The sequence below is a fragment of the Streptomyces sp. NPDC058469 genome (assembly GCF_042721125.1).
Classification (GTDB): domain Bacteria; phylum Actinomycetota; class Actinomycetes; order Streptomycetales; family Streptomycetaceae; genus Streptomyces.
Genome location: NZ_JBHXME010000083.1, coordinates 1 through 45,577 on the forward strand (window position 1 = coordinate 1; position 45,577 = coordinate 45,577).

Consider the following 45,577-nt stretch of genomic DNA (forward strand, 5'->3'; position numbering starts at 1 on the left):
CCGCCCAGCCCCCGCGGGGCCGCCCCTTTACGGCGGCGCGCGGACCCCCGACACTGGCAATGAAGCGAGTGGCCCAACCCTCGCCTCTAAAACACCGCCCGAATCTCTCCCACTTCACGCCCCCCGCCCAGCACAGCCGCCTTCCCCAGCCGCTCCCCCGCCGGCACCCCCATCAATTCCAACGCCCGCCCCAGCACAGGCCCCAACGCCCGCCCCGCCCCGTCCTCCACCTTGAACGCAAGCGCCCGCCCGTCCGGAAGGGCAACCGCCTGGACCGCCTCCGCACCCATCTTCGACAACAGGCCCGGTACCGCGCGCATCAGGTGGGTGTCAGGCCGCCGCGTGCCGGCGACGTACTCGGGGTGAGCCCGCATCGCGTCAGCGACCCTGCGTTCAGCCGAACCCGGCTCCGCCAGAACGAAGGAACGGTACGCACGCGCCAGGCCCGTCAGGCTGATCGCCAGCAACGGGGCACCGCAGCCGTCCGTACCCACAGCCGCGACCCGCTCCCCCGCCGATTCGTCCACAACCCTGTGGATAAGTTTTTGCAACGGATGCCCGGGGTCCAGGTACGACTCCAGCGGCCACCCCCGCAGCAGCGACGCCGCCAACATCGCCGTGTGCTTGCCGGAACAGTTCATGGCGATCCGGTCACGTACGGCACCCGACGCCAGGTACGTCTCCTGCTCGACCGGGTCCAGCGGAAGGTCCGGCGGGCACTGCAACTGCCCTGCGTCCAGGCCGTGTTCGGCGAGCAGGCGTCGTACGAGATCTCGGTGGAAGAGTTCGCCGGAGTGGCTCGCGGCGGCGATCGCGAGGCGTTCGCCGGTGAGGTCCAGGCCCGCGCGCAGGACTCCCGCCGCTTGCATCGGCTTGTTGGAGGAGCGAGGGAAGACGGGGGTCGTCACATCACCCAGCGCCCATTCCACCGAACCGTCCGCTGCCAGGACCACCAAGCTTCCCCTGTGCCGACTCTCCACGAAGCCGGAACGGACGACCTCCGCAAGCACCGGAGGAGGCGTATCAAAAGCTCCCGCAAACCCTGCATCCTCAGTCGTCACGCCGGGCCCCTCACATCAGCAGGTCGTCCACCTGTGCCTCTCCCTCACGGTACCTGCGGGCGATCTCCGCGCTGCAGCCGTCGGCCGTGTGCTGGAGGAGCTGACGGCGGCGGGACACCTGCTGTTCGTACCGTACGAGGCGGCCCATCGCGGTGGTCAGTTCCAGGTCGGTGCGCGCTTCCAGGTCGGACAGTTCGACCTCGGCGAGCATCTCGGCGGCCAGCAGCCGGTACTCCTCGCTGTGCGGGGTGCCCAGCGTGACGTGCCGGGCCGACGAGCGGTGCCGGGCGGGTGCGTCGGTCAGGATCTCCGACAGCCGGTCGACGACGGAGGCCGCGCCCGCCGGGGAACGCCGGGCCAGTTCGGCGCGCAGGATGTCGATCCGGCCCTGGAGGAGCCGTCGTACGTAACTCAGGTCGGCCTCGTCCCGCTGGGCGTCGCGGCGCAGCGCGCGCAGCTCCGGGAGCCGTAGCGCGGTCAGGGCCGGTGCGGGCGGTTCGGCGGGCAGCAGCGGGCTGTCGACGCGCTGCGCGGGCGGACGGCGCGTGGCCGGTCCTCCCGCGCGGATCAGCGAGACAGGCCCGGGGGGCTGCCCGGTACTCGGTGTGCTCATGTGCCTCTACCGTCCCTCGACCGGCGTGTGGACAGCATCGTGCCACCCCAAGTGGCCGCTATGTGACCGAGTGCCCCCGAACGGCCCCAGATGGGGGGTTAAGGATCAAAAATAGGCCCTCCTACGACCCTCTTACGGCTCTCCTACGGCCCCCTCCGAGCCGTTCCCGCCCGCACGGCATCATGGAACCCATGCGAGCAGTGGTGCAGAGGGTGGACGGCGCGAGCGTCGTCGTGGAGGGCGAGACGGTCGGGGCGATCGAGGGCGAGGGACTCTGCGTCCTCGTCGGCGTCACCCACGAGGACACCAAGGAGAAGGCGGCCCAACTGGCCCGCAAACTCTGGTCGATCCGCATGCTGCACGACGAGAAGTCGTGCAGCGACATCGACGCCCCGCTCCTCGTCATCAGCCAGTTCACGCTCTACGGCGACGCCCGCAAGGGCCGCCGCCCCACCTGGAACGCCGCCGCCCCCGGCGACATCGCGGAGCCACTCGTCGACGAGGTCGTCTCCCAACTCCGCGCCCTGGGCGCCACGGTGGCCACGGGCCGCTTCGGCGCCCAGATGCGCGTCTCGCTCACGAACGACGGCCCGTTCACCGTAGTAGTCGACCTCTAAGGTCCTCTCGAAAGCCCTACGGCTCCACGACGACTTCCTGGGCCGCCGCCGTCGTATCGGCCAGCAGCGGCGCGTCCAGCGGCACGTTCCGCTTCACCAACGCGAGGGCGATCGGGCCGAGTTCGTGGTGGCGTACGGACGTCGTGATGAAGCCGATCTTCCGGCCCTCCGCGCCCTCCTCCGCGAGCCTCAACTCCGTGCCGTGGCCCGGGAGATGGACCTCGCTGCCGTCGAGGTGGAGGAAGACGAGGCGGCGCGGGGGCTTGCCGAGGTTCTCGACGCGGGCGACGGTCTCCTGGCCGCGGTAGCAGCCCTTCTGGAGATGGACCGCCGTGCCGATCCAGCCCAGCTCGTGCGGGATGGTGCGGTGGTCGGTCTCGAAGCCGAGGCGGGGGCGGTGGTGCTCGACGCGCAGCGCCTCGTAGGCCAGAATCCCGGCCGGCGGGCCGGACTTCTCGGCGTACGACTCCAGGTCCTCGCGCGGGAGGAAGAGATCACGGCCGTACGGCGTCTCGCGTACGACGGCGCCGGCCGGGACCTCGGCGATGGAACCGGCGGGGACGTACACCACCGCGAACTCGCTTGTGCGGTCGGTGACTTCGACGCGGTAGAAGAACTTCATCGACTCCAGGTAGGCGATGAGCGCCTCCTGGGTGTCCGGTTCGGTGTGCATCCACACCGTGGTGCCGTCGTCGACGAGGTACAGGGCGTGCTCGATGTGGCCGTGCGCGGAGAGGATCAGCGCCTCGGTGGCCACGCCGGTGGGCAGGTCGCTGACGTGCTGGGTGAGCAGGAGGTGCAGCCAGCTCAGCCGGTCGTCACCGGTGACGGCGACGACCCCGCGGTGCGAGAGGTCCACGAAACCGGTGCCGTCGGCGAGGGTGCGCTGCTCACGGAACAGGTCGCCGTAGTGGGCGGCGACGCCTTCGTCCACTCCTTCGGCGGAGACGGCGCCGGGCAGGGACAACAGGGGGCTCTTCATACCGGTAAGCCTACGACTCGGTAGTTGAAGACTCAGCTGAAGTCTTACCGGTCGCGTTCTCGCGGGCTTTTGCGCAGTCCTTGCAGCGGCCGAAGATCGCGAAGTGCTTCATGTCCGTCTCGAAGCCGAAGGTGTCCCGCAGCTTGGCCCGGAACTCGGCGGCCACCTCGACATCGGCCTCGATGACGTTCGTGCAGTCACGGCAGACGAGGTGGATGTGGTGGTGCCGGTCGGCGAGGTGGTACGTCGGCGCCCCGTGCCCCAGGTGCGCGTGACTGACCAGCTGGAGCTCTTCGAGGAGCTCCAGGGTCCGGTACACCGTGGAGATGTTGACCCCCGACGCCGTCTTCCTCACTTCCACGAGGATGTCGTCGGGGGTCGCGTGCTCAAGGGTGTCCACGGCTTCGAGCACAAGCTGCCGCTGCGGGGTCAGCCGGTAGCCGCGCTGCCGCAGATCGGTCTTCCAGTCAGTGCCTGGGTCCATGCCTTGGGTGCTCACCACACCTCAGAGTCTAGGACTACTTGAAGAAAGCGATCCCGTCGTCCGGCATGTCGTCCGGGAGGGCCTTCGCCCAGCGTTCGACGTCGTCCGGGGTGACGATCTTCTTCAGGTGGGCGGACATGTAGGGGCGGAGTTCGACCTCGGGGGTCTGCTTCTCGCCGACCCACATGAGGTCGCTCTTGACGTAGCCGTAGAGGCGCTTGCCGCCGGTGTAGGGGCCGGAGGCGGCGGTGCGGGCGACGGCGTCCGTGACCAGGTCGATCTGGGGCTTCTGCTTGGCCAGCTCGCCGTACCAGATCTCGACCACGCCGTCGTCGCGGGTCATCGTGACCTCGACCTTGCGGTCGGCGTCGATGCGCCAGAAGCCGGACTCGGTCTCCAGGGGGCGGACCTTGTTGCCGTCGTTGTCCAGGACCCAGGTGTGGGAGCGGTACTCCAGGAAGTCACGGCCGTCGTGACTGAAGGTGACCTCCTGGCCGAAGTTGCACTTCTCGGAGCCCGGGAAGTCGTGCACGCCCGCGCCGGCCCAGTCGCCGAGCAGGAAGACGAGGGGGACCAGGTCCTTGTGGAGGTCGGACGGGATCTCGATCATGACGTCAGCAGTTCCTCGGTGGGGGTCAGCGCTGGCCCTGGTACAGCTTCTTCACGCTCAGTCCGGCGAAGGCGAGGACGCCGACGCAGACCAGGACCAGCAGGGTTTCGAAGAAGATCTCCACGGGTGCTCCTCGGATGAGCTTGGGTGAGCGTGGTGCGGTACTTGCGTACACAGGGCCGGGGCCCAGCTTACGCGGCTGGGCCCCGGTGCTCACGGTGAGGTACGGCAGTCGGTGGTTCAGCCGAGCAGCTGGCTCTGGAGCGTCACCGTCTGCTCGAACGGGACGGCCTTCGCCGCTCCCTTGCGGGACTGCACGACCAGCGCGAGGGTGTCGCCGGCCGAGAGGTAGGCCTGGCGCACGTCCTCGGCGCCGTACGGCTTGTCCTCGGTGTACGCCGAGGACTTGACGTTCCCGGCGAGGATCTCGGTCTTGACGGCGTCGTCGTAGCTGGTCTCCGGGGCGCCGGTCAGGGCGTAGACCGGGCTGTCGTACGAGATGAGACCCGGCGAGAACAGTTCGTCCGCGGCGATCGCGGTGTCGAACTGGAGCAGGTAGATCCGGGTGTGCGTGCCGTCCAGTGTGGTCCAGCCGCGGGACGTGATGTGGCGGAGGCCGTCGTCGGTCAGTTTCTGGCCGAGTTCCTTGCGGTCGTCCGCGTCCGCGTACTGCGCGAGGAACGTCTTCGTCGGCAGCCAGCCGTCCGTGCCGCGCAACGACGCGTCGGCCTTCGCGCCCTTCGGCGCCGGCAGGAGCAGTGCGCGTTGGTCCGCGTAGTGGGCGTTCGTCTTGTTGGCCGCGGCGAACGGGCCCGGGCTGCCGGAGGGCAGGGGCGGCCTGGTGATCTCCGGGTAGTCCCAGCGCCCGTCCGACGCGGTCGCGAGACCGGGTACGTCGGTCCGTTTCATCTGCGTGATGCCGTACGCCGTTCCCGCCCCGGCCGCCGCGAACACCACGACGGCCGCGGTCCAGCGGAGGGCCGCGCGCAGGACCCGGCGATCCTTGCGGACCGGGGCTTGCGGCGCGGCTTCCGGCTCGGGCACCAGCGGGGGTGCTTCCGGCATGGGCGGGACCACGGCCGGGGCCTCGGCCGGGACCTCCGCCGGAGCCGCCACCGGAGTCACGGCCGGAGCCTCCGCCGAGGTCTCCGCCGGAGCCGCCACCGGGACCGCCGCCGAGGTCCCGGCTGGAGCCGCCGCCGGGACCGCCGCCGAGGTCTCGGCTGGAGTCGCCACCGGAACCGCCGCCGAGGTCTCGGCTGGAGTCGCCGCCGAGGTCTCGGCCTCTTGCTGCTCGGTCATACCGCTTCCCCCGTCGTCTTGATGCGGCCGAGCTGATCGCCCAGGAACGAGGCGATCTCCTTCGTGTCCATCGCCTTGGTCCCGGACGCGTTGATCGTGATCATGACGTCGCCCTCGGACGCGAAGCAGAGCATGTCGCTGAGCTTCTCCCCGGCCTCGTTCTTCGACAGGAAGCACTTCGCGTCCTTGTGGCCCGGGACGGTGGGCCCCTTTCGGAACACGGTCACCGTGTCCAGGAGTTCGTTCTCGTACGTGGCGAGGCTCCGTGCGGCCTTCTCGTCCATCTGGACCAGCTGGACCTCGACGGTGTAAGCGCTGATGTCCTCGGCGGCGGGATAGAGGTAGCTGCGCATGGCCATGCCCTTGATCTGCTCCCGGTCGATCTGCTTCTCCAGCAGGAGCCGCTGGGAGCGGGGCAGGCCGCTGAACTCCCCCTTGCGCAGGGCGGTGGCCTCGCGCCCGGTCAGCTCGGCGTCGTTCCCGAACTCGGCGATGTCCGGACCGCGGACGTACCCATGGGCGGTGTACGGCTGGAGCACGCCACTCAGCCCCTTGGCCGGCGCCGCCTTCCGCTCCGCCGCGTCCTTGGGGAACTTCCAGGTGGGGGCGCCCGCGTCCCGGTCGGCACCGTTCACGGTCACCACGGTGTAACCGACCCCGCCGACGACAGCGAGGGCCAGCAGGACACAGCCGGCGACTGCGGCGACACGGCCACGGCGGACGGGCTTCTTGGGGGCCTGGGGCTCGGGCACGGCTTCAGGCGCGGGCGCAGCGATGGCCTCGGGCACGGCTTCGGCTTCGGCTTCGGGCTCGGGCTCGGGCTCGGGCTCGGGCACGGCTTCGGGCACGGCTTCGGGCACGGGCGCAGCCACGGGCACGGGCGCAGCCTCGGGCGTGACCGGATTCGTGGGCTCCGCGGACTGCACCGGCTCCGCCTGTCCGGCCTCGTCGGACTGGTTCTCGGTCACAGCCGCTCCATCTGCTGCTCTGCCAGATCCATGATCTTCTTCTTCGGGATCGGCTTCGTGTCGTAGATCCAGATCTCCAAGGCGACGTCGCCGCGCCAGGCGTGGGCCTCGGCGCTGTACTCGCCGTCCGAGGCGCCGTGGACGTACGCCATTCCGTCGCCCGTGCCGGGGATGGCCCAGCTGCTGGTGTGAGACTTGCGCTCGGCCCAGTAGAAGGAGTCGGTGGCGGTGTCGGAGGCCCCGAGGCCGACCTCCTGGCGGTATTGCTCCAGGAGGACCTCGACGTCGCGCGTACCCTCGCGCCACTGAGTGACGGCGGCGCGCCGGAACTCCTTCTCGACCTGGTAGCCGAAGGCATCGTCCGGCGTCGTGAACATCTCGGCGTATTCGGCCAGGTCCAGCCAGCCGTCATTGCCCAGGGGGTAGGTGGCCGCCCGCGCCCCGCTCGGTTTCTTGAGCAGGAGCTTGCGCAGGTCGCCGTCGACCTTGACCTGACGGTCCTGGGCGGCGGACAGGGGCTCTGGAGCCGGGCCCTTCGCCTGCGTGAGCGTGGGCTGCGAGAGCGAGGGCAGCTTGTCGGGCGCGCGGTCGGCCTGGACGAGAAAACCCGTGCAGGTACCGGCGACGACACCGAGCACGGCGGCGACGGCGATCAGGAGAGTGGTACGGCCGCGGCGGCGCGGGCGGGCCTCGGACACGGGCTCAGGATCGAACGCGGTCTCGGGCTCGGGCTCGGACACGGTCTCGGACACGGGCTCGGTTACCTCTTCGGTTACCTCTCCCGGTCTGTCTTCAGGTGTTTCTTCGGGTACTTCCAAAACGTCCCCCACAGAACGTGACGTGTGCATTCCATATGTGCGCACAGAAGACCCACAGCTATTGCGGGGAGTTGTAAGGGAGTTGATTACGATTCGGTCATGTCGAAGAAGCTCGTGATCAAGGTGACGGCAGGGGCCGACGCTCCCGAACGCTGCTCACAGGCGTTCACGGTGGCTGCGGTCGCCGTTGCCAGCGGGGTGGACGTCTCGCTGTGGCTGACCGGGGAGTCCGCGTGGTTCGCGCTGCCGGGCCGCGCCGCCGAGTTCCAACTCCCGCACGCCGCACCGCTGCCGGACCTGATCGACTCGATCCTGGCAGCGGGCCGCGTCACGTTGTGCACGCAGTGCGCTGCCCGGCGGGACATCTCCGAGAAGGATGTCATCGAGGGCGTACGGATCGCCGGGGCGCAGGTGTTCGTACAGGAGGCGATGGCTGACAGTACGCAGGCGCTCGTCTACTGAGTCTTGACCGAGCCGACGAACTCCGCCCAGGCGTCGACGCCGAAGACGAGGGTGCCGTGGGCGGGGTTCTTGCTGTCACGGACGGGGACGAGGGGGAGGTTGTCGGCGAACTCAAGGCACTCGCCGCCGTCGGTGTTGCTGTAGCTGCTCTTGCGCCAGTCGGCGGCGCTCAGCAAGTCGTCGGAGACTTCGATGCAGTTGCCGCCGTCGGTGTTGCTGTAACTGCTCTTCCGCCATGTGACGTTGCTCAGGTCGATGACTCGCACGGCACTTCCTCCAACATCCGCAGGACGAACGATCGCGACTCCGCCGGGGACATCGCAAGGTCGCGTACCGCATCATATGCACGTTGCAGGCGCTCAACCCGTTCGGTTTCCTCGATCAGTTCGCCACGCACATCGTTCTCTGTGTAAGCCACGGTACGACCGTCGGGCAGCCTCAGGAACATGGTGTCGGTGTTCGTCAGACCGTGGACTCCACTGCCGAACGGCAGGACGTGGGGCGTGATGTTCGGGTGCTCCGCCACCTCAGCCAGGAACCCCAACTGCTGACGCCATGCTTGCTTGTCGCGCATCCCCATGCGCAGCACCGCTTCGGAGATGATGGCGCGGAACGGCGGTGCGTCCTCGCCCTCCAGCAACTTCCGTCGCCGCACGCGCGCTTCAACCTGCTGCTCCAGTTCCTCGCCCTTGGCGCCACCCGCCGCGAGCGCCTCGCGCACATACCCGTCCGTCTGGAGCAGACCTGGCGGCGCGCTTACGGAGTACTGCCACAACCCCAGAGCCTCGGCCTCCAACGCCATATACCGCCGGTACTGCTCCTTGAACTGCCTCGGGTCACCAACTGCCAACTCCCACAAGGTGAGTAGCAGCGGGGCCGTCCCATAGAACTGGTCCAGCGCCTGTACGACCTCGGGCCCACCCAGCGTGCCCCCTCGCTCCATCTTGCCGAACAGCGACGAGTCCCACCCGACCCCCTTCGACAAGTCCCGCAGGCTCAGGCCCCGTTCACGCCTCAACCGCCGCAACTCCTCGGCAAACCGCTTCCTGGGCTCATGGCTTCGTTCCGTGACCACCAGCCGTTGCGGCATCGCGACCTCCTGTGGAATTTGTGGAATTTGGAGCGCCAGACGCGGAAGTTGAGCCCGTTGGCGCTGCGTTCGCCTCCGACCTGGGCCATCCTCGTAACACCCAGGAATGCACAGAGTAGTCCAACTGTCGCATTCTGTATGTAAGTTGCACAAAAAGGAAGAGGAGGAGGCGCCGATGGAACCCGGAACGCTGCTCTACGACCCCGCGACCAACACGGTCGGCGAGTACCAGGACAAGGCAGGGCCCTACGCGCTGTTGCGCCCCGTCGGCGGCGGGCGCGAGTGGCAGGCCGACCCCGAGTCGTTGCGACCGGCGACGGACCAGGAGCGCATGAGCGCCGGGGTCCGCGCGGCGAACTACCGCGCGCGGACCGACGCCCCGTTCCTGGTCGCCGTCCCGCCGCAGCCGGCCCCCGGTTGCGCGGGGTGCGCGGAACTGGCCGAACTCCGGGCCGCCGCACGCACGGCACATGACCACAGCGCCGAGACCGACGCGAACGTACTGCTCCGCAAACACCGGAGTGAGGCCCACCCCGCATGAACCGTCCGCGCCCTCACCAGCTGATCCAGGTACCCCCGGTCCAGGCGGTACCGCCGCCGCTCATGCCCGCGCCCTTGCCCGTCGTACGACAGCAGGAGCCACCACCACTCGTGCCCGCGCCCGCACCCGCCCGCCGCCGACGGTTCCGGGCACCCCGGGCCCTGCGCGAGGACGCCTTCTGGACCGGGGCGCTCACGGCGATGTGCATCGGCGGACTGCTGATGGCGATCATCGCTACGACCTGACCACCAATGCCGGGTCTTCGAAGTCGGGCGCTGCACGGGGCCGCTCGGCGCCAGGGAGCGAGTCCCGGAAATGTGACACTCGACCCAGAAGTGTCACATTTCCGCGGAGAGGGTCCGCTCCGGCGGGAACGGACAAAGGGCCGCACCGCTCACGTTCGAAGACCCCCTATGTCTGTCGCCACAAACAGAACGGGTGTCCCGCCGGGTCGAAGAAGACCCGTACGTGATCCTGGGGCTGGTAGTCGGCGAGCGTGGCCCCCTCCGCCACCGCCCTCGCCGTCTCGGTCTCCAGGTCGTCGACCTCGATGTCGAGGTGCAGCATCATCTGCTGCTCGCCGGGCTTGCGGGTGGGCCACACCGGCGGGACGTACTCCGGCTCGGTCTGGAAGGAGAGACCGGTGCCTCCCCCGGGCGGCACGATGACCAGCCAGTCGGGTTCGTCCTCCCGCACCACGTACCCGAGCAGTCGGCAGTAGAAGTCGGCCAGCTCGTGCGCGTCAGGCGCGTCGAACACCACGGTGGTCAAGGTCGTAGGAGACATGCCCGCCCTGTACCCGCTTTCCGCGTTGCCTACTGGCGGCGCTTCTTGCCGTCCAGTTCGTCCCACCAGTCGTCGGACTTGGGATCGCCGGACGGGTCGTCCCACCAGCGGTCGTCGGGGCCGCGCCGGTTGGCGACCATGGCGGCGACCGGCGGGATCAGCATCGCGACCACGCACATCCCCACGGCCGCGGGCACCGACCAGATCCGCACGACTCCCCAGGCCAGGACGAACAGCCCGATACAGATGCCCATCATGACGAAGTACACGCGACGGCGACGTGCCAGCATGCTTCCAGGGTAGGCCTGGGCACGCCAAAGGGCCGCATCCGGAAAGGTGTGGCCCCAGCAGCGCCAACGCGTCAAGGAAGGGCCACGTGTCGACGGCGGGCGTAGACACCTCCAGCGTCGGCCCGCATCAAAGCCACTTCACAGACGCAGGCCCACCGGCGCCGACGGCCGGAGGCCGGCGCAGCGCTCCGCAGCCTGCGAAGCAGTGCAAGGAGCGCATCAAGAAGAGGCCACGCGACGGCGACGTGCCAGCATGCTTCAAGCGTAGGCCCGGGCACGCCAAAGGGCCGCACCGAAAGAGGTGCGGCCCTTCAGACCGTGCACGTGCTGCCGGACGGCGATCAGACGGCGATCGCCACCTCCGCCAGGCCGCCCGTCTGGGCGACCACCGTGCGGTCGGCGGTGGCGCCCGGAACGAGGGCGCGGACGGTCCAGGTGCCTTCGGCCGCGTAGAAGCGGAACTGGCCCGTGGCGGAGGTCGGGACCTCCGCGGTGAACTCGCCGGTCGAGTCCAGGAGCCGGACGTAGCCCGTCACCGGCTCGCCGTCGCGGGTCACCTGGCCCTGGATGGTGGTCTCACCGGGCTTGATCGTCGAGGCGTCGGGGCCGCCGGCCTTCGCTCCACACATGTCTTGGTTTCCTTCAGGTCGCAGCGGTTGTGCGGTTGCTTACTTGTTGGCGCCGAGCTCGATCGGGACGCCGACCAGGGAGCCGTACTCGGTCCAGGAGCCGTCGTAGTTCTTGACGTTCTCGACACCGAGCAGCTCGTGCAGCACGAACCAGGTCAGGGCCGAGCGCTCGCCGATACGGCAGTACGCGATGGTGTCCTTCGCCAGGTCGACCTGCTCGTCGACGTAGAGCTCCTTGAGCTCGTCGTCCGACTTGAAGGTGCCGTCGTCGTTGGCGTTCTTCGACCACGGGATGTTGCGGGCGGACGGGACGTGGCCCGGACGCTGCGACTGCTCCTGCGGAAGGTGCGCCGGCGCGAGCAGCTTGCCGCTGAACTCGTCGGGCGACCGGACGTCGACCAGGTTCTGCGCACCGATGGCCGCCACGACGTCGTCGCGGAACGCACGGATCGCCTTGTTCTGCGGCTTCGCCTTGTAGTCGGTGGTGGGGCGCGAGGGAACTTCCTCGACCAGCTCGCGGGCGTCCAGCTCCCACTTCTTGCGGCCACCGTCGAGGAGCTTGACGTTGTCGTGGCCGTAGAGCTTGAAGTACCAGTAGGCGTACGAGGCGAACCAGTTGTTGTTGCCGCCGTAGAGGATCACCAGCGTGTCGTTGCCGATGCCCTTGCCGGACAGGAGCTTCTCGAAGCCCTCCTGGTCGACGAAGTCACGGCGTACCGGGTCCTGGAGGTCCTTCGTCCAGTCGATCCGGATCGCGTTCTTGATGTGGTTCTTCTCGTACGCGGACGTGTCCTCGTCGACCTCGACGATCGCCACGGTCGGGTTGTCGAGGTTGGCCTCGACCCAGTCGGCGTCGACCAGGACGTCACTGCGGCTCATGCTTTTCTCCTCCGGGGCAGTTACGGCGGTGCGGTGCGTGAGAGAGGGGTGCGCGCTCGCGTCCGGTTCGATTCCGAGGGCAGCGCGCGGGTGCCCCTGATCAGGGGCACGGGGGAAGGCGGAAGTCTGCGCTTCCGCTCAGAAAGTGCGACAGAGCATGGCGGCGACGCGGCACAGGTCCACTGCCCGCCGCTTCGTGAGGTCGTCCGCCTGGCCCCTCGGCCGAAGGGCGCTCCATGTGCACTGCATAGGGTCGATCGTAGGGACGGATCGCGGGGCATGTCACCGGTGTGTCGTATTTTGAGACGCGATCGTCCGCGATGTGAGACAAGAAAGCCACCGGAGGCCCTACGACAGGGATTCCGGGCCCTCGAAGCCGTTAATTCCCCTGCCGCACGGACGCGGGCGTCTCGCCCCTCGGACACCCGCCGTCCACCCGGAACGGCACCGCCCGTCGTCCTACCCGGCCAGCCTGACGTTCGAACCCTTCACCTTGATGTCCACACCGCTCTTCGCGGCCTGCACACTGTCCAGCTTCACGCCGCCAGGCAGCTGGTCGAGCGTCTGCTGGAAGTCGGTGATCGAGCGGATACGGGAGTCGGCGAGGTCCACGACCAGCTTGGGCAGGTTGTCGGCGTGCACCTTGACCGTGTTGCCCTCGACGCTGACCGTGCTGAGCACCGGGTACGTCGTCGTCCCGATCCCGGAGACCGTGACCTTCATGTCGGCCTTGATCTTGCCGTCGCCGCCGTCCGAGAGGCTGACGATCTGGGCCGTGACGCCGGTGAAGACGTCCGTCGGCGCCGACTTGGCGGCCTTGAGCAGCTGGTCGTAGGAGATGCTCGCGGTGCCCGTCGCGGTGGCCGCCGTGGCGGTGCTGTAGTCGCCGGAGAACTTGACGTCCTTCATATCGGCCTTGAGATCGTCGATCCGGATCGTGGTCGCGCCGGTGCCGCTCGTGTTGCCGGTCGGGGCCTCGTAGTCCGCGACGCCGAGTTCCACGTCGTCCAGCTCACCGGAGGCGACCTGGGTGAGGAAGGGGAAGCCCTTGATGGAGACGTCGGGGGTGCTGGCCAGGTTCTCGCTGGTCTTCACCTTGGACGCCGCCTCCTGCTCCGCGAAGTGGACCGCGACCCGGTCCACGATCACGAACAGGGCCCCCAGAATCACCACGACGATCAGAAGTATTCGTAGCCCACGCATGTACGGAGATCCCCACCTGGTGGTCGTCGACGAAAGCGGTACAACGACCTGGTGGCCGCCGAGCGCGAGAGTAGTCCTGCCAGACGCGTGTACCGGGAAATTGTCGATCACCTGTGACAGTGCTCTCAACTACCGTCTACACGACTAACTACCGCCTACGACACGGCACTTGGCTACACCAGCGCCCGTCCCAGCACGTACACCGCCGGGGCCGCCGCGGCGAGCGGCAGAGCCACACCGGCCGTGAAGTGGACGAAGCGGGACGGGTAGTCGTAGCTCGACACACGGTGACCGATGAGGGCACAGACCCCCGCGCCCGCGCCGAGGAACGCGCCCTTCGCGCCGAGGCCCGTCATCCCGCCGACGGCGATGCCCGCACCGGCGGCGGCGAGGAGGGAGACGACGACGGACGCCACGGTCGGCAGCGGAAGCGCGCGGGCCAACACGGCTACCGCGACCGCGGCCGCGCCGACCGTCACCGCGTCCGGGTCGGCCGCCAGGTGGCCGGTCGCGACGATGGCCAGGGCCGCCGAGGCGACCGTCGCCATCAGGCTCTGGATGCGGGTGTCCGGGTCGGCGTGCGAGCGCAGCTGCATGACGAGGGAGAGCAGGACCCAGACACCCAGGGTGCCGAGGATCGCGGCGGGACCGTTCTCCCGCCCGGCCGCGAGCAGTGCCACGTCCGCGACGAGCGCGCCCGCGAAGGCCAGCGCGATGCCCTGCCGCGCGGGCCACATCCCGTTCAGCCGGAACCAGCCCGCGGCCGTCACCGCCTGAAGAACGACGAGCGGCACGACGAGGGCGTACGACCCGACCTGCGCGGTGACCGCGAGCAGCAGCCCCAGCACGGCGGTGAGCGCGGCGGGCTGCATCCCCGGTTCGATGATCGGCGAACGCCCCTCCAGCCGGGCCCGCTGGGCGTCGGTGATGCGGGCGTTGCCGACGAGGGAGGGAGGGCCGTAGCCCTCTGCGGCGGAGGGAGCCACAGGGGCGGGGGCCACCGGTGCCTGCACCTCGGGTCCGGGCGGCTGGGCGTACGCCTGGGCCTGCGCGTAGGGGTCGTAGCCCTGGGGCGCCTGCTGGTTCTGCGGCGGCAGGTACGCGGCGTCCGGGGCGGCGGGCGCGGGCGGCATGGTCTGGTGGACCTGCGTGTCCCAGGTCTGGCCCTGCCACTGCTGGGTGTACTGCTGGTCGGCCTGCGGGTCGTCGTACGACTGCTGCTGGTGACCGGGCCACGCCTGCGCCTGCGCTTGGGCCTGTGCCTGTGCTTGCGGCTGCTGTTGCTGCGCGTAGGGGTCGTAGTTCTCGTCGTAGCCCTCATACGGCTGGTTGCTCATCGCTCATCCTCCTGCGAACGGCGGGAGCACCTCGACCGTGCCGCCCTCGGCCAGCCGTACCGTCTCATGTCCGCGGGTGCCCACGGGGTCACCGTCGACGAGGAACGAGCATCGCAGCAGTACGCGGGCGAGTTCCCCGGGGTGTCGCTCGCGGACGGCGGTGAGGGCGTCGGCGAGGGTGGCCGCGTCGTACGGCTCCTCGGCGATGCCGGCCGCGGCCTTCGCGGCGGCCCAGTAGCGCACCGTGACCTTTGGCATGTGCTCGCTTCCTCGGTAGACCGGTGTCGACGGACAGGCGTCAACACCGTCAGGCTAACTGTCCTGTGAACTGCCCCAGCGCCCGATGCGGGCCAGCAGGTCGTCCGCGGAGGCGTGTTCGGCGTGGCCCATGCCCGGCTCCAGCCAGAGTTCGGCGTGGTCACCGGCGGCGTCGGCCAGCATGCGGGGGTGGTCGACGGGGAAGTAGCCGTCGCGGTCGCCGTGCACGATGAGGAGGGGCGTCGGCGCGATGCGCGGGACCGCCTCGACCGGGGAGAGCGGGACCGGGTCCCAATCCCGGTTGTGGATACGGGTGTTGAGGCCGTAGCGGCCGACCAGACGGCCCTCGGGGCGGGTCACCAGCCAGTGCAGCTTGCGCATGGGAGCCGTGCCCCGGTAGTACCAACGGGCCGGCGCACTCACGGAAACCACCGCGTCCGTGTGCGCTTCCGTGCGCCCCTCGCGCCCCGAACCCCCGGAATCACCCGGTGAACTTTCGGAACGACCCGGTCCGTACAGCGCCGCGTGCCGCAGCACCACCGAACCGCCCATCGAGAAGCCGACGGTGACCACGCGCGCGTGCCCCTGTTCGCGCGCCCAGGCGACCGCCGCCGCCAGATCGAGCACCTCGCGGTCGCCGACGGTGGACCGTCCGCCGGAGGCGCCGTGCCCCCGGAAGGAGAAGGTGACCACGGCCCCGTACTGGGCGAACGCCTCGGCCACCCGTCGTATGTGCGGCTTGTCCACGTCGCCCGTGAAACCGTGCGCCACGACGAACACCGGGTCACCGGAAGGTGACCGGGGGGCGTCGTATACGGCCGCCCCCGGTTCGTATACGGAATCGATCGTCACCCCGTCGTCGGTGTGCAGAAACGTCCGCAAAGGTGTGCGTCTGATCGTCTCAGAGTTCGGACGAACGGTGGAACGTGCCACATGACCTGCCGAACCAGTGCTCATGTGGGCTATTCTGCTGGGCAGAGGACTCGGGCAGCGAAGCCCCCGGGTCCTTTTGTGCTTCCGGGAGCGTTGTATACGAAGCGGGAAACCGCGGGAAACCACAGGTGGACGCCGGTGATACAGGGCCCCCGGGATCACAGAGCATCGCCGCAATGCCGCAGTGCCGCAAACGTCCTCGCAGGGACCGAGGAGGAACCAGACGTATGAGTTCTCTGCTGCTCCTGACCAATGCCCTCCAGCCGTCGACGGAGGTGCTTCCGGCCCTTGGCCTGCTGCTGCACAACGTGCGCGTGGCTCCGGCCGAAGGCCCCGCCCTCGTCGACACCCCAGGTGCCGACGTCATCCTGATCGACGGCCGCCGCGACCTGCCTCAGGTGCGCAGCCTGTGTCAGCTGCTCCGGTCCACCGGTCCGGGCTGTCCGCTCATCCTCGTCGTCACCGAGGGCGGCCTCGCGGCCGTCACCGCCGACTGGGGCATCGACGACGTGCTGCTCGACACGGCCGGCCCGGCCGAGGTCGAGGCGCGACTGCGCCTGGCCATGGGCCGCCAGCAGATCGTCAACGACGACTCCCCCATGGAGATCCGCAACGGCGATCTCTCCGTGGACGAGGCGACGTACTCCGCCAAGCTCAAGGGCCGGGTCCTCGACCTGACCTTCAAGGAGTTCGAGCTCCTCAAGTACCTCGCACAGCACCCGGGCCGCGTCTTCACGCGCGCACAGCTGCTGCAGGAGGTCTGGGGCTACGACTACTTCGGCGGTACGCGGACGGTCGACGTCCACGTACGGCGCCTGCGCGCGAAGCTCGGAGTCGAGCACGAGTCGCTGATCGGGACCGTCCGGAACGTCGGTTATCGATTCGTGACCCCGGAGAAGGGCGACCGGGGCGGCGACGAGGCCAAGCTCAAGGCAAGCGCTGCCATCGCCGACGCAAAGCCGGAGGATGCGGACGGTACGGCCGATTCGGCCGCCCTGGACGCCGCCGAGATCCCGGCCGAGCTCCGGGCCGAGGCGTAACCGTATCCGGGCAGGGCGTCGCTTCCGCACAGAGAAGCTGTGGAGAAGCTCAGAGAAGCTTCGAAACGCCCTGCCCAGAGCGGGTCCATCCGCGTAGACTCCGCGCGTGGCCAAGGTGACTCGGGATGATGTGGCGCGGCTGGCGGGTACTTCGACCGCCGTTGTCAGCTATGTCATCAACAACGGACCCCGGCCGGTTGCCCCGGCCACGCGCGAGCGTGTCCTCGCCGCGATCAAGGAGCTGGGGTACCGACCCGACCGGGTGGCCCAGGCCATGGCGTCGCGGCGTACGGACCTCATAGGCCTGATCGTGCCGGACGCGCGCCAGCCCTTCTTCGGGGAGATGGCGCACGCGGTGGAACAGGCCGCGTCCGAGCGCGGAAAGATGGTGCTGGTCGGCAACTCCGACTACGTGGGCGAGCGCGAGGTGCACTACCTGCGCGCGTTCCTCGGGATGCGGGTCTCCGGCCTGATCCTCGTCAGCCACGCGCTGAACGACAACGCCGCCGCGGAGATCGAGGCATGGGACGCCCGGGTCGTCCTCCTGCACGAGCGCCCCGAGGCGATCGACGACGTCGCCGTCGTCACAGACGACCTGGGCGGCGCCCAGGTCGCCGTACGCCATCTCCTTGAGCACGGCTACGAATACGTCGCCTGTATGGGCGGTACGGCGGAGACGCCGTCCGTCGGTGACCCGGTCTCCGACCACGTCGAGGGCTGGCGGCGCGCGATGACCGAGGCCGGCCTGCCGACCGAGGACCGCCTCTTCGAGGCGCCGTACAACCGCTACGACGCCTACCAGGTCGCCCTGGGGATCCTGGCCGGACCCCGGCGGCCCCCGGCGATCTTCTGCTCCACCGACGACCAGGCGATCGGCCTGCTGCGGGCCGCGCGCGAGCTGCGCATCGACGTGCCGCGCGAGCTGGGTGTCATCGGCTTCGACGACATCAAGGAAGCGGCCCTGGCCGACCCGAAGCTGACGACGATCGCTTCGGACCGCCCGGCGATGGCCCGCGCGGCCGTGGACCTCGTCCTCGACGACGGCCTGCGGGTGGCGGGGTCGCGGCGCGAGCGGCTGAAGGTGTTCCCGTCGCGGCTGGTGATCCGGCAGTCCTGCGGCTGCGAAGGCTGAGGTCCTGCGGCTGCGAAGGCTGACGTCCTTCGGCTGCGAGACCTGACTCCACCCGTCCCGGCCCACCCGTCCTGGCCCAGTCTCCGTGGCTCAGCCGTCCTGACCCCACCTGTCCCGGAGGTCACCGGGTTCGCCGGAATCCCCGAATTTCCGGGGCTCCGGCGTCTTTATATCGGGCATACGAGGTTCTGTCGGGCTTCTCAGCGGGGACTCAGGTACCTCTCATGATCGCGCGACAGGCTCTGTTCCATGACCGAGAGCTTCCGCCGCAGCGGCGAGTACGAGACCCCCCAGGGCGACCAGCCGCAGGCGTACCCCCAGCAGCAGCACGTCTCTTCTCCCGTGAACCCGGAGTGGCCGCCCCCGCCGGCCTACCAGCCGGTGCCGGAGTCTCAGCCGGTGCAGCAGGCTCAGCCCGTCCAGCAGACGCAGCAGCCGGCTGCCGCCGGGTGGCCGGACAGTACTCCCGCCCCCTCGCCCGCCCCGCAGGCCGCCTTCGGCGCCGACGGCGGAGCGTACGGCGGCGGTGACGGCTACGGCGCCGGTGACGGCGGGGCTCTCGCCGCTGACGCCGGCAGCGGTCACGGTGGCGGCGGCGACACGGCTCTCCTCACCCACGTCCAGGCCGAGGCGCCCAAGCCCAAGAAGCGCACCCGGGGTCCGCTCGCGCTGCTCGCCGCCGTGGCGATCGTCGCCGCGGCCGTCGGCGGCGGCACGGCGTACGCCTTCCAGGAGCTGACCGGCAAGGACACCGTCGCCACCTCCAGCACCACCACGGCCGTCGTGCCCTCCAGCAAGAAGGGCGACGTCGCCACGATCGCCGCGACCGTCAGCCCGAGCGTGGTCGAGGTCGAGGCCACCCTCAGCAACGGCTCGTCGACCGGTGCCGGCGTGATCATCACCACCGACGGCCAGATCGTCACCAACAACCACGTCATCTCCGGCGCCTCGTCCATCAAGGTCAAGACGAGCGACGGCAAGTCGTACACCGCGAAGGTCGTCGGCACCGACAGCAAGAAGGACCTCGCGCTCCTCCAGTTGTCGAACGCCTCCGGTCTGAAGGCGGCCACCCTCGGCAACTCCGCCGGCGTCCAGATCGGCGACACGGTTGTCGCGATCGGCTCCCCCGAGGGTCTGACCGGCACGGTCACCAGCGGCATCGTCTCCGCCCTGAACCGTGACGTGACCGTCTCGACGGACGAGAGCCAGAGCCAGGGTTCCGGCGGCGAGGGCCAGTGGCCGTTCCAGTTCGGCGGCCAGCAGTTCAACGGCGACACCGGTTCGTCCACGACGACGTACAAGGCGATCCAGACGGACGCGTCCCTCAACCCCGGCAACTCCGGCGGCGCCCTGATCGACGCGAACGGCAACATCATCGGCATCAACTCCGCGATGTACTCGTCCAGTTCGAACTCCTCGTCCTCGTCGACCGAGGCCGGAAGCATCGGCATCGGCTTCGCCATCCCGATCAACACCGTCAAGTCCGACCTGGCGTCACTGCGGGCGGGCGGCTCCGACAGCTAGGCAACGCGCCACACGAACCAAGTCCACGTAGGGAGTACGTCATGATCAAGCAGGTTTCGCACACGGTGACCGACACCGGAGCGGCCGGTCTCGGCCTGGCCCTCGGGGTGGCGTACGAACTGCACGCGCCGGCGGCGCGGGCGCCGGAAGTGGCGCCCGTCCCCGAGCTGATGGGCCTGCGCACCAGCGCGGCCCGCACGCACCACCGCAAGGTGCCGCTGAACCGCCTCCAGACGATGCGAGGCTGATCTCGCCAGGAGATCTCGCCAGGAGTCTCACTTCGAGGCGAGGCCGATCTCACCCTTTTTCTCACTTCCTCCCCTCTTCACGCACCGGCCGGGAAACATGCGAGGCTGATTGCGACCAGCCGATCGTTGTCCCCCCGTCCCACCGCACCCGAGGAATCCAGCCCATGAGCCCCGCCGAAGGCGACCGTGACACCCAGCGCATCCTGATCGTCGACGACGAGCCGGCGGTGCGCGAAGCACTCCAGCGCAGCCTCGCGTTCGAGGGGTACGACACCGAGGTCGCCGTCGACGGCGCGGACGCGCTGGAGAAGGCGACCGCGTACCAGCCCGACCTGGTCGTCCTCGACATCCAGATGCCGCGCATGGACGGCCTGACGGCGGCCCGCCGGATGCGGGGTGCCGGCACGACGACCCCGATCCTGATGCTCACGGCCCGCGACACGGTCGGCGACCGGGTCACCGGCCTCGACGCGGGCGCGGACGACTACCTGGTCAAGCCCTTCGAACTCGACGAACTCTTCGCGCGGGTACGGGCGTTGCTGCGCCGCAGCTCCTACGCGGCGGCGGCCGCGGCCGGGAACGCCCCCGAGGACGACTCCCTGACCTTCGCCGACCTCCGCATGGACCTCGCGACCCGCGAGGTCACCCGGAACGGACGCCAAGTCGAGCTGACCCGCACCGAGTTCACGTTGTTGGAGATGTTCCTGGCGCATCCCCGCCAGGTCCTGACCCGCGAGCAGATCCTGAAGGCGGTGTGGGGCTTCGACTTCGAGCCGTCGTCCAACTCCCTTGATGTGTATGTGATGTACCTGCGCCGCAAGACGGAGGCCGGGGGCGAGCCTCGGCTTGTGCACACGGTTCGGGGCGTGGGGTATGTCCTTCGACAGGGTGGGGCGGAGTGAAGAACGTCCTCAACCGGTTCCTGCACCGGTTCCGGACACTGCCGATCCGGTCACGGCTGGCGATGCTGGTCGCGGCGGCGGTGGCGTTCGGGGTGGCGGCGGTATCGGTGACCTGTTGGTTCATCGTGCAGGGGAAGTTGTACGAGCAGTTGAACGCCGACCTGACAAGGGGAATGCGAGCGCCTGGGGACCAGATCCTCGTCGCGCTCAACGACTGCACCGAGACCACGCAGGGTGGCGACTCCCTGTTCCGGAACAACTATTCACAGGTGGTCAAGGAGGACGGAACCATCTGCGTCCTCCAGGGCTCCAGCGGCAAGGTCAAGGTCAGCCAGAGCGACAAGGACGAGATCAAGACCGGGGACACCACCAAGCTCTACTTCCGCAACGGCACCGACGGGGACGGCACCGAGGTGCGCGTCGTGGTCAAACCGCTGGGCGCCACCACCGTCGGCGGCCAGGTCGGCCCCAACGTCGGGCTGGTCATCGCGGTTCCCCTCAAGAGCACCCAGAACACCCTCAACGACCTCGCGCTGATCCTCCTCCTCGTGTCCGGCGTCGGAGTCATCGGCGCTGGAGCCGCCGGTCTGGCGGTCGCCCGCGCCGGCCTCCGACCCGTCGACAAGCTCACCGAAGCCGTAGAACACGTCGCCCGCACCGAGGACTTGGCGATCCGCATCCCCGTGGACGAGGACAGTGACGACGAGATCGCCCGTCTCTCCCGCTCGTTCAACTCGATGACGACCTCCCTCGCCAACTCCCGCGAGCTGCAACAGCAACTCATCGCGGACGCCGGTCACGAACTCCGTACCCCCCTCACCTCCCTCCGTACGAACGTCGAACTCCTCACCCGCAGCGAGGAGACCGGCCGCCCGATCCCCCCGGCGGACCGCAAGGCGCTGCTCGCCTCGGTGAAGGCGCAGATGACCGAACTGGCGTCCCTGATCGGCGACTTGCAGGAGTTGTCCCGCTCGGAGGGCCAGCGGGGTGAGCGCGTCCAGGTGGTCTCGCTCCAGGACACCGTCGAAGCGGCCCTGCGCCGAGCCCGCCTGCGCGGACCGGAGTTGACGATCACGGCGGACGTACAGCCGTGGTTCGTGCAGTCGGAGCCGTCTGCCTTGGAACGCGCGGTCGTCAACATCCTCGACAACGCGGTGAAGTTCAGCCCCGAGGGCGGCACGGTCGAGGTGCAGCTCACGCACGGTGTCCTCACCGTCCGGGACCACGGTCCCGGCATCCCCGCCGATGAACTCCCGCACGTCTTCGACCGGTTCTGGCGTTCGCCGTCAGCCCGCGCCCTCCCCGGTTCCGGCCTGGGCCTGTCCATCGTCGCCCGCACGGTCGAGCAGGCCGGCGGCGAGGTGACCCTGGCGCACGCGCCGGGTGGGGGGACGGTGGCGACGGTACGGATTCCGGGGACGCCCACGGCTCCGCCGCCGGAAGGCTCCGCCCCCCAGTAGGCGAGCTGAAAAGTGTGACACTTCGGCGGGAAGTGTCACACTTCGCGGGGGAGGGGTCAGCGCCGGGAACGGAGATCCGCCCGTCGCATTCGGCCTCAGCGGAAGCCGAGCATTCCGGGGGAGTCGATGTCGACTGCCAGGAAGCCCGGCGGGTAGTCCTCCTCGCGGCCAGTCAGGATGATGGACATGCCACCCGACTCCAGGTGCGGTGTGGCCACGTAGATGACCTGGCAGGTATCCGAGCCTCCCCATCCATCACGCACCATGCCGCCCACCGTCACGGCCGCTGTCTGGCCGAGGGGGTCGATGTGAATCCCCGGCAACGCGAGGAGCCGGGTTCCGACACCCTCGTCACTCTCCTCGGCGCGCATGAGACAGAGAGCGGGAATGTGGAGCAAGTCACCAGGAGTGCGCGCGACGTTGTCCGCCAGTCGGTGCAGGGCCTCGTGCCCGTGGGCGAGTGCGAGGGTCGCGCTGGTGTCGAGAAGGATCACGCGGATCGCTTCCGGGAAGAACGCATCTTCTCGGCGGCCATCGCGTAGATGTTGGCCAGGACATCCGGTCCGTTGTCGAAGTCCTCGTCGCTGAGCGTGCAGCCCATGCGCTCACGCAGCACCTTGCGCGTGGCGGCCACCCGCTCCGCGATCTGCTCAGCCGTCGGCTGCTCGGCGGCCAGTTGCTCGACGAGTTGCCCCAAGGTCACGCCTCGGTCCTTGGCCACCTGGGCGAGATGGTCCCGGGCCTGTCGGGACACCTGGATGGTCGTGTTCTCCGCCATGGCCCCACCATAGTCCTGGCATAGCAGCTCCGGGCCCCGTTCTCCCCCAGGCTCACCCGTCGGCGTTCTCCCTCACCACCCCTTGACCAGCTCCACGAACGCCAGCCAGGACCCGGCCGAGAACACCAGCGGGCGGCTCGATGAGGTCTTGCTGTCCCGGACGGGGACGAGGCCGGTGTAGCCGTCGGCGACCTCGACGCAGTTCGTGCCACCCCCGTCGCTGTAGGACGACTTGCGCCAAGCAGCGGCGCTGAGGCCCAGGGTGGATTTCATGCGCCCTCCTGGCCTCGGACCGACTCCACGAACGTGAGCCAGGACCCGGCCGAGAAGACCAGCGGGCGGCCCGACGGGGTCTTGCTGTCCCGGACGGGCACGAGACCGGTGTAGCCGTCGGCGACCTCGACGCAGTCGTTGGCTCCACCTTGGCTGTAGCTCGACTTGCGCCAGGCGGCTGTGCTGAGGTCGGGGGTGGATTTCACGCGCCCCCCTGGCCGCGGACCGACTCCACGAACGTGAGCCAGGAGCCGGCCGAGAACACCAGCGGGCGGCCCGACGGGGTCTTGCTGTCCCGGACGGGCACGAGACCGGTGTAGCCGTCGGCGACCTCGACGCAGTCGTTGGCTCCCCCCTCGCTATAGCTCGACTTGCGCCAAGCAGCGGTACTGAGGTCAGGGGTGTGCGTCATGACGTCGGTGCTCCTTCAGTACGGCCCGGATGAACGCCAGCGAGTCCAGCGGGGGCAGTGCCAGGTCGCGAAGACGATCGTAGGACAGTCGGCGTCGCAGGACATCGTCCGGATCGTCGTCCAACTGACTGCAACCGTTGCCTTCTTTGTAGGCAACAGCGCTTCCGTTCGTCTGCCAGAGGAGCGTCAGCGACCCTGTCATGTGGTGATGAACACCCGCCGAGAACGGGAGCACTTGGAGAGTCACGTTGGGCAGCATCGCGACGGCCTCGATCTGAAGCAGTTGGTCGCCCCACGTCTCAGGACGGGCAGCGGGCCGCCTGAACGCCACCTCGTCCATGATGATCCGGACATCGGGTGCGGGTTTCTGGCGTAGCACGTACTGCCGTCCCAGCCGTGCCGCCACCTGTTCCTCGACCATTTCATCGGCGTCTGCTGTTGTCTGGCTCCCAGACAACACCTCGCGAGCGAAGTCCTCTGTCTGCAGGAGACCCGGCACCGCAGGTGTAAACACCCTCATCACCCGCGCCGTCGCCTCCAACTCCATGAACCGCTTGTACTGGTCCTTGAACGCGTCGAGCCGAGCCGCCTTCCAGTGGCTGACCAGCAGCTCACCGGCCTCGTAATAGACGTCCAGGTCCTCCATGACCGTCACCTTGGACAGCCGCTCCCCCGACTCCAGCCGGCTCAGGTAGCTCTTGTCGTAGCCGGTGTCCTCGGCCAGTTGCCCGAGGGACTTCCCCGCCTTCTCCCGCAGATACCGGAGCGTCCGTCCCAGTACCGCGCGCCCCGACTCGCCCTCCGCGGCAACCTGTTCGGTCACTTCACCCCTCCCCGTTGCCTGGGCCCGCAGACAACGCCAACCCTCTTCCGCAGCGTACGCCGCACCGGTGACCATCGAGGCACGAACGGTAATCACCGCTCGTCAGGACCCCGGCAGGACAGAGGAGCGCCACGGAATGAGTGAACGCGTCGTAGGAATCTGGGAGTTACTGCTGATGGCACTCGTGCACGCCCTGCTTCCCTCGCAGCGCCGCGCTCGGCGCAAACGGCGACTTCAACGCCGGCGGCGACGCGCCCTCTGGCTCGCCGTGCACGGCATCGACGTCGGGCCCCGCCGTATCCACGGAGTGGTGGTGCGGGCATGAGCATCCCCAACAACATGAGCGTCCCCAACACCACGCGCGACGAACTGCGGTTGCTGCCCTGGACCACCCCCGACGGCAAGCCCTGTTACCTCAGCGCCGGCAGCCACGACAGCCGCCTCTCCCTCCTCGCCGATGACATCGAGTCGGCCCAACTCGACTCCGGGGAACAGGTGTTGGCCGGAGCCAAGGCCGTACTCGCCGACCCGAAGGCCGGCGAACGGGCCGTACGGTTCGCACTCACCAGGGCATCCGAATCCCTCGGCGACGTCCTCCGCATCGCCGTCAGCCGAGGCGAACGCATCCCGGAGTGCGAACGGTGACACCGAACCCGTCTCGTCCATTGACCTCGGGTCCCTTCATCGTCCCCGTCCGCGTGGAGAAGCCGATCCGCGAGACCACGGCCGACCCCCTCCGTCTCCTGACACCCCCAGTTCTCCGGCCTACCATCGACCCGTCCTACACGGGGGAGTTGTCATGGGCCAGGACGTGCACGAACGCGGCATCGAGCGGGAGTACGGCCGGCGAAGAACCTTCTCCGTCCCCTGGTGGCAGCTGGCCCTGAATGTGTTCATCGGGGGCATCCTCATCCTTCAGGCCACCGCGAACCCATATGTCTCCTCCCGGCGCCGGTACGAGATCGCGCTGCTGGTGGTCGTGCTGGTCAGGATCGTGCTGGATCTGCTCTACCGCCGACGAGGGCGCACGATCGTCGGCGCCCAGGGGATCACCGGCCGCGAAGCGCTGCGGACGGCCGACCGGACCTGGCACGACGTCTACGACATCCGGGCCGAGCTGAATCCGAACGGGCCTTTTGAGAACGCCGAGTGGACGACCTTCGCCTACGGCAGCGACGGCCGCAGAATGCGCCTCCCCTACTTCGACGACTGGCAACTCCCCGACTTCCACGCCGAACTCGCCGACCTGCGTGCCGCATCCGCGCAGCACCGGGGCATGGCCTGGGAGTTGCGACCCGAGGTGGAGGACCGGATACGGCGGCGTACGCGGGACCGCAAAGTCTGGGGCGTGGTGTGCATCGCAGCCGTCGTAGCCCTGTTCGCGGCGTTCGTGTTCCTGACGTAGCTCCCGCGAACCGGCCGGTGCCGGTGCCGGTGCCCCTGTGAAGCACAGCTCCCGACCTTAAGATCGTCCCCGACACAGGCTCTGGGGAGGGACGATGGGCGGGGACGGCGAGGACGACCGCGACGACGGGCGTGGGGTCGAGCGGGAGTACAGCAGGCAGAGGAAGGCGTCCCGGCGACGGCTCGTCGGCCTGTGGATCGTCCAAGGGAACTTCGTCCTGCAGATGGCGCGGCCCGACAGTGTCCCCGCCCGGTACAGGCTGCTCGCGGTTGTGCTCATGGCGATGCTGGGTGTCTGGGCGATTCTCGCCGTGCGGCGGGGGCGCACCACCGTGGGGGCCGACGGCGTCACCACCCGCGGAGCCTTCCGAGTGCGCAGGTGGGCCTGGCACGACATCTACGATCTCCGCGTCGAAGCCAACCCGGGCCAACGCAGCGCCGACCCCAGGTCGTTGACCTACCTCTACGACAACGACGGCCGCAGGGCACGCCTCCCCTACGTCGACGACTGGCAGCTCCCGGACCTCTGGGCCGAGGTCGCCGACCTGCACACCGCGAACGCCCGGCACCGGGGCATGACCTGGGAGCGGCGCCCGGCGGTCGAGGTGCGCATCCGCGAGCGGGCCGCGCAGCGCAAGGCCCGGCTGCGAGCGGTGCCCGGGACCGTGATCGTCTTCTTCGCCGCCTTTGCGTATCTGCTGTGGGAGGTGTTCACCGACGCCGATCCCCACCCCTTCCTCCTGCTCCTCTGCGTCCCCCTCACCGCGTACGCCCTCCTCGCCGCCTTCTTCCACTGGCGCAGCACCCGAGCCCCAGCCCACGCATAGCCCCCTACTAACTCTCTGCCAGCCCCAGCACAGCCCCCCGTCACACCGTGTTGAGATGGCGCGGAAGATTCTGCTGGCCGACGACGACGTGGACGTACGGGAAGGGCTCGGGCGGCTGCTCAGATTCGAGGGGTACGAGACCGTCCTCGCCGGGGACGGGCGTACCGCGCTCGATCTCCTCGGCGTATCTCTCGGCCTGTCCCTCGGCGTGCCGGACGATGCCGCCGCGCCGGACCTCGTGCTGATGGACGTCACCATGCCCGAGCTGGACGGGCTCGCCGCCACGCGGCGCATCCGGGCCTCCGGGTCCACTGTGCCGATCCTGATGATCACCGGGCGGGACGCAGTCGGCGACCGGATCGTCGCCCTCGACAACGGTGCCGACGACTACCTGAGCAAACCGTTCGCCGTGGAGGAACTCCTCGCCCGCGTACGGGCGTTGCTGCGTCGCAGTACCCAACACGCCTCGGCGGTCAACGTGTTGCCCGAGCTCGAACGGCTCGTCTTCCAGGATCTCGTCCTGGACCTGCGTACCCGTACCGTCACCCGTGGCGGCCGGCCGCTCGATCTCACCAGGACCGAATTCCTGTTGCTGGAGTACCTGTTGAGGCATCCGGGTGCCGCGCTCACCCGGTCCCAGATCCACCGGCACGTGTGGGGCTTCGACTTCGAGCCCGCGTCCAACACCCTCGACGTGTACGTCATGTACCTGCGCCGGAAACTGGAGAGCCGCGGCGAACCGCGGCTCATCCACACCGTGCGGGGGCTCGGGTACAGCCTCCGGGCGACTCCCTCCAGCTGATCCCTACTTGAGGGGCAGCCTCAGGATCATCGTCTCGTCCGGCGCCTGCGGCGGGACCTGGCGAAGGACCATCGTGTCGTCCAACCGCCGTCCCTCTATGGCCATTTCGGGCAACGGGCCCGCCAGGCGGGCGTACGCGCCGCGCCTTGCCACCAACTCCGCGTGCGTTCCCGTCTCCACCAGCCGTCCGCCCTCCACGACGATGATGCGGTCCGCGTCGGGGGCGAGACTCAGGTCGTGGGTGATCATGATGGTCGTACGGCCGGACATCAGGCGGCGGAGGGGCTGGATCACCTGGCGGGCGGCCACCGAGTCGAGGCCGGCGGTCGGTTCGTCCAGGACCAGGACCGGGGCCTCGCGGAGCATCGCCCTTGCGATCGCGATCCGTTGGAGCTGGCCGCCGGAGAGTGCCGCGGTGCCGGGGGCGATCTGAGTGTCGTAGCCCTGGGGAAGGGATGCGATGAAGTCGTGGGCTGCTGCCGATCGCGCGGCCCGTTCGATGTCCTCGTCCGTCGCGCCGGGGCGGCCGCACTCGATGTTCTCGCGGACCGTGCCGTTGAGGATGAGGGTCTGCTGGGGCAGCAACGCCACGTTCTCCCGCAGGAATTCGAGGGGTACGTCGCGGAGGGGGACGCCGTCCAGGCAGATCACGCCCGCCGAGGGATCGTAGAAGCGGGTGAGGAGTTTGGACAGGGTCGACTTGCCCGCTCCGCTCTCGCCCGTGATGATCACCAGCTCGCCCGGGTTCGCCCTGAAGGTGACGTCGTTGACCGAGTCACGGGTCGCGCCGGGGTAGGCGAAGGTCACGCCGTGGAAGCTGACCCAGCCGTGGACCGGCCAGGCGGGGACGGGTTCGCGGGGGTCGCCGACGGACGGGGTGGCGTCCAGGATCTCGTTGATGCGGGCGGCGCCGGCCGTGGCAGCGGTGAGGGTGAGGCCGAGTTGGCCGAGGTTGCGGACGGGCGGGTACAGGTAGCCGATGAAGGCCGCGAAGGCCAGGAGCGCGCCGAGGGTCATGCGGTCGGCGGAGATCTCCCACACCCCGAGGCCGATCACCGACAGGACGCAGAGGGTCTCGACGACCTCCACGAACTGCTCGTACATCTCGCTGAGCCGGGCACCGCGGACCGATGCCTTCATCCACGCGCGGGCTTCTACGTCGAGGCGCTTCTCCTCGTCCCGGCGGCGGTTGTACGCCTGGGTCAGCACGACGTTGCCCAGGGACTCCTCCACCACCGAGGTGATCGCGCCGTCGGCGACCCGCTCGTCCTGCGAGGCCTGCTTGATGCGGCCCGAGAAGCGGCGGGCGGCGAGGAGGAAGAGGGGGGCGAGGACGAAGGTGGCCAGGGCCAGGTCCCAGCGGAGGTACAGGGCTGCGCAGGCGTAGAACACGGCTGAAAACGCTGCCGAGATGGTGCCGACCACGCCGGACACGACCATCTGCTCGATGGCCTCGACGTCTCCGGTGAGGCGTTCGACGAGGTCGCCCTGGCGGTGCTTCTGGAAGAAGTGGGGCGGGAGGTCCTGGACGTGGCGGAAGACGTTCGCGCGCAGGCGCAGGACGAATCTCTCCGCGGTCCAGGTGGCGAGGGAGTTGCCGAAGTAGCCGACGAGCGCGCCCACTGCGGCGACGCCGAGCCAGGCCGTGGCCGGGCCCCAGAAGTCGGACAGCGAACCGGACTTGAGGGCGTTGTCGGTGAGGTCCGCGAACAGCAGGATCGCGGCGGTCTCGGAGAGCGCCGACGCCACGACGCACGCGATGATCACCGCGAGCCACTTGCGGTCACCGCGGGTCAGCGGCCAGAAACGGCGGAAGGCCTCGCGGGCTTCCCTCATGGTCAACAACTCCCTTCAGAGCAGGTCGAGTTCAGTAGACGGCCGAGGTGAGTCCATGGCCTGGACGTGGCCGAGGCGGGGCCACCGGAGCGAGTTCGCTCGCTAACCGGTGGCCCCGCCTCACGGTGCGCGGGATCAGCCCTTGTGGGCGACCGGGCGCTTCGGGGCGTGCTTCTTCGGCGCGGGCTTCTTGGGCGCCGGGGCGGGCTTGCGGGACTTCTTGACGGGGACGATCTTGTGGAAGCTCATGACGGGGTCCCTCCCGGTAAGTGCCGCGCTGATGCGGCGAGTTGTGGGGTACTGCGGGTGGTGCTGCGGGTGCTACGGGTGCTGCGGGTCTTCTACGGCCGGACCGGCGGCTTACTTGTGACCGACCGGACGACGCTTCGGGGCCGGAGCAGCCTTCTTCGGGGCCTTCTTGGGCGCCGGGGCGGGCTTGCGGGTCTTCTTGACCGGGGCGATCTTGTGGAAGCTCATGGTGGGTTCCCTCCCTGGGAGTGCCGCTCAGCTGCGGCTTGATACGAGGTGGTGCTGCGGGTGCTGCGGGTCTTCTACGGCCGGACCGGGGGCTTACTTGTGCCCCACGGGGCGGCGCTTCGGGGCCGCCGCCGGCTTCTTCGAAGGCTTCTTCTTCGGGGCAGGGGCGGGCTCGTGGGCCTTCTTCACCGGGGCGATCTTGTGGAAGCTCATGCCTGTGTCCCTCTCCGTCGCGGCTGCTGCCGGCTCTGCTGCGGTTCTGCAACAGTTCCTCTACCGATCTGCTGCAATTGCCTTTGAACTACTTCTGAATTACGTCTGTAAATTCTCTGTCAGCCCTTGTGGGCGACCGGGCGACGCTTCGGGGCGGGCTTCTTCGGCGCCGGCTTCTTGGGGGCCGGGGCGGGCTTGCGGGTCTGCTTGATGGGGTGAATCTTGTTGAAGCTCATGATTAATTTCCCTCCCTGGGAATTCTTATCTGCGGTTTACTGCGGCTGGCCCTGCGGCCGGTCCTGCGGCTTACTTGTGGCCGACCGGACGACGCTTCGGGGCCGGAGCAGCCTTCTTCGGGGCCTTCTTGGGCGCCGGGGCGGGCTTGTGGCTCTTCTTCACCGGGGCGATCTTGTGGAAGCTCATCGTGCTCTCCTTCGTCTTCTTGTCGTTTGCGCCGTTCGCTTTCGACATGGAAAACACTACTGGACTCCTGACGCAGGAAAAGCCTTTTCGCCTTAGACCTTCCTGAGCAATCCCTGTGGAACACTCTTATGGAATTTGCGGAACTGAACCCGGCCTTACACAGAATTTAGAACGGGAAAACGGAAAGGGGCTCGGCGCCGACCTACGGCACCGAGCCCCTGAGCGGGAAAGATCTACTGCACGACCGTGATCCGGTTCGCCGCCGGAGGCACGAGCGGGGTCGCCGCCGACGAGTTCGCCGTCAGGTAGTCCGCCAACGCGGTCAGGTCGTCCGTGCCGACCAGGTCGCCGGTGCCCTGTCCCAGCGTCGTGAAGCCGTCACCGCCGCCCGCGAGGAAGCTGTTCGTCGCGACGCGGTACGTGGCTGCCGGGTCGATCGCCCCGCCGTTGAGGCGGATGGAGTCGGTGACCACCCGGTCCGCGCCCGTCTTCGTCAGGTCCAGCGTGTACGTCAGCCCGGACGACACCTGGAGCACCTTCGGCGCCGCCGTGTTCGTGCCGCTCACCTGTTCCTTGAGCGCCTGGATCACCTGGGCACCCGTGAAGTCCTGGAGGTTCACCGTGTTCGCGAACGGCTGCACCGTGAAGCCCTCGGCGTACGTCACCACGCCGTCGCCCTCGGCACCCGAGGCCGTGTAGGTGAGCCCGCCGCGCACCCCGCCCGGGTTCATCAGCGCGAGGTCGGTCTCCGGGTCCAGCTTCTTGCCGTACGCGAGTTGGGCATCCGCGATGAGGTCGCCCATCGGGGACTCGGTGCCGGTGCTGTTGACGTCACCGGAGATGTAACCGATCGCGCGGTTGCCGATGGGAGCGGCGAGGGTGTTCCACTTGCCGATCAGGGAGGTCATGTCGGCGGCCTTGGGCACGGTCCGGGTGACCACGTGGTTCGCCGAGGTGACCGCCGTACGGGCGATGTCGTGGGTCCTGCGGTCGTACGTCAGCGTGGTGTCCGTGTAGAGGCGGCCGAAGGAGGACGCCGAAGTGACCATACGGGGCTTGCCACTTGGGTCGTCGATCGTGCAGACGTACGCGTTGTGGGTGTGGCCGGTGACGAGGGCGTCGACCGCCGGGGTGACGTTCTTCGCGATGTCGACGATCGGGCCGGAGATGCCGGAGCCCGAACCGGACGCGTCGCAGTCGTAGTTGTACGACGCGGAGGCCGGGAAGCCGCCCTCGTGGATCAGCGCGACGATCGACTGCACGCCCTGCTTCTGCAGCTCCTTGGCGTACTTGTTGATCGTCTCGACCTCGTCCTTGAACTTCAGGCCCTTGACGCCGTCCGCGGAGACGATGCCCGGGGTGCCCTCCAGGGTGACGCCGATGAAGCCGATCTTGACGTCCTTCTTCTTCCACACCCAATAGGGCTTCAGGATCGGCTTGTTGGTCTTCTCGCCGAGGACGTTGGCCGCGAGGTAGGGGAAGTCGGCGCCTTGGAACTTCTTGTCCGTGTAGCAGCCGTCGGTGGGGTGGCAGCCGCCGTTCTGGAGCCGCGCCAGCTCCTTGGCGCCCTCGTCGAACTCGTGGTTGCCGACCGAAGTGACGTCCAGGTCGAGCTTGTTGAGGGCCTCGATGGTCGGCTCGTCGTGGAACAGGCCCGAGATCAGCGGGGAGGCGCCGACCATGTCGCCGCCGGCCGCGGTGATCGAGTACGCGTTGCCCTTGCGGGCGTCCCGCAGATGCGTCGCGAGGTACTCGACGCCGCCCGCGTCGATCGTCTTCGTCGTGCCGTCCGCCTGGAGTTCGCTGACCCGGCCGGAGGAACCGGACGGCGGCTCCAGGTTGCCGTGCAGGTCGTTGAAGGAGAGGAGTTGTACGTCCTGGTAGCGGCTGGGCTTGTGCCCGTGGCCGCCGGGGTTGCCGTGGGCGTCGGCGGGCAGCGCGGCGGCCAACGCACCCGCCGTGGCGAGGCTCACGGTGGCGGCGAGGAGTGCGGCGGTACGGCGTCCGCGCGGGCGGTGCGGCTGGGTTGTGGCTGGCATGAGCCCCCCTGTGTGTCGGCTGAGAAGGTCACCACGTTCCGGCGCAGCCTAGGGTCAACGCGCGTAGCGCGGCAGGGGGTTCTTGGTTACATCCTGGTTTCTTCTTTGCCGCCACTTTGCTGGGGGATCGGCTTACCCTCATACCCATGACCAGCGACGACACCGTACGGCCCGCGCCCGGCTCCCGTTCCATCGAGACCTACTCCGCGCTCTCACCGGACCAGGGCGAGGCCGTCCTCGCGCTGATCGCCGAGGCCGCCAGGACCGACGGGCAGCCGGCGGTGTCCGAGCAGGGGCGGTTGCGGATCCGCGGGGGTGAGCGGGCCGGGGTCTCGCATCTGCTGCTGACCCTGGGCGACGAACTCGTGGGGTACGCGCAGTTGGAGGACACCGATCCGGTGGAGGCGCCGGCCGCCGAACTCGTCGTCCATCCCTCGCACCGGGGGCACGGGCACGGGCGGGCGCTCGGCGCCGCGCTGCTGGCCGCGTCGGGGAAGCGGCTGCGGGTGTGGGCGCACGGTGGGCATGCCGCCGCGCGTCATCTCGCGCAGGTTCTCGGGCTCACGATGTTCCGTGAACTCCGGCAGCTGCGGCGGCCGTTGACCGACCTGGAGCTGCCGGAGCCGGTTCTCTCCGAGGGTGTGACGGTACGGACTTTCGTGCCCGGTGTTGACGACGCGGCGTGGCTCGCCGTCAACGCCGCGGCCTTCGCCCACCACCCCGAGCAGGGTTCCCTCACCCAGCGGGACCTGGACGACCGTAAGTCCGAGTCGTGGTTCGACCCCGAGGGCTTCTTCCTGGCCGAGCGGGGTGACGAACTCGTCGGCTTCCACTGGACCAAGGTCCACGGGGAGGAGCGGTTGGGTGAGGTGTATGTGGTGGGGGTGTTGCCGGGTGCGCAGGGTGGGGGGCTGGGCAAGGCGCTGACGACGATCGGTCTACGGCATCTGGCCGCGCAGGGATTGCCTACGGCGATGCTGTACGTCGACGCGGACAACAAGGCGGCGGTGTCCGTGTATGAGCGGCTGGGGTTCACGACGTATGAGACGGACCTGATGTACCGGTCGGAGTCGTGAGGAGCGGCTCGGGGTCATGAGGCGCGGGTCGGGACGCTGAGGCGCGGGTCGGGACGCTGAGGTCCTGGGGGCTGCGCCCCCAGACCCCCATCGGCCCTGAAGGGGCCTCGTCCTCAAACGCCGGACGGGCTGAGTTTTGCCTGCCCTGGTCAAGAAGTAACCCTCGTCCTCCGCCCCAACAACCTCCTCCTCACCGGTTCTGGTCCGCACGCCGCCCACACCAGCCCCGCTCCCGCCAACACCATCGCCCAGTGGTCATGCCCCACACCCCACTGCTTCTCCGCCGGGGAGACGTACATCCCCCAGTCGTCGGGCAGTGCCAGGGGGGACACCAGGGCGATGACCAGGAAACCGGCGGCCACCCGTTGGCCCGGTTCCGGCTCGTCCGTGAAGCGGAGGGCCGTTGCGGCCGCCGCGAGGGAGAGGGTCGCCGCCGCTGCCGCCTCCAGGGTCATGTCGCCCACCGGAGGGCGGGCCTCAGACGGGATCAGCAGGACCGCCGCCGTCCACCACAGGACCGCGAACGGGGCCACCAGTGCCACCCGCAGGGTCGTGCGGAGGATGCGGCGGGTCGGTACCGAGGACGTCAGGTCGCGGGTCGGGTCGTCCAGGACGAAGGCCAGACCCAGGGCGAAGGTGAGCGCGGCGGCGCGCAGCGCGATGAGCGCGGACCACTGGTCCGGTTCGTCCGAGAGGAGTCGGGGCAGGGCCGCGATCAGCAGGGCCACCGCGCCGGTCGCGCCCAGCGCCCGTACCGGCAGGGCGCGTAGGACGGGTCGGATCAGCTGCGCCAACACCCTTGCCGTAGAAGGGAGTTGGGCGCCCCCGCGCTTCGTCGTTCCGCCCATCCGCTCGGCCTCCTCCCTCTCTTCCCTCCCCCTCGTCATCACTCGCACTTGTCAGCCCCACCGGGACCCTTGACGCCCAGCAGCTCGGCCACCCGTGCCGTCGTCACCTTCGGGGAAGTCAGTTCCGCCCAGTGCGCCTTCACCTTCGGGGTGACCGTGGACGGGCCCGCCGCGAGCAACTCCCTTACGACGCTGGTCTGTCCGGCCGTCATGGTCATTCCGTTGGTCGGCGACAGGACGGAGGCGGAGCCGGTCACGCTGTCGTCCAGGCGGACCGCGCGGAGCTCGGAGACCGGGTCGGACGTCCAGCCCAGGGCCAGCCACATGATGGTGACCATGCGGCCGTCGCACACGTCACCGCCGGCCTTCTCGTTCCCGAGGACCAGGACGGAGGCGACCGCGGCGGAGAACTCCGGTGTCCGGGGTCCGCCCCACATCGTGCGGACGGTCACCTGGTTCGGTGCGGTGGACGGGTCGATCGCGCCGTCGCCCTCCATGCCGTAGCGGGCCTCGACCCGTTGCCGTACGAGCAGCTTCTGTGTCTGTGCGGTGCCGCCCGCGAGGGACTGGACGTGGTCCGTGACGTCGGCCCATGTCTCCGTCCTGGGCGCCCACTCGGGGAACGCGCAGTACGTCGAGCGGCCGTGCCGGACGCAGGACTCGACCTTCTGTGGAGTGAGGGTGGCTTGGGTGCGGGCCGCGACCGTCTCCGACGAGACGCCGGCCGCCTGGCCGATTCCGCCGACCACGCCCAGGGCGACCGCGCCGGCCAGCGAGCCCGCCAGTACCGCCGTCGCCGTCTTCGTGCGGCCCTTGCTGATCAGCACCGCGAGCAGGGCGAGGGCCAGGACCAGGCCCGTCAGGTACAGGGAGTGCGAGGCGGCCGGGCGGCCGATCAGGTCGGAGGGGATCGTCTTGGTGCTGGCCACGCCGACGACCGGGGTCAGCCAGGCCGTGGCACCGTCGCCGCCGAACGAGACCGGCACGAGGACGGAGAACACGAGGAGCAGGACCGCGGCCACCGGGATCGCGAACGGCTTCGGCACCAGCCTCGCCATCAGCAGGCCGATCGCCCCGCAGAGCAGCACGCACAGGGGGCCCACCAGCAGCTCGCCCACCGAACCGTTGCCCACCGCCGTCGACTTGACCGCCTGCCAGCCGAACTGGGCCGCCACGCCCAGCGCGACGAGTCCGGTCACCGGCAGGATCGACAGCGCGTGGGCTGCCGTACGGCGCCACGGTTCGAGGACCAGGACCCCGAACAGCCGCTCGGTGTCGTGCCGTTGGGAGCGCAGTACGGCCTGGTTGACGCAGAGCAGGACCGCGAAGCCGACCAGCAGCGGGCCCGTCTGGGTGGCGCGGTCGACGTCCTGGAGGGCCGGATAGCCGTACCAGGCGCCCTTGGTACGCCACACGATCCAGGCGACGTAGGCCGCCAGCATGAACAGCACCGGGATGCGGAGCAGGAGTTTGCGTGACTCGAAGCGGGCCAGGGCGAAGATCGCCGACCATGACTGGCGGGCGGATGCCGTGCGTGTCTCGGCGGGGGTCCGGGTCAGTACGGTGCTCATGCCGTCGCCTCCGCGTGCATGCCGTCGAGGGTGAGCAAGTAGCCGTCCTCCAGGGTGGGTTCGACGAGTTCGGCGCCGGCCGGCGGGTCGCCCACGTTGCGGAAGACGCCGAGGCCGGTGCGCCAGCCCGCCTTAGCGTCGGGGTCCCGTTCCGAGCTGCTCCACACGCGGCCCGCGGCCCGTGCGGTGAGTTCGGCCGGGGTGCCGTCGAAGCGGACGCGGCCGGCGGCCATGACGACGACGCGGTGGCAGAGCATCGCCACGTCCTCGGTCTGGTGGGTGGACAGGAGAACCGTTCGCCCCTCCCCCGCGCGGGCGATCAACTCCCTGAAGCGCATGCGCTGTTCGGGGTCCAGGCCGACCGTCGGCTCGTCCAGGACCAGGAAGCCCGGGTCGCCCACCAGCGCCGCCGCGAGCGCGACCCGCTGGCGCATACCGCCGGACAGCTTCTTGATGCGCTTGCCGCGTACATCCGACAGATCGACCTCGGCGAGTACCCGCCGTACCTCGTTGTGCCGGGCGGTGCGGTCGGTCAACTCCTTGAGGATCGCGACGTAGTCGACGAAGTCGAAGGCCGAGAAGTCGGGGTGGAAGCCCGGCGTCTGCGGGAGATAGCCGAGCACGCGCCGGGTCTCCTGGCGGCCGGCGGGCGTGCGGGGGTCGTGGCCGAGGACGGTGAAGGCGCCCTCGTCGGCGGGGACCGCGGTGGCCAGCACCCTCAACAGGGTTGTCTTTCCCGCCCCGTTGGGGCCCAGCAGGCCGGTGACGCCTTCGGTGAGCCGCAGCGACACGTCGTCGAGGGCGGTCGTCAGGCCGTAGCGCAGGCTGAGCCCGGCCGCGGAGACGGTGGTGGTCATGACGTACTCCAGTCAGGAAGAAGTCGTAGAGAGTCGTAGAGAGTCGTAGAGAAGAGAAGAAAGTGCGCGAACGCCGTCACGCCGTGTGGCGGAAGGTCGCGGTCCTCGTGTCGAAGCGGTCGCGGGCCAGGTAGAGGAGGCCCGCGGCGAGGACCGCCACCGCTGCGGCCACCGTCTGGCCGGTCGCGGTGAACGGGGCGAGCGTGCCGCCGTGCGTCGCCCGCCCGTGGGCCACCAGCAGCAGGGCGGTCCAGGCCGCGCCGACCGTGCCGGGGGCGAGGACCGGGCCGAGTCGCGGGGTCAGCGCGAGGCTCGTCGAGGTGAGGGCGAGCGCGGGCAGCAGCCAGGCCAGGGCGGCGAGGCCGTATCCGGGCAGGGCCAGGGTCGCGAGGCCGTTGAGGCCAAGTCCCGCCACCAGTACGGCGGTCGTGCGGATCATCAGGAGCTTGAAGCCGTGCATCGGCGCCACGACGGTCATCTCGTAGGTCGGGTCGAGCACCGGGCCGTACGCCATCGCCACTCCCGCGAGCGGCAGCAGCGGGGCGAGGGCGAGGAAGACGTTGGGCGACGCGACGTCCGACGCGTCGGTCACCAGGACCGTCATCACGAGCAGCAGGGCCACCGCGCTCAGCCATGAGCGGCGCAGCACCGGTGTCGCCGCGAGCAGCCGTGCCGTGTGGTCGGCGACGCCGATCCGCACGAGCAGTGACTCCACCAACCCCCTTTTGGGCGCGTCGAGTTCGGCGTCGAGCCGTTCCCAGCCCGTGTCCAGTGCCACCGGGTCGGTGACCTCCGCCAGCAGGGCTCGGCACTCGGCACAGTTCGCGATGTGGGTGTCGGCGGACCAGAGCATGGGCGGTGCCAACTCGCCCCGCGCATAGGCGCGTACGTCGTCTTCGGCCACATGCCAGGTCATGCCAGCTCCTCCCGCAGTTGCTTACGGGCCCGCATGGCCCGTGTCTTGACCGTGCCGGCCGGGATGCCCAGCAGCACGGCCGCCTCCCGGGTGGTCAGCCCGTCGATCACGGTGGCCTGGAGGACCGCCCGCAACTCCGGCGAGAGCCGGACCAGCGCGCCGGCGAGGTCCCCGTGCTCCACCCCCGCGAGCACGCGCTCCTCCGCCGACGCCTCGTCCCGGTGCCGCAGCCGCGCCAGCGCCTGCCGCAGCCGGCCGCGCGCCCCGTCGCCGCGCAGCACGTCGATCAGCCGCCGCGACCCGATCCGCCACAGCCACCCGGCCACATCCCCGTCCTCCCGGTAGCGCGCACTGCCCCGCCACACCGCGAGAAACGTCTCCTGTACGACGTCGTCGACCATCCCGGCGTCGGCGCACCGGCCGCGCAGCCGCGCGGTCAGCCACGGCGCGTACCGCCGGTACAGCTCCTCGAACGCGCGCCGGTCGCCGTCCGCCGCGATGGCCCGCAGCAGCTCCCCGTCGCTTCCCGTATCGCTCACGTCTCCTCATCGCACGAGCCCCGCCGATCGGTTCACGGACCGGCAGGTGGATCTGTCTTGACTTTCTCAGCCATCTTGCACCACCCTTTCACTACTCAATTAGTGAAAGGGTGGTGGAACCCAGTGGTCGAGTACCGCATCGACCGGCACAGCGGCGTGGCCACCTATGTACAGATCGTCCAGCAGACCAAGCAGGCGCTGCACCTGGGAATGCTGGAGCCGGGCGACAAGCTGCCCACGGCCCGCGAGGTCGTCGAGGCCACCGCGATCAACCCGAACACCGTCCTTAAGGCCTACCGCGAGCTGGAGCGCGAGGGACTGGTCGAGGCCCGCCGCGGCATCGGCACCTTCGTCCGCCGCGGGCTGAGCACCACCCCCGCGGACTCGCCCCTGCGCACCGAACTCGACGCGTGGGCCGAGCGGGCCCGGTCCGCCGGATTAGGCCGGGACGACGTCGCCGCGCTCTTCACCGCCGTACTCGAAAAGCACTTCCAAGGAGAAGACTGATGACAGGCACCGCCGCGATAGAGGCCGCCGCTCTCGGCAAGCGGTTCGGCCGGCGGGGAGGGTGGGCCCTGCGGGACTGCGCCTTCCGGCTGCCCGCCGGACGCGTCTGCGCGGTCGTGGGGCCGAACGGCGCGGGCAAGTCCACGCTCCTCGCCCTGGCCGCCGGACTGCTCGCCCCCACCGAGGGCGCGATATCCGTCCTGGGCACCACGCCGGGCGCGGCCCGCGAGCGGGTCGCCTACGTCGCGCAGGACAAGCCCCTCTATCCGCAGCTCACCGTCGCCGAGACGCTGCGCATGGGCGCCGACCTGAACACCGACCGCTGGGACGCCTCCGTCGCCCAACGCGTCGTAGCCGACGGGGACTTGAACCCGAAGTCCCGCATCCGCACGCTCTCCGGCGGTCAGTGCACCCGCGTCGCGCTCGCCCTCGCGCTGGCCAAGCGGCCCGAACTGCTGCTCCTGGACGAGCCGATGGCCGACCTGGACCCGCTGGCCCGGCACGAGATGATGGGCATCCTCATGGCGCAGGCCGCCGAGTCCGGCACCACGATCGTGATGTCCTCGCACGTGGTGGCCGAACTGGAGGACTCCTGCGACCACTTGCTGCTGATCGGCGGCGGCCGGGTCCGCCTCGCCGGTGAGATCGACGACCTGCTCGCCGCACACGTCCGGGTGTCCGCGCCCGCACAGACGGTCCTCGCCCCGCACCCGGTCGTCGAGTCCCGCACCACCGGCCGCCAGCTCACCGCGCTGCTCCGCCCGTTGGCCCCACTCGACACCGACTGGCACATCAGCAAGCCCTCCCTGGAGGAGCTGGTCCTCTCCTACCTGCGCAACCCCGAGGCCTCCAGCACCACGACCCCGGAGACCATCGCGTGACCGCCCGCCCCTCCCCGCTCCCGACCCTGCACCTTCTGGAGGCTGGGGTCTCTTCTAACCATTCATGCGCTATGACAGTGGTTAGATTCGCCCCCAGCCTCCAGCAACCACCCACCCCCAACACCCCGGAGACCGCCGTATGACCGCCCTCGCCACACCGCCGGTCACCGGTCGCCGGAACGGATCACCGCCGCACCTGCTCCGCTGGCTGCTCCGCCTGCACCGCCCGGCCCTGCTGGTCTGGGCGGCACTCGCGATCGTCGTCGCCGGCCTCCTCCTCTGGCTCGGCGGCCCGCTCACCGACGCGTCGGCCGAGGCCTGGCGGCAGTACAACGCCTGCAAGGTGGAGAGCTGCGCGCACGACGTGAGCGCGATCGGCCGCTACAAGGACTGGTACACCTACACGACCATCGCCGTCGCCGCCGTCCCCTTCCTGGTCGCCGCCTGGTCCGGCGCCACGCTGACCAGTCGCGAACTGGAGAACGGCACCGCGCAGTTGGCCTGGACCCAGTCGGTCTCCCCGGCCCGCTGGCTCGCCGCCAAGCTCGCCGTCCCGGCCGTCCTGATCGCCGTCGGCTCCGGGCTGCTCGTCGGCCTCCACCACTGGGCCTGGTCGACGGGCCAGGGCCGGATCGACACCGCCAAGAGCTGGTACGACATCGGCACCTACGCCGCCAACGGCACGGCCACCGCCGCCATGGCCCTGGCCGCCCTGGTGATCGGCGCCTTCTTCGGCCTGCTCAAGCGCAACTCCCTCGGCTCACTGGTCGGTTCGCTGTGCGGCACGGGGTTGCTGTGGAGCCTCATGGCCATCGCCACGCCCCACCTCTGGCCCACCGTCACCAAGCTCAGCAGCCTCAAGAACAACGTCCCGGCCGGCTCCGGCATCGTCGTCAACCAGGGCCTGGTCACCTCCACCGGCAAGCACATCTCCGGCCACGTGTGCGGAAGCAGCACGTACGAGCCGTGCCGGACCGGCTACGCCAAGCTCGACGCCGTCAGCTACTACAACGACTACCACCCCCAATCCCACTACTGGCCCCTCCAGTTGACTGCGACCGCGATCATCCTCGCCGTCACCGCCGCCCTCACCGTGGCCGCGTTCCGACTCCTCAAGCGCCAGACCGGTCCGACGGCGCCCGCACGTAAGGCAGCCACCGTATGACCGCCCTTGCCATGAGCCCCACCGCCCGACCGCAGCGCGCCGTACTGCGCCTGCACCGCCCGGCGTTGACCGTGTGGGGCGCGTTCCAACTGCTCGTCGTGGGCGCGCTGTTGTGGGTGCACCTGTTTCGGGCGCCGGCCGCGCGGGAGGACCACTTCGCCTCGTACTTCGTCCTCACCGACGTCAACAACATCATGAACTTCCTTGGCGAGGTGCTCAGTTACGTCTCCGTAGCCGTCGCGGCCTGGGCGGGCGCCGCCTTGACCGGCCGCGAACTGGAGTCCGGCACCGCCCGGTTGGCCTGGACCCAGTCCGTCACCCCGGCCCGCTGGCTGACCGCCAAGCTCACCGCGGCCGCCGTCCCCCTGACCGCCGGCACCACGCTGCTCGCCCTGCTCTTCGCCTGGATCTGGACCACCGACCAGGACGTCCTGGTCACCAACTGGTCCTGGGACCGCGTCCTCGTCCCCGCCGGCCCGATGTCCGTGGCCCTGGTCCTCTTCGCCCTGGCCGTCGGCACCCTCGCCGGAGTCGCCCTCGGCCGCGCGCTGCCCGCGCTCGCGGTGGCCGCCGGGATCACCTACGCGGCCCGCTACTTCTTCGGCCGCAAGTGGGACAACATCTGGCCCGACCGCCACTTCTGGCCGGTCCAGCTCACGGCGACGGCCGTGCTCCTCGCCCTCACCGCACTCGCCGTAGTGGCCGCGTTCGCGCTGCTCGGACGCCGTACGGACATCAAGGGAGCCGCCGTATGACCGCCCTGGCCACCGCCCCGACGGCCCGCATCCGCGCGGCCGGCCCCGTCCACGCGGTGCTGCGGCTGCAGCGCGGTGTGCTGATCATGTGGGCGGTGATCTTCACCGTCACCGCCGGCGCCCTGCTGTGGGCCTACGGCCCCGGAGGGAACGCCGCCGCGGCCGACTGGAAGCGCAAGTGCTCCGTCCACGGGTGCGACTGGAGCGCCCCGATCACCAACTACCACCTGGCCTACGCGGGCGCCGAGTTCGTGATCGGCTTCATCCCGTACCTCGCCGCGCTCCTGGCGGCCGCGGTCGTCGGCCGCGAGTCGGAGAACGGCACCGCACGGCTCGCCTGGACGCAGGGCATCTCCCCGACCCGCTGGCTCGCCACCACCCTCGCCGTGCCCGCCGCGCTGATCACCGCCGGCTCCGCCGTCCTCGTCCTGCTGCACCGGCTGCTGTACGACGCCCACCAGGTGCCGGTCAGCTGGAACTGGTGGAACGAGGAGACCTTCGCCCCCAACGGCACCCTCGCCATCGTCCTGCCCCTGCTGGGCCTCGCCGCCGGCGCCCTCGCGGGCCTGCTCCAGCGCCGCGTCCTGACCTCGATGGGCCTCGCGTTCGCCGCCACCGCACTCGCCCTCACCACCCTCGGCTTCGCCCGCCCGCACCTGTGGCCCTGGGCGACCAGCACCGGCAACGACTACGAGACACCGCGCAACGTCCTCTTCGGCGACGGGGGCGCCGTCACCTCCACCGGCGCCCACATCGCGGACCCGATGTGCCGCGACAGCGTGGCGTGCCTGAAGGCCCACGACGTCACCGGCTTCTACAGCGAGTACCACCCCGCCTCCCACTTCTGGCCCCTCCAGCTCGTGGAGACCGGCATCGCCCTGGCCGTCACCGCCCTCGTCCTCGCCGCCGCCTTCGCCATCCTGCGCCGCCGCACGGCCTGACCGGTTCCCCCCTCCCCGCGGCTCCCAGGCATCCGTTACGTTCGTTTCCGTGCCGTAGACGTCCGGGAGCCGCCCCCCGATATCCCGCACGCCATGTCGCCGTAACCATCGGTTCAGACGGGCTTGCGACGCTCGGCCAATGAAGCCCGTCGTGCCAGAGCCTTCGCCGCCTCCCGAGGTGAACGGGGAAAACGGGGACGCTCATCTCGCCCTCGTGCTCCCCCCTGCGCTCTCCGACGCGCCTGTATCACCGGTGGCGCGGAAGAATGGGGCCATGAGCAGCCAGCCCAACGCCCAGGCACCGATCCAGCACGCGCAGCCCTCCGTGGGCTCCATAGCCGCGCACCGCCCGCACACCGTGTCGGCGGCGGTCTCCGATCTGGAACCCGACATCGACGCCGACCTCGACGAGTACGAGGAGTCGCCGTACGACGGGCCCCAGCTGCCGCAGGGCCGCTTCCTGGACCGGGAGCGCAGCTGGCTCGCGTTCAACGAGCGGGTCCTGGAGCTGGCCGAGGACCCGAACACGCCCCTGCTCGAACGGGCGAACTTCCTCGCGATCTTCGCCAGCAACCTGGACGAGTTCTTCATGGTCCGGGTGGCCGGTCTGAAGCGCCGTATCGCCACCGGTGTCGCCACCCGCTCCGCGTCCGGCCTGCAGCCGCGCGAGGTGCTGGAGATGATCTGGGCGCGCTCGCGCGAGCTGATGGCCCGGCACGCCGCCTGCTACCACGAGGACATCGCCCCCGCGCTGGCGGAGGAGGGCATCCACCTGGTCCGCTGGAACGAGCTGACCGAGAAGGAACAGGCCCGCCTCTTCACACTGTTCCGGCACCAGATCTTCCCGGTGCTGACCCCGCTGGCCGTCGACCCCGCGCACCCCTTCCCGTACATATCGGGGCTCTCGCTGAACCTCGCGGTCGTCGTACGGAACCCGGTCACCGGCCACCGCCACTTCGCGCGCGTCAAGGTGCCGCCGCTGCTCTCCCGCTTCCTGGAGTCCTCCCCGGGCCGGTACGTCCCTCTTGAGGACGTCATCGCCGCCCATCTGGAGGAACTCTTCCCGGGCATGGAGATCCTGGAGCACCACGCGTTCCGGCTGACCCGCAACGAGGATCTCGAAGTAGAGGAGGACGACGCCGAGAACCTGCTCCAGGCCCTGGAGAAGGAGCTCATGCGGCGCCGCTTCGGGCCGCCGGTGCGCCTGGAGGTCGAGGAGTCCATCGACCGCGAGGTGCTCGACCTGCTGGTGCGCGAGCTGAAGATCAGCGAGGCCGAGGTGTACCCGCTGCCGGGTCCTCTCGACCTGACCGGCCTGTTCCGCATCGGCTCGCTCGACCGGCCCGAGCTGAAGTACCAGAAGTTCATCGCGGGCACCCACCGCGACCTCGCCGAGGTCGAGTCGGCGTCCGCGGCGGACATCTTCGCGTCCCTGCGCACCCGGGACGTACTGCTGCACCACCCCTACGACTCCTTCTCCACGTCGGTGCAGGCGTTCCTCCAGCAGGCCGCGGAGGACGACGACGTCCTCGCCATCAAGCAGACCCTGTACCGGACCTCGGGCGACTCACCGATCGTGGACGCGCTGATCGACGCGGCCGAGGCCGGCAAGCAGGTCCTCGTCCTGGTCGAGATCAAGGCCCGCTTCGACGAGCACGCCAACATCAAGTGGGCGCGCAAGCTGGAGGAGGCCGGCTGCCATGTCGTCTACGGCCTGGTCGGTCTGAAGACCCACTGCAAGCTCTCGCTCGTCGTCCGCCAGGAGGGCGACACGCTCCGCCGCTACAGCCATGTCGGCACCGGCAACTACCACCCGAAGACGGCCCGCCTCTACGAGGACCTCGGCCTGCTGACGTCGGACCCCCAGGTCGGCGCCGACCTCTCGGACCTCTTCAACCGGCTGTCCGGCTACTCGCGCCGCGAGACCTACCGCCGGCTGCTGGTCGCCCCCAAGTCCCTGCGCGACGGCCTGATCGCCCGGATCAACAAGGAGGTCCAGCACCACCGTGCCGGGCGCCCCGCGTTCATCCGCATCAAGGTCAACTCGATGGTGGACGAGGCGATCATCGACTCGCTCTACCGCGCGTCCCAGGCGGGCGTCCCGGTCGACGTGTGGGTCCGCGGCATCTGCGCGGTCCGGCCCGGCGTCCCCGGCCTGTCCGAGAACATCCGCGTACGGTCCATCCTCGGCCGCTTCCTCGAACACTCCCGCGTCTTCGCCTTCGGCAACGGAGGCGAGCCCGAGGTGTGGATCGGCAGCGCCGACATGATGCACCGCAACCTCGACCGCCGTATCGAGGCCCTGGTCAGGCTCACCGATCCGGCCCACCGGGCCTCCATCAACCGGATGCTGGAGACCGGGATGTCGGACACCACCTCCTCCTGGCACCTGGGCCCGGACGGCGAGTGGACCCGGCACGCGACCGACGCGGAGGGCCAGCCCCTGCGCAACGTCCAGGAGATGCTCATAGACGCCCGGAGGCGCCGGCGTGGCACAGCAACACCTTGACCCGACGGATCCCGCGGCCGCGCCCGTGACAGGTGACGCCCTCGCGGGCTACCTGAGGGCCCAGGCCACGGAGTTCCTCCGCGCCCTGCGGCTGCACCGGGAGACCGGCAACGGGCAGAGCGGCACGGAGGACTCGGTCGACGCGGCGCGCGCCCTGCGCCACTCGGCCCGCCGGATCAGCGGCAGCCTGCACACCTTCCGTCCGCTGCTGGACGCCGACTGGTCCGAGGAGATGCGCCCCGAACTGGCGTGGCTGTCGGGCACGTTGGCGCTGGAGCACGCGTGCGCGGCCCGGCTGGAGCGGCTGCTGCTGGCGCTGCACCGGCTGTCGGGTTCGACGGCGTTCCCCGCGCAGTCGGTGGCCTCGGCGGTGGGCGGCCGGGTCACCGGCGCGGGCCGGGGCGTCCCGTCCCCCGCCACGGCCGTCGGCGCCCGCGGACCGGCCGCATCCCCTACGGCCACCGCCGAGCGCGGCAGCCTCACCGTGGGCGCGGCGAAGGCGGGCGCCCTGCTGGAGCGCCAGCTCACCCTGGCCC

Annotated in this window: 55 protein-coding genes; 23 read left to right on the forward strand and 32 right to left on the reverse strand. The window is 69.6% G+C overall.

Annotation, left to right across the window (positions count from 1 at the left end):
- Positions 1-86 precede the first annotated feature (86 nt).
- Together ACFWP5_RS30045 and ACFWP5_RS30050 are read right to left on the reverse strand one after the other, a co-directional pair.
- The gene (locus ACFWP5_RS30045) at positions 87-1,061 is read right to left on the reverse strand and encodes an asparaginase (RefSeq protein WP_384163264.1); all 975 of its coding nucleotides are present in this window, start codon (positions 1,059-1,061) and stop codon (positions 87-89) included.
- Between the two features lie 10 nt (positions 1,062-1,071).
- The gene (locus tag ACFWP5_RS30050; RefSeq protein WP_384163267.1) at positions 1,072-1,674 is read right to left on the reverse strand and encodes an aerial mycelium formation protein; all 603 of its coding nucleotides are present in this window, start codon (positions 1,672-1,674) and stop codon (positions 1,072-1,074) included.
- Between the two features lie 191 nt (positions 1,675-1,865).
- On the opposite strand from ACFWP5_RS30050, the gene dtd reads away from it, so the two are divergent.
- Entirely contained in the window at positions 1,866-2,291 is a 426-nt protein-coding gene (gene dtd / locus ACFWP5_RS30055; RefSeq protein ID WP_384163270.1) for a D-aminoacyl-tRNA deacylase, read from the forward strand.
- A 16-nt stretch (positions 2,292-2,307) separates the two neighbouring features.
- Here dtd and ACFWP5_RS30060 read toward each other — a convergent pair whose 3' ends face one another.
- From ACFWP5_RS30060 to ACFWP5_RS30085, 6 genes are all read right to left on the reverse strand, one after another.
- Entirely contained in the window at positions 2,308-3,273 is a 966-nt protein-coding gene (locus tag ACFWP5_RS30060; RefSeq protein ID WP_384163273.1) for a YgfZ/GcvT domain-containing protein, read from the reverse strand.
- 10 nt (positions 3,274-3,283) lie between these two features.
- The gene (locus tag ACFWP5_RS30065; RefSeq protein ID WP_384163276.1) at positions 3,284-3,757 is read right to left on the reverse strand and encodes a Fur family transcriptional regulator; all 474 of its coding nucleotides are present in this window, start codon (positions 3,755-3,757) and stop codon (positions 3,284-3,286) included.
- A 34-nt stretch (positions 3,758-3,791) separates the two neighbouring features.
- Complete coding sequence (locus tag ACFWP5_RS30070; RefSeq protein WP_043673101.1) at positions 3,792-4,367, reverse strand: FABP family protein; 576 nt, start codon at positions 4,365-4,367, stop codon at positions 3,792-3,794.
- A 240-nt stretch (positions 4,368-4,607) separates the two neighbouring features.
- A complete protein-coding gene (locus tag ACFWP5_RS30075; protein ID WP_384163280.1) occupies positions 4,608-5,669 on the reverse strand; it encodes a hypothetical protein in 1,062 nt (353 codons plus the stop codon).
- Positions 5,666-6,637 carry a hypothetical protein gene (locus ACFWP5_RS30080; RefSeq protein WP_384163283.1) on the reverse strand — a complete coding sequence of 324 codons (972 nt, stop codon included), beginning with the start codon at positions 6,635-6,637 and terminating at the stop codon, positions 5,666-5,668. Before ACFWP5_RS30080 ends, ACFWP5_RS30075 begins: the two co-directional genes overlap by 4 nt.
- Positions 6,634-7,389 (reverse strand): hypothetical protein, encoded by a 756-nt coding sequence (locus tag ACFWP5_RS30085; RefSeq protein WP_384163286.1) that lies wholly within the window; start codon positions 7,387-7,389, stop codon positions 6,634-6,636. The genes ACFWP5_RS30080 and ACFWP5_RS30085 overlap by 4 nt, the downstream gene beginning before the upstream one ends.
- Before the next feature lie 165 nt (positions 7,390-7,554).
- On the opposite strand from ACFWP5_RS30085, the gene ACFWP5_RS30090 reads away from it, so the two are divergent.
- Complete coding sequence (locus ACFWP5_RS30090) at positions 7,555-7,917, forward strand: DsrE family protein (protein WP_384163289.1); 363 nt, start codon at positions 7,555-7,557, stop codon at positions 7,915-7,917.
- On the opposite strand, the gene ACFWP5_RS30095 is transcribed toward ACFWP5_RS30090, so the two are convergent.
- Together ACFWP5_RS30095 and ACFWP5_RS30100 are read right to left on the reverse strand one after the other, a co-directional pair.
- Positions 7,911-8,183, reverse strand: coding sequence for a DUF397 domain-containing protein (locus ACFWP5_RS30095; RefSeq protein ID WP_384163292.1), 273 nt, complete (start codon positions 8,181-8,183; stop codon positions 7,911-7,913). The two genes, ACFWP5_RS30090 and ACFWP5_RS30095, sit on opposite strands and share 7 nt — an antisense overlap.
- Positions 8,165-9,007, reverse strand: coding sequence for a DUF5753 domain-containing protein (locus tag ACFWP5_RS30100; protein ID WP_384163295.1), 843 nt, complete (start codon positions 9,005-9,007; stop codon positions 8,165-8,167). Before ACFWP5_RS30100 ends, ACFWP5_RS30095 begins: the two co-directional genes overlap by 19 nt.
- A gap of 175 nt (positions 9,008-9,182) precedes the next feature.
- Here ACFWP5_RS30100 and ACFWP5_RS30105 point away from each other — a divergent pair, with 175 nt between their 5' ends.
- Together ACFWP5_RS30105 and ACFWP5_RS30110 are read left to right on the forward strand one after the other, a co-directional pair.
- A complete protein-coding gene (locus tag ACFWP5_RS30105; RefSeq protein WP_384163298.1) occupies positions 9,183-9,548 on the forward strand; it encodes a hypothetical protein in 366 nt (121 codons plus the stop codon).
- Positions 9,545-9,793, forward strand: a complete 249-nt coding sequence (locus ACFWP5_RS30110; protein WP_384163301.1) for a hypothetical protein — start codon at positions 9,545-9,547, stop codon at positions 9,791-9,793. Before ACFWP5_RS30105 ends, ACFWP5_RS30110 begins: the two co-directional genes overlap by 4 nt.
- Before the next feature lie 166 nt (positions 9,794-9,959).
- On the opposite strand, the gene ACFWP5_RS30115 is transcribed toward ACFWP5_RS30110, so the two are convergent.
- The 9 genes from ACFWP5_RS30115 to ACFWP5_RS30155 all read right to left on the reverse strand — a co-directional run bounded on the left by ACFWP5_RS30115 (position 9,960) and on the right by ACFWP5_RS30155 (position 15,887).
- Complete coding sequence (locus ACFWP5_RS30115; protein ID WP_384163304.1) at positions 9,960-10,334, reverse strand: VOC family protein; 375 nt, start codon at positions 10,332-10,334, stop codon at positions 9,960-9,962.
- Between the two features lie 29 nt (positions 10,335-10,363).
- Positions 10,364-10,624, reverse strand: a complete 261-nt coding sequence (locus ACFWP5_RS30120; RefSeq protein ID WP_384163307.1) for a DUF3099 domain-containing protein — start codon at positions 10,622-10,624, stop codon at positions 10,364-10,366.
- Between the two features lie 341 nt (positions 10,625-10,965).
- Positions 10,966-11,253 carry a DUF1416 domain-containing protein gene (locus ACFWP5_RS30125; RefSeq protein ID WP_266770873.1) on the reverse strand — a complete coding sequence of 96 codons (288 nt, stop codon included), beginning with the start codon at positions 11,251-11,253 and terminating at the stop codon, positions 10,966-10,968.
- A gap of 39 nt (positions 11,254-11,292) precedes the next feature.
- Positions 11,293-12,132 (reverse strand): sulfurtransferase, encoded by an 840-nt coding sequence (locus ACFWP5_RS30130; RefSeq protein ID WP_384163310.1) that lies wholly within the window; start codon positions 12,130-12,132, stop codon positions 11,293-11,295.
- Positions 12,133-12,270: 138 nt separating this feature from the next.
- The gene (locus tag ACFWP5_RS30135) at positions 12,271-12,381 is read right to left on the reverse strand and encodes a putative leader peptide (RefSeq protein WP_384163313.1); all 111 of its coding nucleotides are present in this window, start codon (positions 12,379-12,381) and stop codon (positions 12,271-12,273) included.
- Positions 12,382-12,591: 210 nt separating this feature from the next.
- The gene (locus ACFWP5_RS30140) at positions 12,592-13,335 is read right to left on the reverse strand and encodes a DUF2993 domain-containing protein (protein ID WP_384163316.1); all 744 of its coding nucleotides are present in this window, start codon (positions 13,333-13,335) and stop codon (positions 12,592-12,594) included.
- Positions 13,336-13,508: 173 nt separating this feature from the next.
- Positions 13,509-14,672, reverse strand: coding sequence for a hypothetical protein (locus ACFWP5_RS30145; protein ID WP_384163319.1), 1,164 nt, complete (start codon positions 14,670-14,672; stop codon positions 13,509-13,511).
- A gap of 3 nt (positions 14,673-14,675) precedes the next feature.
- The gene (locus tag ACFWP5_RS30150; RefSeq protein ID WP_384163323.1) at positions 14,676-14,930 is read right to left on the reverse strand and encodes a MoaD/ThiS family protein; all 255 of its coding nucleotides are present in this window, start codon (positions 14,928-14,930) and stop codon (positions 14,676-14,678) included.
- 54 nt (positions 14,931-14,984) lie between these two features.
- On the reverse strand, positions 14,985-15,887 hold the full coding sequence (locus ACFWP5_RS30155; RefSeq protein WP_384163326.1) for an alpha/beta hydrolase: 903 nt from the start codon (positions 15,885-15,887) through the stop codon (positions 14,985-14,987).
- A gap of 203 nt (positions 15,888-16,090) precedes the next feature.
- Between ACFWP5_RS30155 and ACFWP5_RS30160 the strand changes: the two genes are divergently transcribed.
- From ACFWP5_RS30160 to ACFWP5_RS30185, 6 genes are all read left to right on the forward strand, one after another.
- Positions 16,091-16,903, forward strand: a complete 813-nt coding sequence (locus ACFWP5_RS30160) for a winged-helix domain-containing protein (protein WP_384163329.1) — start codon at positions 16,091-16,093, stop codon at positions 16,901-16,903.
- A 106-nt stretch (positions 16,904-17,009) separates the two neighbouring features.
- On the forward strand, positions 17,010-18,035 hold the full coding sequence (locus tag ACFWP5_RS30165; RefSeq protein ID WP_384163332.1) for a LacI family DNA-binding transcriptional regulator: 1,026 nt from the start codon (positions 17,010-17,012) through the stop codon (positions 18,033-18,035).
- A gap of 249 nt (positions 18,036-18,284) precedes the next feature.
- Positions 18,285-19,559 carry a S1C family serine protease gene (locus ACFWP5_RS30170; protein ID WP_384163335.1) on the forward strand — a complete coding sequence of 425 codons (1,275 nt, stop codon included), beginning with the start codon at positions 18,285-18,287 and terminating at the stop codon, positions 19,557-19,559.
- A gap of 41 nt (positions 19,560-19,600) precedes the next feature.
- The gene (locus ACFWP5_RS30175; protein ID WP_366093107.1) at positions 19,601-19,807 is read left to right on the forward strand and encodes a hypothetical protein; all 207 of its coding nucleotides are present in this window, start codon (positions 19,601-19,603) and stop codon (positions 19,805-19,807) included.
- A gap of 164 nt (positions 19,808-19,971) precedes the next feature.
- Positions 19,972-20,709, forward strand: coding sequence for a response regulator transcription factor (locus ACFWP5_RS30180; RefSeq protein ID WP_019064547.1), 738 nt, complete (start codon positions 19,972-19,974; stop codon positions 20,707-20,709).
- 62 nt (positions 20,710-20,771) lie between these two features.
- Complete coding sequence (locus ACFWP5_RS30185; RefSeq protein ID WP_384163412.1) at positions 20,772-22,169, forward strand: sensor histidine kinase; 1,398 nt, start codon at positions 20,772-20,774, stop codon at positions 22,167-22,169.
- Positions 22,170-22,264: 95 nt separating this feature from the next.
- On the opposite strand, the gene ACFWP5_RS30190 is transcribed toward ACFWP5_RS30185, so the two are convergent.
- From ACFWP5_RS30190 to ACFWP5_RS30215, 6 genes are all read right to left on the reverse strand, one after another.
- On the reverse strand, positions 22,265-22,663 hold the full coding sequence (locus ACFWP5_RS30190) for a hypothetical protein (protein ID WP_384163340.1): 399 nt from the start codon (positions 22,661-22,663) through the stop codon (positions 22,265-22,267).
- A complete protein-coding gene (locus ACFWP5_RS30195; RefSeq protein ID WP_384163343.1) occupies positions 22,660-22,947 on the reverse strand; it encodes a hypothetical protein in 288 nt (95 codons plus the stop codon). Before ACFWP5_RS30195 ends, ACFWP5_RS30190 begins: the two co-directional genes overlap by 4 nt.
- 72 nt (positions 22,948-23,019) lie before the next feature.
- Entirely contained in the window at positions 23,020-23,220 is a 201-nt protein-coding gene (locus tag ACFWP5_RS30200) for a DUF397 domain-containing protein (RefSeq protein ID WP_384163345.1), read from the reverse strand.
- Complete coding sequence (locus ACFWP5_RS30205) at positions 23,217-23,426, reverse strand: DUF397 domain-containing protein (protein ID WP_384163348.1); 210 nt, start codon at positions 23,424-23,426, stop codon at positions 23,217-23,219. The genes ACFWP5_RS30200 and ACFWP5_RS30205 overlap by 4 nt, the downstream gene beginning before the upstream one ends.
- The gene (locus tag ACFWP5_RS30210; protein WP_384163351.1) at positions 23,423-23,632 is read right to left on the reverse strand and encodes a DUF397 domain-containing protein; all 210 of its coding nucleotides are present in this window, start codon (positions 23,630-23,632) and stop codon (positions 23,423-23,425) included. Before ACFWP5_RS30210 ends, ACFWP5_RS30205 begins: the two co-directional genes overlap by 4 nt.
- On the reverse strand, positions 23,616-24,455 hold the full coding sequence (locus ACFWP5_RS30215) for a helix-turn-helix domain-containing protein (protein WP_384163353.1): 840 nt from the start codon (positions 24,453-24,455) through the stop codon (positions 23,616-23,618). Before ACFWP5_RS30215 ends, ACFWP5_RS30210 begins: the two co-directional genes overlap by 17 nt.
- Before the next feature lie 136 nt (positions 24,456-24,591).
- Between ACFWP5_RS30215 and ACFWP5_RS30220 the strand changes: the two genes are divergently transcribed.
- The 5 genes from ACFWP5_RS30220 to ACFWP5_RS30240 all read left to right on the forward strand — a co-directional run bounded on the left by ACFWP5_RS30220 (position 24,592) and on the right by ACFWP5_RS30240 (position 27,488).
- Positions 24,592-24,780 (forward strand): hypothetical protein, encoded by a 189-nt coding sequence (locus ACFWP5_RS30220; RefSeq protein WP_384163356.1) that lies wholly within the window; start codon positions 24,592-24,594, stop codon positions 24,778-24,780.
- Positions 24,777-25,100 carry a hypothetical protein gene (locus ACFWP5_RS30225; protein WP_384163359.1) on the forward strand — a complete coding sequence of 108 codons (324 nt, stop codon included), beginning with the start codon at positions 24,777-24,779 and terminating at the stop codon, positions 25,098-25,100. Before ACFWP5_RS30220 ends, ACFWP5_RS30225 begins: the two co-directional genes overlap by 4 nt.
- Positions 25,101-25,254: 154 nt before the next feature.
- Positions 25,255-25,860, forward strand: a complete 606-nt coding sequence (locus ACFWP5_RS30230; protein WP_384163362.1) for a hypothetical protein — start codon at positions 25,255-25,257, stop codon at positions 25,858-25,860.
- A gap of 94 nt (positions 25,861-25,954) precedes the next feature.
- On the forward strand, positions 25,955-26,686 hold the full coding sequence (locus ACFWP5_RS30235) for a PH domain-containing protein (RefSeq protein WP_384163365.1): 732 nt from the start codon (positions 25,955-25,957) through the stop codon (positions 26,684-26,686).
- Between the two features lie 55 nt (positions 26,687-26,741).
- The gene (locus ACFWP5_RS30240) at positions 26,742-27,488 is read left to right on the forward strand and encodes a response regulator transcription factor (protein WP_384163368.1); all 747 of its coding nucleotides are present in this window, start codon (positions 26,742-26,744) and stop codon (positions 27,486-27,488) included.
- A 3-nt stretch (positions 27,489-27,491) separates the two neighbouring features.
- Here ACFWP5_RS30240 and ACFWP5_RS30245 read toward each other — a convergent pair whose 3' ends face one another.
- Complete coding sequence (locus ACFWP5_RS30245) at positions 27,492-29,324, reverse strand: ABC transporter ATP-binding protein (protein ID WP_384163371.1); 1,833 nt, start codon at positions 29,322-29,324, stop codon at positions 27,492-27,494.
- A gap of 1,346 nt (positions 29,325-30,670) precedes the next feature.
- Positions 30,671-32,476, reverse strand: a complete 1,806-nt coding sequence (locus ACFWP5_RS30250) for a bifunctional metallophosphatase/5'-nucleotidase (RefSeq protein WP_384163374.1) — start codon at positions 32,474-32,476, stop codon at positions 30,671-30,673.
- A 146-nt stretch (positions 32,477-32,622) separates the two neighbouring features.
- On the opposite strand from ACFWP5_RS30250, the gene mshD reads away from it, so the two are divergent.
- Complete coding sequence (gene mshD, locus ACFWP5_RS30255) at positions 32,623-33,552, forward strand: mycothiol synthase (protein WP_384163377.1); 930 nt, start codon at positions 32,623-32,625, stop codon at positions 33,550-33,552.
- A 149-nt stretch (positions 33,553-33,701) separates the two neighbouring features.
- Here mshD and ACFWP5_RS30260 read toward each other — a convergent pair whose 3' ends face one another.
- The 5 genes from ACFWP5_RS30260 to ACFWP5_RS30280 all read right to left on the reverse strand — a co-directional run bounded on the left by ACFWP5_RS30260 (position 33,702) and on the right by ACFWP5_RS30280 (position 38,283).
- A complete protein-coding gene (locus ACFWP5_RS30260) occupies positions 33,702-34,400 on the reverse strand; it encodes an ABC transporter (protein WP_384163380.1) in 699 nt (232 codons plus the stop codon).
- 38 nt (positions 34,401-34,438) lie between these two features.
- On the reverse strand, positions 34,439-35,971 hold the full coding sequence (locus tag ACFWP5_RS30265; RefSeq protein WP_384163383.1) for an ABC transporter permease: 1,533 nt from the start codon (positions 35,969-35,971) through the stop codon (positions 34,439-34,441).
- Positions 35,968-36,828: an ABC transporter ATP-binding protein gene (locus ACFWP5_RS30270; RefSeq protein ID WP_384163385.1), complete on the reverse strand. Its 861-nt coding sequence runs from the start codon at positions 36,826-36,828 to the stop codon at positions 35,968-35,970. The genes ACFWP5_RS30265 and ACFWP5_RS30270 overlap by 4 nt, the downstream gene beginning before the upstream one ends.
- A gap of 76 nt (positions 36,829-36,904) precedes the next feature.
- Entirely contained in the window at positions 36,905-37,744 is an 840-nt protein-coding gene (locus ACFWP5_RS30275) for a zf-HC2 domain-containing protein (protein WP_384163388.1), read from the reverse strand.
- Positions 37,741-38,283 carry an RNA polymerase sigma factor gene (locus ACFWP5_RS30280; RefSeq protein WP_327403021.1) on the reverse strand — a complete coding sequence of 181 codons (543 nt, stop codon included), beginning with the start codon at positions 38,281-38,283 and terminating at the stop codon, positions 37,741-37,743. Before ACFWP5_RS30280 ends, ACFWP5_RS30275 begins: the two co-directional genes overlap by 4 nt.
- Positions 38,284-38,406: 123 nt before the next feature.
- Here ACFWP5_RS30280 and ACFWP5_RS30285 point away from each other — a divergent pair, with 123 nt between their 5' ends.
- The 7 genes from ACFWP5_RS30285 to ACFWP5_RS30315 form a co-directional block, all read left to right on the forward strand.
- Positions 38,407-38,790 (forward strand): GntR family transcriptional regulator, encoded by a 384-nt coding sequence (locus ACFWP5_RS30285; protein WP_384163391.1) that lies wholly within the window; start codon positions 38,407-38,409, stop codon positions 38,788-38,790.
- Positions 38,790-39,671: an ABC transporter ATP-binding protein gene (locus ACFWP5_RS30290; RefSeq protein ID WP_384163394.1), complete on the forward strand. Its 882-nt coding sequence runs from the start codon at positions 38,790-38,792 to the stop codon at positions 39,669-39,671. Before ACFWP5_RS30285 ends, ACFWP5_RS30290 begins: the two co-directional genes overlap by 1 nt.
- 139 nt (positions 39,672-39,810) lie before the next feature.
- A complete protein-coding gene (locus ACFWP5_RS30295) occupies positions 39,811-40,836 on the forward strand; it encodes an ABC transporter permease (RefSeq protein ID WP_384163397.1) in 1,026 nt (341 codons plus the stop codon).
- The gene (locus tag ACFWP5_RS30300) at positions 40,833-41,591 is read left to right on the forward strand and encodes a hypothetical protein (RefSeq protein ID WP_384163400.1); all 759 of its coding nucleotides are present in this window, start codon (positions 40,833-40,835) and stop codon (positions 41,589-41,591) included. Before ACFWP5_RS30295 ends, ACFWP5_RS30300 begins: the two co-directional genes overlap by 4 nt.
- Positions 41,588-42,532: a hypothetical protein gene (locus ACFWP5_RS30305; protein WP_384163403.1), complete on the forward strand. Its 945-nt coding sequence runs from the start codon at positions 41,588-41,590 to the stop codon at positions 42,530-42,532. The genes ACFWP5_RS30300 and ACFWP5_RS30305 overlap by 4 nt, the downstream gene beginning before the upstream one ends.
- A 139-nt stretch (positions 42,533-42,671) precedes the next feature.
- On the forward strand, positions 42,672-45,041 hold the full coding sequence (locus tag ACFWP5_RS30310; RefSeq protein ID WP_384163406.1) for an RNA degradosome polyphosphate kinase: 2,370 nt from the start codon (positions 42,672-42,674) through the stop codon (positions 45,039-45,041).
- A partial coding sequence (locus tag ACFWP5_RS30315) for a CHAD domain-containing protein (RefSeq protein ID WP_384163409.1) occupies positions 45,022-45,577 on the forward strand: 556 nt, incomplete at its 3' end. The genes ACFWP5_RS30310 and ACFWP5_RS30315, both read left to right, overlap by 20 nt.

What these genes read in the sequence shown, in the direction of transcription:
- ACFWP5_RS30050 (WP_384163267.1), bottom strand. Translation starts at nt 1,674, where the DNA reads ATGAGCACACCGAGTACCGGGCAGCCCCCCGGGCCTGTCTCGCTGATC.
- dtd (WP_384163270.1), top strand. Translation starts at nt 1,866, where the DNA reads ATGCGAGCAGTGGTGCAGAGGGTGGACGGCGCGAGCGTCGTCGTGGAG.
- ACFWP5_RS30060 (WP_384163273.1), bottom strand. Translation starts at nt 3,273, where the DNA reads ATGAAGAGCCCCCTGTTGTCCCTGCCCGGCGCCGTCTCCGCCGAAGGA.
- ACFWP5_RS30065 (WP_384163276.1), bottom strand. Translation starts at nt 3,757, where the DNA reads ATGGACCCAGGCACTGACTGGAAGACCGATCTGCGGCAGCGCGGCTAC.
- ACFWP5_RS30070 (WP_043673101.1), bottom strand. Translation starts at nt 4,367, where the DNA reads ATGATCGAGATCCCGTCCGACCTCCACAAGGACCTGGTCCCCCTCGTC.
- ACFWP5_RS30075 (WP_384163280.1), bottom strand. Translation starts at nt 5,669, where the DNA reads ATGACCGAGCAGCAAGAGGCCGAGACCTCGGCGGCGACTCCAGCCGAG.
- ACFWP5_RS30090 (WP_384163289.1), top strand. Translation starts at nt 7,555, where the DNA reads ATGTCGAAGAAGCTCGTGATCAAGGTGACGGCAGGGGCCGACGCTCCC.
- ACFWP5_RS30100 (WP_384163295.1), bottom strand. Translation starts at nt 9,007, where the DNA reads ATGCCGCAACGGCTGGTGGTCACGGAACGAAGCCATGAGCCCAGGAAG.
- ACFWP5_RS30105 (WP_384163298.1), top strand. Translation starts at nt 9,183, where the DNA reads ATGGAACCCGGAACGCTGCTCTACGACCCCGCGACCAACACGGTCGGC.
- ACFWP5_RS30110 (WP_384163301.1), top strand. Translation starts at nt 9,545, where the DNA reads ATGAACCGTCCGCGCCCTCACCAGCTGATCCAGGTACCCCCGGTCCAG.
- ACFWP5_RS30115 (WP_384163304.1), bottom strand. Translation starts at nt 10,334, where the DNA reads ATGTCTCCTACGACCTTGACCACCGTGGTGTTCGACGCGCCTGACGCG.
- ACFWP5_RS30120 (WP_384163307.1), bottom strand. Translation starts at nt 10,624, where the DNA reads ATGCTGGCACGTCGCCGTCGCGTGTACTTCGTCATGATGGGCATCTGT.
- ACFWP5_RS30125 (WP_266770873.1), bottom strand. Translation starts at nt 11,253, where the DNA reads ATGTGTGGAGCGAAGGCCGGCGGCCCCGACGCCTCGACGATCAAGCCC.
- ACFWP5_RS30130 (WP_384163310.1), bottom strand. Translation starts at nt 12,132, where the DNA reads ATGAGCCGCAGTGACGTCCTGGTCGACGCCGACTGGGTCGAGGCCAAC.
- ACFWP5_RS30135 (WP_384163313.1), bottom strand. Translation starts at nt 12,381, where the DNA reads ATGCAGTGCACATGGAGCGCCCTTCGGCCGAGGGGCCAGGCGGACGAC.
- ACFWP5_RS30140 (WP_384163316.1), bottom strand. Translation starts at nt 13,335, where the DNA reads ATGCGTGGGCTACGAATACTTCTGATCGTCGTGGTGATTCTGGGGGCC.
- ACFWP5_RS30145 (WP_384163319.1), bottom strand. Translation starts at nt 14,672, where the DNA reads ATGAGCAACCAGCCGTATGAGGGCTACGACGAGAACTACGACCCCTAC.
- ACFWP5_RS30150 (WP_384163323.1), bottom strand. Translation starts at nt 14,930, where the DNA reads ATGCCAAAGGTCACGGTGCGCTACTGGGCCGCCGCGAAGGCCGCGGCC.
- ACFWP5_RS30155 (WP_384163326.1), bottom strand. Translation starts at nt 15,887, where the DNA reads ATGAGCACTGGTTCGGCAGGTCATGTGGCACGTTCCACCGTTCGTCCG.
- ACFWP5_RS30160 (WP_384163329.1), top strand. Translation starts at nt 16,091, where the DNA reads ATGAGTTCTCTGCTGCTCCTGACCAATGCCCTCCAGCCGTCGACGGAG.
- ACFWP5_RS30170 (WP_384163335.1), top strand. Translation starts at nt 18,285, where the DNA reads ATGACCGAGAGCTTCCGCCGCAGCGGCGAGTACGAGACCCCCCAGGGC.
- ACFWP5_RS30175 (WP_366093107.1), top strand. Translation starts at nt 19,601, where the DNA reads ATGATCAAGCAGGTTTCGCACACGGTGACCGACACCGGAGCGGCCGGT.
- ACFWP5_RS30180 (WP_019064547.1), top strand. Translation starts at nt 19,972, where the DNA reads ATGAGCCCCGCCGAAGGCGACCGTGACACCCAGCGCATCCTGATCGTC.
- ACFWP5_RS30185 (WP_384163412.1), top strand. Translation starts at nt 20,772, where the DNA reads ATGCTGGTCGCGGCGGCGGTGGCGTTCGGGGTGGCGGCGGTATCGGTG.
- ACFWP5_RS30195 (WP_384163343.1), bottom strand. Translation starts at nt 22,947, where the DNA reads ATGGCGGAGAACACGACCATCCAGGTGTCCCGACAGGCCCGGGACCAT.
- ACFWP5_RS30200 (WP_384163345.1), bottom strand. Translation starts at nt 23,220, where the DNA reads ATGAAATCCACCCTGGGCCTCAGCGCCGCTGCTTGGCGCAAGTCGTCC.
- ACFWP5_RS30210 (WP_384163351.1), bottom strand. Translation starts at nt 23,632, where the DNA reads ATGACGCACACCCCTGACCTCAGTACCGCTGCTTGGCGCAAGTCGAGC.
- ACFWP5_RS30220 (WP_384163356.1), top strand. Translation starts at nt 24,592, where the DNA reads ATGAGTGAACGCGTCGTAGGAATCTGGGAGTTACTGCTGATGGCACTC.
- ACFWP5_RS30225 (WP_384163359.1), top strand. Translation starts at nt 24,777, where the DNA reads ATGAGCATCCCCAACAACATGAGCGTCCCCAACACCACGCGCGACGAA.
- ACFWP5_RS30230 (WP_384163362.1), top strand. Translation starts at nt 25,255, where the DNA reads ATGGGCCAGGACGTGCACGAACGCGGCATCGAGCGGGAGTACGGCCGG.
- ACFWP5_RS30235 (WP_384163365.1), top strand. Translation starts at nt 25,955, where the DNA reads ATGGGCGGGGACGGCGAGGACGACCGCGACGACGGGCGTGGGGTCGAG.
- ACFWP5_RS30240 (WP_384163368.1), top strand. Translation starts at nt 26,742, where the DNA reads ATGGCGCGGAAGATTCTGCTGGCCGACGACGACGTGGACGTACGGGAA.
- ACFWP5_RS30245 (WP_384163371.1), bottom strand. Translation starts at nt 29,324, where the DNA reads ATGAGGGAAGCCCGCGAGGCCTTCCGCCGTTTCTGGCCGCTGACCCGC.
- ACFWP5_RS30250 (WP_384163374.1), bottom strand. Translation starts at nt 32,476, where the DNA reads ATGCCAGCCACAACCCAGCCGCACCGCCCGCGCGGACGCCGTACCGCC.
- mshD (WP_384163377.1), top strand. Translation starts at nt 32,623, where the DNA reads ATGACCAGCGACGACACCGTACGGCCCGCGCCCGGCTCCCGTTCCATC.
- ACFWP5_RS30260 (WP_384163380.1), bottom strand. Translation starts at nt 34,400, where the DNA reads ATGGGCGGAACGACGAAGCGCGGGGGCGCCCAACTCCCTTCTACGGCA.
- ACFWP5_RS30265 (WP_384163383.1), bottom strand. Translation starts at nt 35,971, where the DNA reads ATGAGCACCGTACTGACCCGGACCCCCGCCGAGACACGCACGGCATCC.
- ACFWP5_RS30270 (WP_384163385.1), bottom strand. Translation starts at nt 36,828, where the DNA reads ATGACCACCACCGTCTCCGCGGCCGGGCTCAGCCTGCGCTACGGCCTG.
- ACFWP5_RS30275 (WP_384163388.1), bottom strand. Translation starts at nt 37,744, where the DNA reads ATGACCTGGCATGTGGCCGAAGACGACGTACGCGCCTATGCGCGGGGC.
- ACFWP5_RS30290 (WP_384163394.1), top strand. Translation starts at nt 38,790, where the DNA reads ATGACAGGCACCGCCGCGATAGAGGCCGCCGCTCTCGGCAAGCGGTTC.
- ACFWP5_RS30295 (WP_384163397.1), top strand. Translation starts at nt 39,811, where the DNA reads ATGACCGCCCTCGCCACACCGCCGGTCACCGGTCGCCGGAACGGATCA.
- ACFWP5_RS30300 (WP_384163400.1), top strand. Translation starts at nt 40,833, where the DNA reads ATGACCGCCCTTGCCATGAGCCCCACCGCCCGACCGCAGCGCGCCGTA.
- ACFWP5_RS30305 (WP_384163403.1), top strand. Translation starts at nt 41,588, where the DNA reads ATGACCGCCCTGGCCACCGCCCCGACGGCCCGCATCCGCGCGGCCGGC.
- ACFWP5_RS30310 (WP_384163406.1), top strand. Translation starts at nt 42,672, where the DNA reads ATGAAGCCCGTCGTGCCAGAGCCTTCGCCGCCTCCCGAGGTGAACGGG.